This window comes from Pseudoneobacillus rhizosphaerae, assembly GCF_917563885.1.
Classification (GTDB): domain Bacteria; phylum Bacillota; class Bacilli; order Bacillales; family Cytobacillaceae; genus Pseudoneobacillus; species Pseudoneobacillus rhizosphaerae.
In genome coordinates, this window is record NZ_CAKJTG010000003.1 from 104,393 (window position 1) to 162,063 (window position 57,671).

Genomic DNA, 57,671 nt, shown 5'->3' on the forward strand with positions numbered 1-57,671 from the left:
AATAGAAGCTAATCGTGCCCGAAACCAGCCGAAGAGGTAGAAAACGGTAACGAATAGAACTTAATCGTGCCCGAAATCATATTAGCTAGGTATCAATACGTTAAACAATAGAATTACAAATTAAGTAATGTCTGTCACTACCCAGTTTCTCTTGCGCCACTATGTTTCACCATTCAGGGACGTATCTCACGCTTCTATATAGAAGCAGAAGGTACGTCCCTTTAATTTTGATAGATAAGTATTTAACTTTGAAAATGGTCTAATGAAAAGGGGGCATGCGCTTTTCTAATGTTCACATATAGTTCATTAATTTTGTTAGCGATAGTAAAAAAATCCTTAACAAATTTGTCACAAATACGAAATTCATTACAGGAAATACATGTTAACATTATGGATATAGTGTTAACCTACAGCTACAAATCATTTTGCTTTCAATTGTGAACGAATTCACATATCATAGGTGATAGACATCGTATGTGAACTACATCACATATTATTCAATGCAAATGTGTTTGTGAATTTGTTTGCATAATTAAATCAAAGATAGAGAGGGGTACATCTATGAAACTAAAATGGGCATTAATTGGAATGATGATCACTATTGCTGCAGTATTAGCAGGTTGTGAGCCATTGCTTGTTTTGGACCCAAAAGGCCCACAAGCAGAAAGGCAAGCTAGTGATATTATGCTATCAATTGGAATCATGTCTGTTATTGTTATTGTTGTCTTTGGACTACTCATCACGATGCTAGTAAAATATCGTGCATCTAAACAAAGTGCCGATTATGAACCACCACACATGGAAGGGAACATATGGGTTGAAGTCATCTGTGTGGGAATTCCTGTTTTAATCGTTGCGTATCTTTCTTTTGTATCTGTTCAAAGTAACTACATTGTGGAGTCAAAGCCAGTAGGATATGAGGATAAAGAACCTCTAGTCGTGTATGCGTCATCCTCTAACTGGAAATGGCACTTTAGCTATCCGGAAGAAGGAATTGAAACAGTTAACTACCTGTACATTCCGACCGACAGAGCACTTGAATTTAAGCTTTATTCCTATGGACCTATTACAAGTTTCTGGATTCCGCAGCTTGGAGGACAAAAGTATGCCATGGCTGACATGGTGACCACGCTCCATCTAGCAGCAGATGTACCAGGAGAATATATGGGCCGAAATGCAAATTTTAGTGGTAAAGGCTTTGCCCAAAATATCTTTGATGTAACAGCGATGTCTCAAGAAGAGTTTGATGATTGGGTAAAAGAAGTAAAAGAGACTGCTGAACCTATTACTGAAGAGAAATTCGATGAATTATTAGAACCAGGTCATCTTGGACGGATGACATTCACTGGTACACACTTAGAATTTTCACCAGCACCTGAAGGTCATAACCATGGATCCTCTGAAGCGGAAGAAAATACAGAATCACATGTATCTGAAGAAGATACTTCAGAAGGACATTCTGACCATAGCAATCATTAAGAAGATGAACACTTAATTAATAGATTTGTTTCTATGTTTCTATAAATTGTTTTCGAAAGGAGTCACAACTGTATGGATTTCTTTGAACGTTTTGCGGTACCTCATCCAAGTTTTGCTATCTATGCCTCGATGGTTGCCATAGGGCTTACAGTCGTCGCCGTTTTGGCTGGTTTAACTTATTTTAAAAAATGGGGTTATTTATGGCGTGAATGGTTAACAACCGTTGACCATAAGCGTATTGGTATCATGTATTTGATCTCTGCTTTGCTCATGTTATTCCGTGGCGGAGTAGATGCGATTATGATGCGTGCTCAATTATCAGCACCAGACCTTAAATTATTGGATGCCCAGCATTATAATGAAATTTTCACAACACATGGAATTGTGATGATTCTATTTATGGCGATGCCATTTATTATGTTTTTCATGAACTTTGTGATTCCACTACAAATTGGAGCTCGTGATGTTGCGTTCCCACGATTGAATGCCCTAAGCTTCTGGTTGTTCTTTATGGGAGCGATGTTATTTAACATCTCGTTCATTATCGGTGGTTCTCCTGATGCGGGATGGACATCTTATTTCCCGCTGGCAGGTAATGAATTTAGTACGTCAGTTGGAACCAATTATTATATGATTGCGATTCAAATCGCTGGAATTGGTACCCTAATGACAGGGATCAACTTTATCACTACTATTCTTAAAATGAGAGCACCTGGTATGACACTACTGAAAATGCCGATGTTCACATGGTCTGCTTTCATTGCAAACGTCATTATCGTATTTGCGTTCCCAGTGTTAGCCGTATTGCTTGCAATGGGTACCTTGGACCGTCAATTCGGAACTAACTTCTTTACAATGGATAATGGCGGTATGGATATGCTTTGGGCCAATATTTTCTGGGTGTGGGGACATCCTGAGGTTTATATCCTTATACTTCCTGCGTTTGGTCTCTATAGTGAGATTATTTCTACCTTTGCACGCCGTAATCTATATGGCTATAAGTCTATGGTTGGATCAATGGTTCTCATCTCGCTGTTATCTTTCTTAGTTTGGGCCCACCATTTCTTTACAATGGGTCAAGGAGCATTAACGAATAGTATCTTCTCGATTACGACGATGGCGATTGCTGTTCCGACAGGGGTAAAGATTTTTAACTGGTTGCTTACTTTGAGAAAAGGGAAAATAGTGATTACGACACCAATGCTTTATTCCTTGCTCTTCATTCCGTTATTCACACTTGGTGGGGTGACTGGGGTCATGCTTGCGATGTCAGCAGCGGACTATCAATACCATAATACGATGTTCTTAGTCGCGCATTTCCACAATGTTATTATTCCTGGTGTGGTATTCGCGATGCTAGCTGGTCTTACGTATTACTGGCCAAAAATGTTTGGCTTCATGTTGAATGAAAGAATAGGAAAATGGACTGCATGGTTACTGTCTATTGGATTTATCTTATCGTTCATGCCGATGTATATCACGGGTCTGGATGGTCAGGCGCGTAGAATGTTTACGTACTCTGAATCTACTGGATTTGGACCATTAAATATGGTTTCGTTTATTGGAGCCGGGATTATGGCGATTGGCTTTGTGTTGATTGTGTATAACATCTATTACAGCACACGTTATGCTTCAAGAAATATCAGCAATGATCCTTGGGATGCACGAACACTAGAGTGGGCAACACATACTCCGGTGCCAGAATACAACTTTGCGATTACACCGCAGGTTAATTCCATTGAAGCGTTCTGGGATATGAAGAAGAAAGGTCATGTTATATTTAAAGGCGAATATGAAAAAATTCATATGCCAAATAACAGTGGTATTCCGTTTATCATGAGTTGTATCTTCTTTGTATGGGGATTCTCTTTTGTGTTTAGTTTATGGATTCCAGTGATTGTGACAACAATTGGTATATTTGTCTGTATGGCTCTACGTTCTTTTGAAAACGATCATGGTCGTTACATCTCTGTAGAAGAAATCGAAGAAACTGAAACAAGATTGCGAGGTGCGTAAAATGAAAATGGATCACTCACTTCCACTTGAATATAGTACAGAAGAAAATAAACTGAAAATCCTAGGATTTTGGATTTTCCTAGGTGCAGAAATTATGCTGTTTGCCACTCTTTTTGCTACCTATTTTACCTTGGTAGGAAGGACAGCAGGAGGACCAACGGGAGCAGGGATTTTTGAGATTACGCCAGTCTTAATCGAAACATTATTACTTTTAACAAGTAGTTTTACGGTTGGTCTTGGAATTCATGCGATGCGTCTAGGCAGAAAAAAAGCCATGATAGGGTTCTTTATAACCACTCTCTTACTGGGTTTAGCATTTATCGGTGTAGAAATTTATGAATTTGTCCATTATGTTCATGTGGGTGCAGGCTTACAAACAAGTGCCTTTACATCAATCCTATTAACAACTTTAGGGACACATGGAATTCACGTGACAATCGGGCTTTTCTGGGGACTTTTTATCGTTTTGCAAGTGTGGAAGCGCGGACTTACACCGCAAACAGCCAATAAATCATTTATTTTCTCACTTTACTGGCATTTCCTTGACATCATTTGGATCTTTATTTTCAGCTTCATCTATTTGAAAGGAATGATGTAAATATGAGCGAATTATTTCCGCTAAAACAAGTAATGGGCTTTGTATTTTCATTAATCCTTACAGCCGTGGCGCTTTCTGTTTACTTTTTCAATCTATCCTTTTCAACCGGAATGATTATCCTTCTTGTAACAGCATTCCTGCAAGCTGGTCTCCAGCTCGTTGTGTTTATGCATGCTGGTGAAACAGAAGACAAAGGCGCTATTTATACAAACGTATACTATGGCCTCATCATTGCCCTAATGACCATATTCGGAACGTTGCTTGTGCTTGTTTGGGATATGTAAGCTTTTATCATACGAAAGGAACACCTAAACGGGTGTTCCTTTTTTGTGGAGAAATAATATCATTAAGACAATCACTAGCTCTTTAGTTCCAAACCGGCTAAAGATTGTTTCTTCCATTATGATGTTCTAAGTTTTAGCTAGTTTAACATGGTCCACAACGATTGGGGGTTGTTCCATCCATCCATTTTCAATCAGGAGTTCAGCTGCGTCTTCCGTATATTTTAGAACTTCCACTAAAATTCTCATATAATGTGCAGATAAATCTCTTCTGGAACTACTTGCCAGACTTGTTCCGTAATATCCAATAGCACCAATAGCAAGTGAATTTACGTGAAACAGTATTAATTTATCGGAAAAAGGACTGACAGTCGAATCTAATACTTGATTATCCCAAGACATAGAAGCAGGTAAGTCATTTTCCTTTAAAACAGTACTATAAATGTCAATATGCTTTGAAGCAATTTCTTTTCCACTTAGCATTAAGTTAACCACTTCTTTTGACTTTGCCACTTGACCAAAACCAATGAACGTTGTCAACGCAAACACATTTCTTTGAAGATTACCATAAAGATTCGATACCTCTAAAGTAGTAAGTGATCTACGTTCTCCAAACCAACCAGTTAAAAAGCTCTGTTTTTCAACAAAATGGACCTTTTTAGGAGTCGTAACGTAAGGTGCTTTTATATAAAGACCTTTAGATAATAAAACATTATTTGTTTTTTCGAGAAGTTTCTTTGATTCTTCCATACATTGTGAAAAGTAACCAAAAACATCAGAACGAGTTGCCATTGCAAGCGAAAGACTATAAGCTTCTAATCCTATTGAACTCCATTGTTTAAGATAATAAATAAAGTAAGCATCTGAAAATAATTTAGGGGCTGTTATATCAACATCTTCGTCTTCTTTAAATCCATATGGAATCGGAAAACCCTCACCATTAAAGATAGCTGTGAGTTTTACTATGTGTGTCTGTGCTAATTCCAGTGCATATTCGACTACAGAACGAATCTCTGGATCCTCTGCTTTTTCCAAGAAGTATTTTAGCACACAAATGGATAGGCTATCGCTCATATAGGCGGACCAAAGTCCAGAAATTTCAGCAGCTGTTAATTTAATGTTATTTTCACTTTGCATAAGGGGTACTACCTCCATTACATCGACAAGTAATCCTCTTATATCTTTCCTTATTTTGTACTAAATATTTATCGGATCATTATTTTTATTGGTAGGAAAGGAAGCCGTATAGTTTGAAAAAAAGATTTTTACCGAACCCTCATTATTTTATAAAAAGAGGTGAAGAATATTCCTAAATACGTTTTAGGAGTGAGCGAGGATAAATAAGAAAAAGATATTCTCTTTAGCGCAGTTAATCATTCCATGGCTAACTGTTCCTTTCATGGGAAAACGTTCATTTTTTAGATTTTTACCGATCGCTAGTCTTGTTAATTTATTCCTAAGTACAACAAGTATTATTGCTAATAAGAAAAAGTGGTGGAAAAATAAAAACCCTATATCTCCGGGTGCGGTAGATTTTACATATTTTTTAGGCCCTTATTTTGTTGGAACACTATGGATTTTTAAATTTACTTACGGAAATTTTCCTAAATACTTACTTGCAAATCTAGTGATTGATTCATTTAATGCTTTCCCGTATTTTTTTATCTCACAAAAACTTGGAGTGTTTAAATTTAAAAAGTGGAAAAAACGCCATTGGGGTATAATGAGTTTCATTTGGGCAATTATCATTTATGGGGTTCAGCATTTAGTAGAACAATCCATTAAGCAAAAAGATTCAGATAACAATACTCTTCAATGAGTCATAAAAAGGTTGGGGTCTAACGAAAATGGACCCCAACCTTTTTTGTGGCTAATCTTTTTCATACATAGATTATTCGAAAATCTCTCTACGTTATCAAGAATTACTTATATACTGGTGTTTCTTTTTTTACTGCCTGTGGAATAATCTGATGTCCTTTAGATGTTTTCGAAAGCATTTCTTCTGTAGCGACAAAAAATACGCCAATAAGAAAGATAAATACAGCGCCCATGACTGTTCCGATTCCGATGGATGTTAGGATGGTGTAATCGCTCACAAATAAACCAAGTAAAAACATGATGATGCCGATGCCCAGCACAGTAGATCCTAGAATTTTTACAACATTCAGTATTTTTTCTTTAGATTCCATTTCAATCATCTCCACCATTATTCTATTACCTTATTATTGTATTTGTTCACAAATTTGTCAAACTTTTTTAAAAATAAGATAGTTTATTCTTGACATATTAGAAAGATTAACCTATTAAGCTAGCTTGTTTTTGAAGCCCTTTGAAACCAATTTCTTCTTCTGTTTAAATGCCAGTTGGAAAAACGTAAATGAAAATCGTTTTGTCGATTAAAAGGTCTTCAGCACCTTCTCCAGTCTGCAACAATCTTCATTTCATTCTCACGCGCCCCCCATTTTAAAAAGAATTATATTTTTTTTGATAAAATTGAAATTAATTACCAAGAAAACTCGTTTATATAGTTGAAGTACCCAAACGAGACATGCGCATGTTCGTTTTATTTCAGGTAGGAGGTTATCATGCAAGAGGAAACATTGTGGATCCAAGAAGTGTTGGCAGGGAATAAGTATTCATACACCCATATTATCAATAAATATAAAAATCAATTATATGCAACGATTTTACGAATGACGAAAAATCCTCAGGACGCACAGGACTTCGTTCAGGAGGCATTTATTAAAGTGTATCACCAGCTTGGAAAATATGATGGTAAAGGCTCCTTTTCCAGTTGGATTTACCGAGTTGCCATCAATCACTGCTTAGATGAATTCCGAAAGAAAAGCCACCACATTCAAAAGGTAGAGCTAAGTGAGGAAATGTATGAAAATCCTTCACATCCGGAAGTTATTTTTTTGAAAAAAGAAAGAAGTCGTCAGCTTGAGAGAATTGTTGCTACTCTTCCAGAGGATGAACGGATGATCATCCTTTTACGATATGTCAATGAATTAAGCTATGACGAAATCAGCGAGCTGTTGGATATACCGGTTACGACGGTTAGAAACAAGCTGCATCGAGCGAAGATAAAAATGCGAAAAAGTGTAAACCAAGAAGGAGGTTACTTTCATGAAATGTCCAGCGGAAGATAAGCTTTTACAGTTTGCGGATCAACTACTAGAGGAGCAGGAATTAGCTGAAATCAAGAAGCATGTCAGTACCTGTTCGTATTGTTTTAGTAAGTTAGAAGAGTTCCAAAATGATAATCTGTTTTTTAAAGAAACCTTGCAAACCCCGACCTTACCAGAGCATTTCACATCTGATATTATGGATCAATTGGAGCCATATAAGTCTGTGCCAGTTTTACCGAAAAAGAGAATGACTCCTTGGAAACGGATTTTAGCTGCAGCAGCAGGTTTGACGATAACTGTAGGGATTAGTGCAACTTTTAGCCCTGCATTAGCAGGGTGGATTGGCGGATTATTCTCTTCCGATCGCGTCGATGAAGGGTTGCAAATGGCCTCTAGGGAAGGCTTTGTCACTCCTGTGAATAAAGAAGTAACAGACAACGGTTTAATTTTCAAGGTGGAAGATGTTATGGCTGATTCTTCTCGGATTGCTTTCTCTTATCAAGTATTAGATGAAAATGGTAAGGCGAAAAAGCCTTACATTGATTTGCAAGAACGCAAAAACCGTATTACGGCAGCAGATTTGAATGGAAAAAAAATTGACTTATCTAGCATGAGCTGGGGAAATCAAGAGGAATACGGTCAATTTGAATTTATTTTACATGGCCAGCAAGTACCGGAACAGCTGAATGTTCAGTTTGATTTAACAGAAATAGCAGGTAAAGAAGGAAATTGGAAGCTAATGGTTCCTGTTGATTTAAGACAAAGTCTTCAGGCTACCAAATCGGTTTCTTTAATGAATGCTGCTACCACTCAACATGGTGTTTCTATTAATATGAAGGAAATACGTTTCTCGCCGTCAGCAAGTGAATTAATGTATGAGACCTCTTTTGTGAAAGAGGAACTAGAAAGATATAAAACGGAAATTCAAGATATGGAACAACGATTTGGAGAGCATTCCTTAACTGGATATGGTAATGATATACAATACCATATTGAAAATGAAGAGGGGAAAATCATTTCCCATCATAATACGTTTTTTGAAGGAAAAGGGCATCCAAGCGACTCTGGCGGATTGTTTGCAACTGGCCAAACTTTAGCTGAACTTGGTCATATTGCCTGGGTTGATACCTTTGTTCCGCAAAAGAAAAATAGCAAGCTAACCTTTGTTTTGAATGGTATCTTTAAAACAGAGCCTGCCAATTTTGCCGTTACGTTTAAGCCAAGTGAGTTGAAAAATCAGCCTGTTACATTTGAATATGAGGGTAACTTTGTGACGATGAAAGAAGCAAAAGTCGAAAATGATTACTCCTTGCAAAAGTCAATTATTCCGATTAAAAAGGAAAGGGTCTTGAAGATTGAATTGGAGGGTGGCAAAGAAGCGCGCTCATCCAATCTTGGTTACTGGGTATTAGTCGACAACAAAGGCAGAACCTACTCGACCGTTCATAGCGGCTCAATTCTTGACGAAACCGATGAAAATGGCCGCTATAAAACCAAAACAACCCTTCAATCCTTTGATTTTACTGATGATATCCCAGAAGAACTCACTCTTCAACTCCTATCCGTTAATCGCTACTACGAAATCAAGGATAAATGGAAAGTACCTTTATACTAAGGGAAATAATAATATAAAAAATCGGCCACCAAATACTCAATGGTGGCCGTTTTTTTACTTATTCATAATCGTCTTTCATTTTATATAGTTCCTGATAAACTGAATTCCTTTTTTATTCCGTCACAATAGCTTCTGCTGTCTTTCTTTTGGTTTGAAAAATAATAATAAACTATGCTAAAGAGCCTTGCATATATTAAAAACAGAATAAAAAGTGTAAGGTGTGGAACAAATGATCACAGCCAATATTGGAAGTAAAACGTTTCGAATCCCGGAAACCCTTGAAGAATATTTTCAACCATTCCGTTCACATGTGATCGGATTGAACCAAGAATTTGATTCCCCCTATGGAAGAAAGAAAATCATTTATGCCGACTGGACAGCAAGTGGGCGATTATATCAGCCTATTGAAAAAAAAATATCCGTGGATGTTGGACCTTTTATGGCGAATACCCATACAGAGTCGAATATAACCAGTTTAATGATGACTGGGTTATACAAGCAGTCAAAAAAAATTATTAAGGAACATGTTCATGCAGATAAACATGATGTCGTAATCCTAGATGGTTTTGGGATGACCTCGGTGGTCAATAAACTACAACGACTCTTAGGGCTAAGAGTACCAGAGATTTGGAGAAACCATCTGCAACTTCCAGAAAGGGAAAAACCGGTCATTTTCATGACCTATATGGAACACCATTCGAACCAAACATCTTGGCTCGAAACACTTGGGGAAGTCATTTTGATAAACTTAGATAGGGAAGGAAGGGTGGACTTAAATCATTTAGAACAACTGCTTAATGTATATAAGGACCGTCAACTGAAAATAGGTTCCTTTACAGCGTGTTCAAATGTAACAGGAATACAAACTCCTTATCACAAGCTTGCCAAGCTTATGCATGAACATGGAGGACTTTGTTTTGTTGATTTTGCAGCATCAGCACCGTATGTCGAGATCAATATGCATCCGGAAGATCCTCTTGAGAAACTTGATGCGATATTTTTCTCTCCACATAAGTTCTTAGGAGGTCCCGGGACAAGTGGAGTATTGGTCTTTGATTCGAGAATTTACACAAATAAAGTCCCAGACCATCCCGGCGGAGGAACTGTGTTATGGACCAATCCTTGGGGGGAACACAAATATTTCGATGACATAGAGATGCGGGAAGATGGCGGCACTCCGGGGATTCTACAGTCCATTCGGACAGCACTTTGTTTGAATTTGAAAAGTGAAATGGGAATAAAGAATATTTTAAAAAGGGAAAAAGAACAGCTTAGTCTTTTGTTTTCCCATTTGGAAAAGTTTCCAGAGGTTCAAGTATTAGCTGGAAACATTAAGGATAGAATCGGTATAGTCTCGTTTTATATTGAAACCATTCATTATAATTTAATTGTACGTCTATTAAACGATAGATATGGCATTCAGGTAAGAGGGGGATGTTCATGTGCTGGAACATATGGTCATTATCTCTTAAATATCGATAAGACTACCTCCAAACAAATTACTGAAAAAATTACTCATGGAAATTTGTTTGCTAAACCTGGTTGGGTTCGATTTTCAATACATCCAATTATGACAGATGAAGAAATACTAACTTTTATTCAGGCGATAAGGGAAATAATAGAGAACATTGATGAGTGGAAGAAGGACTACGTTTATGATTCAGCAAGTAATGATTATTTTTATATCCACCATATTCGTGAAGATATGTCGCCATTTTTTCGATTTAAATGATTTTTTCAAAAACAGGTGCTTTACTTCAAATATGGAGTAGAGCCTTTTTTCTGTTGCTCCACTAAGAGGTGCTTAATGGAGGTATTAGTGTAGTTAATTCAACCCTTTATGCTGCAGGAGCGCAGCTATTGATTTTTTTTGCAGGATTTATTGATGGTGCTTTAGTCGATATAGATGTTTGTAAAAAAAATAAAAGTAAAACTCTTAACAATTATCTATTAAACAAACAAATGCATTTCTTATATAATGAATGAAATTAAGCTTGGCAACTATCTAGGTGGCGAAAGTCCTCGGTGGGGTACACATCGACGAACCACTAATTACTCTAAGTTTGAAGGAAAATACATAAAAATGTTGAAATGAATATAGTATCAGAATCACAAACCTATAGTAGTGGAATGATACCGAACTAAGTAAAGGCGCAACTTCTTTAAATAGAATCGAGGAATTAAAATGAGTGAATTAAAACTAAGAGCCATCCTTGGAGACATAAAAAGTAAAAAACCGCAAAAACGGTTTCAAGCCATCCATAAGCTTCATGAGTTTGAACAAAACATTGGAGGCAAGGAATTATCCATTTATCTTTTAAATGATGTAATAAAAACAGCGGCGCATCCATTTGCCGAACCTATTGCTGATTGGGATCAACCATGCTATTTTCTTCTGAAATTTGTTTCTGATTATAAAGAGCTGAGTCTAACGAAAACGATAATTCGGTTTTACCCTAATTTCAGTCCAGCGGGAAAGAATATTGCCTTGAATTTTTTATGTGAATTTGGGGAGGAGAATTGTCGCCAAGCAATTCTAAACATATACGAGGAAGAGTTGAAAACCGGTGAGGCGATTTTTCCGATAAGTGGTTTGTACGATCAACCTTTATGGTTGGTCGATATTCTTACGAGATTCTCTAAGGAGCTCTTCGCAGATTCCTACCGAAACGATTTCTATCAGGCACTTTCTTTTTCCATACGGAAGGGGCTCATTAGTGATTTTAAGACGGAGACGATTACTTTAAAATTAGTAGAAGATTATGAACGGATACTAGCAAGCATGCAAGATTATTTTGCCGCCTATTCTACAAAGGCAGTCTATATGTCCTGGAAAGGGAATTATCTTCGCTTACGTGATCAGCTCAATCTTTATCTATCATTAATGGAATACTACTACTCTAATAAAAAAACAGAAAACTTGATTAAGGATGCTTTAGCATTCCCAGATCCGACAATACAAGTCACTACGATTCGTGTTGCTCTTGTTCATCATATACCGGTTGATAAAGAGATTTTGCAGCGTTGTGCTGAAAATATTGAAACCTCAGAGATGCTATATCATGAGTTAGAGGATATCAATAAAGAATCTCTTTATCCAATTAAAGAGAAGAAGCAGCACTGGTTTGCCAAGAATCATTTATTTCAGCATTTGCTTGATGAGACAGATTATGAGGATTTCCCGTCTGAAATGGTGATCGTTGACAGTGTTGAAACCGAGAATTATTATGGACAGCCGATTCGTTTTTATTTAGTTTCCTTTTCGGCTGATGGGGAGAATCCACTGATCGGGTGGGTCGGGGCATATAGCCTAGAAGCAGGGGATGACACTATTTATATGTGGGAAGGGACCTATACGGATTTTGAGCGGTTTGATGATCGTCCTATTGAGGAACACATTGAAATTTTTATGAAAAAACGAGAAAAAAATACTATAAGTAGTGAAAAAGAAGTGTATGTCGAGTATAAACCTAGATTTTCTGCGGTGTTTCAAGGCTTCTGTGCCATCATTATCCTTCAGTGGATCGGGGCTTTAGCATCTCCCGGAAATATGGTTTTCCTTCTGCCACTTACCTTAGTGGCCCTGGTGTTATTTTTTATAAAAATAATAGAAAAGAAGAATTATTTAGTAAGAATAGAGGGACATAAACTAGTGTATCAAACGAGAAAGCATACCTATGAAATTCCACTCCACGAGATTAAAAGCTTAAAGGTAACGAAAAGTAAAATCGAAGTTTATTCAAGAGAAAATCAAATCGTTTTCAATATTAAAAAGAACCATGTGAATGAAAAGCAATTTGTTGGTCTTATTGAAGCGTTAACAAACCATTTGAAAGAACCAGCAATTATATTGAATTAATGGGAAAGTATTGTGTGAGTAAGGACAAGGAGGGTGAGCAATGGTTGATTTAAGCAATAAACCACATATTGAGGGAGCGAAGGTGATCCTAAGACCTTTTAATGAGGAGGATTTTCCTTTTATAGAAGAATGTTTGAAAGACCCTGAGGTGATAAAGCTTACAGGAAGCACAGCTGAATTTGATAGAGAAACGATAACCAATTGGTACAATTCAAGAAATGAGCAAACCGACCGTTTAGACCTTGCCATTGTGGATAAGTTTGAAAACCACTTAGTGGGTGAAGTAGTAGTGAACTTATATGATGAAATAAAGCAAAGTATGAATTTTAGGATCTTGGTTGGGCCTAGAGGAAGGAACCGAGGCTTAGGTACAGAATCCACTCAACTTATAATTGATTATGTATTCCAACACACCAACCTGAATCAATTAACGCTGAGTGTTTATGAGTTCAATCCTAGAGCCAGATCTGTATATGAAAAAATTGGCTTTGTTTTCGATAGTTTAGATAAAAACGAGCTAGAATATGAAGGGAAATGGATTGACTCTATTAATATGAAACTGACAAGAGAAAATTGGAAACAAAGAAATAAATGAATTTGAAAATTCTATTTTCAATTGACGAACATGTGTTCTTTAGTTTATAATTCAATTATGGGGTAATAATGGTATGTGGTTCCAATCACTCACGGTTACTCAAGCTTAATAAAAATTAGAATCAAGGAGCTGTTTCATTATGGCAATACGTCTATCACCCTATTTGATGATGAATGGAAATGCAATGGAAGCGATTCAATTTTACAGAGAAGCACTGAATGCGGAACTACTTTTCTCCCAAACGTTTGGAGAAATGCCAGAAAATCCTGAATTCCCTCTCCCGAACGAGGCGAAGGAACTTGTATCACACGCGATGGTGAGAATTGGGGAATCTGACCTCATGTTCTCAGATAATTTCCCTGGCCAAGCAAGTCAAATTGGAGATCAAGTTACGATCTGTATTTCATCAGACGATGTTGAAAAATCAAAACGAATGTTTGATTCCTTGCAGCAAGGCGGCCAAGTAAAAATGCCGCTTGAGGAAACTTTCTTTAGCCCTGCATATGGGATCGTAACCGATAAGTTCGGTGTAACCTTTCAAATTTACACTGAGGGACAAAAGTAAAAAAAATTTAGTAATAAAAAGATGCTTGTCAAATTGCACCGTGTGATTACGGTGTTTTTTGTTTGCAAAAAATAGCATAGTTTGAGACGAATCATTTTTGAAAATGCATTTATAGGAGATAGTGTTCTCTTGCCTGAGCATCTCTATTCCGTACAGTCTGTGGAAAGTTCGTATGCTTAAATAAGTGCATTATGAGGAAAAAAAGTAATGGTCACTATTATTGAGTATCTTCCCTTCATACAGGGTAATCCTAAGCATAAAGCAAATCGCTATTGAAGTTGTAAGGAGAGAAAAGAATGGAGTCAGTTTGGATAGAGTATGCTTGGGCATTGTTAATTCTTATCGGATTGGAAGGATTGCTTTCAGCAGATAATGCACTGGTACTGGCAGTTATGGCCAAGCATTTGCCAGAGGAGCAGAAGAAAAAAGCGATAAATTTCGGATTGCTTATGTCCTTCGCTTTCCGATTTGCAGCTCTTTTTGCGCTTTCTTTTATTGCAGATGTCTGGCAAATACAGGCGATAGGAGCAGCTTACCTTCTTTACCTCGGATTAAAGAATATCATTCAAATACGGTTTGGGAAAGAAAATAACAATATTGATAAAGATGATCAAAAGAAAGCAGCTGGTATAGGTTTCTGGCCAACAGTTGGAAAGATTGCCTTAGCTGACCTTGCGTTTGCGATTGATTCGATATTAGCTGCAGTTGCAATTGCCCTTGGTCTACCAGATTCACCACTAGGTAATTTCGGAGGTATGGATGGAGGTCAATTTTTAGTTGTTGTTTTAGGCGGAATTGCTGGGCTAGTCTTAATTAAATTTGCAGCAACCTGGTTAGTGCAACTCCTTGCCAAGCGCCCAGCTTTAGAAACAACAGCCTATGCGATTGTGGCCTGGGTAGGTGTGAAGCTTGCTGTCATTACTCTTGCCCATGAGGATATAGGTGTACTTGACAATCAATTCCCCCACAGTACGGTTTGGTCTTTAACCTTTTATGGAGTATTAGTAGGAATAGCTCTTTTGGGTTGGTTTGCATCGGGGAATAAATCGTTACAAGAAGATCACACTTAACATAGATTTGATATTCATTTAAGCAGAAGTCCAACAGCCAATTGCCTTAGGACTTCTGTGTTTTTTTGTAAGGTTCTTTTCGTTCGAGAACTTTGTTGCTCTCGGTACTTATTTGTATACTACTTAAGGATAACTTTAGATAGGTTGATCCATACGAAAGTAATCGAAATCGAACCAGTGGTATATTCGGACAGCAATGTTCGATTCAAGGGGAATCATGTCCGAATCAGAGGCTCATTCGGACAGCAATAGTCCAATCAAGGAGAATCGTGTCCGAATTAGCCATTATCATACGAGAAACAACAACCTTAACGAAAACAGCCTTTTATACTGTAAAATCCAGGTTACTGTTCAATAAAGTATTTCTTGATTGGTATCAATGTCAAAATGGTTTGTTTAACTGAAATATGGTATTATTTAAAAATAATACTTTAGCAACCTTGTAGGTACTGATTACTTTTATCAAAATCACCAATGGAGGAAAATGATGCGATACGACATTCCCGATATTAAGGTAACGAAAAATATGAAAATAATCTTTTCCTGTCTGGCCGTTTTAGGATTAGCGTTTAGTATGTATGTATTCACACATGTGGCAGAAATAAGTGGTGTTGTTACAGAACGACAAGTGGTTATTAATAAAGATACGAATGATGCAAAAGTCATCTTTAAGGTGAACAATAAACAATTTATTTATCAAGATAAGGTTTCTGACCTAGTTGAAAATGAGTCCTCCTTCGAGTATAAGTTAGCTAATGTGAATTTTAATATCGGTGATACCGTTAGGTTAAATTATAAAGACGCTTATGAGGATCAAAAGCCAACCTATACTAGCGAAAAGATGCAATTTGATATAACCTCAAAGGCTAAAGTACCTTTTAATATTATTGAAGAACAAGCTATGGATTTAGTGGAGCAATTTATCTATTTAAATTTAGCTAAAGATTCAGCCCAATTGAAAAATATAATTCACCCAGATATGAATGGGGATGTTTCTTATCCAAAGCTTCCAGACAATCTGGATTATAATGATGTAGAATTGAACTTCATTAATCCTAAATATAAACTCATTGACGATACTTTCGAATTATCCGTAAGAGAGAATATTGATATAAAATTAAATCATAATGATACATCATCTGAAATGAAAAGACAAAAAAATAAAAGTGTCTATACCTTTAAGTTTGATGGCGATGTGTTGAAAATATATTCGGTAGAAACAAAACCAGTTAAATAAAATTAATAGCGAACTAAGACAATCCTATTTAAGGTTAAATGTATGATTTGAATTTTTAACTACAGTGCCTGACCCCCAAGTGGTAAAGGTTTTAATTCTGCTGAATTGAATAAGTTTTAAGAGGTAGCAAGATAATAAGTGGAAGCCGTAATCAATAAATTACGGCTTTTTAGATTTCCCCGTGCTTCTGTTCAAAAAATTTAAAATAATGAGGTACATATAATGAAAGCACTCGTATTTAATACATTTGGAGGTCCAGAAGTACTCGAATATAGGGATGTGGAGGAACCTGTCCACAATCCAGATGAGATACTAGTTAAAATGAAAGCGATTGGTTTAAATTTTGCGGATATTTATAGAAGAAAAGGTAATTACCATCTTGTTGGTCAGCCCCCATACATTTTAGGTTATGAAGGTGCTGGGATTGTGGAACAAGTTGGGGAAAACGTGGAAGGTGTGAAAGTAGGCGACCGTATTGCCTTTGCTGATGTTCCTTATGCCAATGCAGAGCTTGTAGCGGTTCCAAAGGAGAAGGCTATTCCACTTCCAGCGAAGATATCGTTTAATGAAGCTGCCTCTGTGTTATTGCAAGGAATGACGGCACATTATTTAACAAAAGATAGCTATAAGGTGAAAAAGAATGATGTAGTACTCGTGCACGCTGCTGCTGGAGGTGTTGGGCAACTACTCGTTCAAATCGTCAAGCTCCTCGGTGGCAAGGTCATCGGTTTAACTTCGTCAATCGAAAAAGCAGCTTCTGCAAAAGCAATAGGAGCCGATACAGTTTTCATGTACAAAGATGACTGGAAACGGAAAGTACTTGAGGAAACAAACGGTAGAGGTGTAGATGTTGTCTACGAATCGGTCGGCTCCACACTCGATGAAAGCTTCGGAGCAACTCGTATTGGTGGCACGGTGGTTTTCTATGGAATGGCAGGTGGAGATCCAGCTCCTATTGATCCACGTATGCTAATGGATACCTCCAAAACCTTGACGGGTGGAGACCTTTGGAATGTTATAACTTCTCATGAAGAGCGAGTATCTCGTTCAAACGAACTATTCGGATGGATGGAAGAAGGAAAAATTGTAGTTTCTCACCCGAATTTATATACGTTGAGTAATGGACAAGATGCTCACACATACTTAGAAAGTCGCAAGAGCACGGGAAAAATTTTGTTAATACCATAGAGGAAGAGCATGGAGTAACCGTTGAAATCACAGATTATTAGTGAGCTTGATAATCTATAATAGGTATTTGATAAATAGTCACCAGGGCTAGGTGTCTATTTCTTTTTTTGTCTTATTATCGACAATGGTTATAATAGTGGTTAATAAATTATGCGACATAATGTTTGAATTCCATCACTGTAAAGGAGAATTAATTTGAGAGATGCTAGTTATTGGATAAACAGTCTTGGTCTAAGTGCACATCCTGAAGGGGGATTTTATAAAAGTTCCTTCCAATCTGATGTAATCATTTCAGATAATGGAAGGATGGAGCATGGAAATAACCGGAAACTTTTTACAAGCATTTATTTTCTATTAAGGTCCCATGATATATCTCATTTTCATAGACTTAAATCTGATGAATTATGGTATTACCATGCTGGCAGTCCGTTAACCATTCATGTAATAGATGAACGTGGGGAATATAAAGAAATGAAATTAGGATTAAATCTAGATAAGGGAGAACTACCTCAAGTTTTGGTTCCAAAAAATTCAATCTTTGGCTCGTCCGTGATGGAAGAGGAAGGCTTCTCCTTAGTTGGCTGTATGGTTTCACCAGGATTTGATTTTGAAGACTTTGAGTTATTTTACCAGGATGATTTGTTGAAGGAATACCCTGAACACGAACAAATCATAAGGAAGATGGCATACAAATCTAAATGAAACTAGGTAAGCTTTTGTCCTTCGTTAACTAAGATTCTTGTCAGTTGAAGTTTCAATCCTTGGCAAATCAACTGATTTGTTCCATATTTTGTGATAAATTTTAAAAATAGCAACCTTACTGAGCATTATGTTAGTCTTAAATTCTGTCCCCATGTTAAAGTATTAATAAATCCAGTAGGTTAAAAAAGGGGCTATATCATGTCAATTAAACAACTACATTCAATTGAAGATTTAAATCAATTTGTTCAACAATCAGGAAAACAATTACTTTTCAAACATAGCACTACTTGTCCAATCAGTGCAAAGGCTCATGAAGAATTTCAAGCATTTCTGAATGGTTCAGACACTTCTGCGGCGATCGTCCATGTCATTGAAGACCGTTCCGTTTCTCTTCATATTGCTGATAAATTTGGAATCAAGCATGAATCTCCTCAAATTTTTATGCTAGAAGATGGGGAAGTAAAGTGGAATACTTCCCATTGGAAAATCACTCAGAATTCAATCAAGGAGGCCCTAACTAATGAGTAATAAAGTAATTGTCTATTCGGCGCAGGGCTGCAAGGAATGCACGATGGTTAAAGAAATGCTTACTAGCGAAGGAGTCGCTTTCGAGGTAAGAGACTTGATGGCTAACCCTGTGCATCAAGAAGAAGTGGAAAAGTTCGGTTTTATGGGTATTCCTGTAACAGCTGTTGGAGACAAAGCGGTAAAAGGGTTTAATCCTGCTGAATTGAATAAGCTTTTAGAGGCTGTAAGATAAGAAGTAGAGCCGTGATCAATAGATCACGGCTTTTTTAGTATCTCTCTCTTGAATTCAGATCAGGATTTTTCTACCTTTTTATAAAGGAGCTTAGTGAAGAAAAGTACGGCAAGGATGGAACCTACGAGTAATGAAAACATATCCCACTGAGCGTCCCATCTATCTCCCTGCATACCCAAAAAGTCTTTTGTTGTCTTCCCACCTTTTGATATGGTTGTACTTGCCCACTCTATGATTTCGTAGAAAGCTCCGATAGATAGTGTTATACATAATGCTATAAAAGTTGTCGTTTTGCTTTTCAATAAAGTCGTTTTCTTTAGTAATACCTCGATTATGACAATAACCATTAGACCCTTAAGGAAATGCCCAAACCGATCATAGTTGTTTCTTTGCAAATCAAAATAATCTTTAATCCAGTTAAATAAGGGAACTTTCGAATATGAATAATGGCCTCCTATAAATGTTAATATGACAAGAATGGTAATAATGACATAGGAAAGTGTAGTAAGGCGAAACTTATTGTAGATTGATATCAAGAAAATTAATACGATAATGGAAGGTGAAACCTCCATCAACCAAACTAAATAACCTTCAACTGGTTTAATCAGGGACCAAATGAATACAAACATAACAATAAAAAACAAGAAAAAATGCATCGAACTTCCCTTTTTATGTGACACTTTATTATCACTCCAACAGTAAACAAGATATGTTTAGTATTTGCAAAATAACTGTATAAATCCAATAAAAACATAAAAAAAGGATGATGCCAGGCAGAAAGCAACAAAAAAAGGTTGTCATAGAAAGATGAATATAATACACTGTAAAAAGCACTATTAAATTACTATATTTAGTATTGCTTCATTACACCTCAACTACATATTGTATTTAACCGATAAAGCGGTGTCTATTAAGACATAATAGGGAATCTGGTGAAAATCCAGAACTGTCCCCGCAACTGTAAATGCTGACGAAATAAGAACATATCCACTGTCTAGAAATAAGACGGGAAGGACTTAGAGTAGGGTGAAGCATGAGTCAGGAGACCTGCCGTTTTTATAGCGTGTTATCTTCTTCGGGAGTTGGGAAGGTAAAACGAGGGTATGTTCTCTTTACTTATAGTTTTTTTTCTATTTGTCTACATATCTTACGTTTTACATAACCCATACTCTTTTGAGTATGGGTTTTTTATTTTTGAAAAAAGGGGTGTTTCTTATGAGTCAATCTATTTCATCTAATGTGTCAAGGACGATTCAAACAAAGCTAGTTTTACCACCTGATACGAATCATATCGGAACTATTTTTGGTGGAACTGTTTTATCTAATATTGATGAGATAGCTGCCATTTCAGCCATGAAGCATAGCAAACGTGTCGTTGTCACGGCATCCATTGACAGAGTGAACTTTGTTTCCTCAGCTAAGGTGGGTGATATTTTATACCTTGAAGCATCTGTTTTCTCAACAGGAAGAACGTCCATGGAAGTGTACGTGAAAGTAGAATGTGAGAATTTACTTAAGGGAAATCGGACGATTACGACTACCTCGATATTAACGATGGTGGCGATAGATGAACATGGTCTCCCCGTTGCTGTCCCTAGTGTGATACCTGAAACAGAGGAAGAAATAGATTTACATAAGCATGCACAAGAAAGAAGAAAACAACGTACACAGGGACAAGCTTTTGGAGAGGGGAAAAAGCAATGATTGCAACAACAACCACGTTAAACTATCAGCCGATATTAGAGGCGTTACAAGCTACTTCTCAAAAATATGGAGTAGATATTACTCCTTTATTGGAAAACATCTCGGACTTAGAAGAGTCCGCTATACATGAAAAAGCCTTTTACTATGCCTTACATAACATCTCGATGGCGGAGCCTAACTGGACATTTGTCGCTGCTAAACTTCTTTTACTCGAGCTATATGATAAGGCTGCAAAAGTAAGAGGGTATGATGTTAAACGAAAATACGGAGATTTCTACAAGCTTATTCAGACATTAACAGAAGAAGGAATCTATTCTACGGAATTACTCCAATCCTATTCTAAGGATGAAATGATGGAGTTTGGTAGAATCATACAACCCGAACGTGATGAGCTGTTTACGTATGTAGGATTATTTTTACTTACTGATCGTTACCTTGCGAAGGATTACGAAGGGAATACGTATGAATTGCCTCAAGAGAGGTTCATGATTATTTCTATGTTTTTAATGAAAAATGAAGTTAAAGAAAAACGAAGGGAACTTGTAAAAGAAGCCTATTGGGCGCTTAGCAATTTGTATATGACGGTTGCTACACCGACTTTAGCGAATGCTGGGAAAAGCCACGGACAGCTTTCATCTTGTTTTATTGATACCGTTGAGGATTCATTAGATGGAATCTATTTGAACAACTGGGATGTGGCTAGATTGAGCAAGGGCGGTGGAGGAATTGGAATTTACTACGGTAAGGTTCGAGCTCTAGGGTCAGATATCAAAAAATATAAAGGCAATTCATCTGGTGTGGTGCCCTGGATCCGTTTATTAAACGATACAGCTGTGAGTGTGGATCAGCTTGGACAAAGGCAAGGTGCCATTGCGATTTATTTAGATGTGTTTCACAAAGATATTATGAACGGGTTTTTAGATTTAAAAACAAATAATGGAGACGAGCGTAGGAAGGCCCATGATATTTTTACAGGCGTCACTATTCCTGATCTATTTATGAAAAAGCTTCAAGAGCTTGATGAAGCTGGGCGGAGTATCGGAGAATGGCACACATTCTGTCCGCATCAGATTAAGCAGGTGATGAAGTGGAAGGATGAGAATGGAACAGCTTTAGGACTGGAAGACTTTTATGATGAGGTTGACCAAGCCTTTTTCACGGAGAAATATATTGAAGCGGTTAATCATCCACTCCTGCCACGGAAAACGTACCGAGCAATGGATATTATGGCTCGAATAATGGTTTCACAGCTAGAAACCGGAACTCCGTATATTTTTTATCGTGATGAAGTAAATCGGCAAAATCCAAATAAGCATCTACTTGGCAAAGGGAGAACAGCCATATTTTGCAGCAATTTATGTACGGAAATTACACAGAACATGTCTGCGACCACCGTTGTTAAAGAGTATGAGGATGAAGAAGGAAATATCGTGATTATACGTAAACCAGGTCATTTTGTTGTTTGTAATCTATCTTCTATTCATCTACCAAATGCCGTTCAAGCAAATGTGTTGGAGAGGCTCATCCGAATTCAGATGAGAATGCTAGATAATGTCATAGATTTAAACACCATTTCAGTTGGACAAGCCGGGAAAACGAATCAAACCTTCCGTGCAGTTGGTTTAGGTACTTTTGGCTGGCATCACTTATTAGCTGTCAAACACATCTTTTGGGAATCAAATGAAGCTGTCCAATATGCAGACGAACTCTATGAAGATATTGCCTATTACACGATTCGCACTTCAATGGAGCTGGCTAAGGAGAAAGAGCCTTATCAAATGTTTGCTGGCTCGGAGTGGCATACGGGTTTATATTTTGATCGAAAGGAATATACATCTAATCGCTGGAAAGAACTTCGTTCAGATATAGCACAATATGGTGTGAGAAATGGATGGATGATGGCTATCGCACCAAACTCTTCAACGGCAAAGATTGGTGGATCTACGGATGGAATTGATCCCATCTATGCGGTTGAATATGCGGAGGAAAAAAAGAATTTTAAATTTAAAGTCACAGCTCCTGACTTAGATCACCACACGTATAACTATTACCGTCGTGCAAGGCATGCCATTGATCAGGTGTGGAGCATTAGACAAAATGCTGCCCGCCAACGTCATATTGATCAATCCATTAGCTTAAACTTGTATGTTCGCCATGATATTAAAGCAAGAGAGCTTTTGCAGCTTCACTTAGAGGCATGGAAGCAACGCTTAAAAACGACGTATTATGTCAGAAGTACATCGCAGACGGAAATCGCTGAGTGTGAAGCGTGTCATAGCTAAAAGAGAGGGGAGTTTGTTGTTATGCCAATAAATGAAGCTTTAACGAAAATGAAATTATTAAATCCTGAATTCCCTAACAAATCAACGGGTATCATAAATGGCGAATCCTCTGGTCTATTAAACTGGAATGATATTGCCTATCCGCAAATGTACGATTTATATCAAACCTTACTATCAAACTTTTGGAAAGCACAAGAAATCAACATGCAGGATGATATTAAACAATGGGATCAGCTAAGTGAAAAAGAGCAAGATGTGTTTTTGCGAATTAATACCCAGCTTGCTTCACTTGATAGTTTGCAAACGCCAACGATGTACCAGGTGATGGATTATGTAACAGATCCGAGCTTCAAAGCGATCTTTGCTGTCATTTCACAGCAAGAGGCCGTACATAATGAATCTTATTCATATATTTTAAGTTCATTAGTTCCTCTTCCTATCCAAAATGAACGGTTTAATCAAGCGAAGGATGACCCAATCGTGAGAAAGCGAAATCAGCTAATTTTAGATGCGTACGAAGATTTTAGACAAGAACCAACTCCTGTAACACTTTTTAAGTTAGCGGTCAATTCTATTAATTTAGAAGGTATTTATTTCTATGCAGGATTTGCGTTTTTCTATCACTTAGCTCGGCAGCAGAAGATGTTGAAAACTAGTACAATGATTAGCTACATTCAACGCGATGAAATGCAGCATGCTTATTTTATTTCACAGTTTATTCGGATTTTATTATCAGAGCATCCTGAATTAAATGCTCCACAATATATAGATTATGTGTATCAAACAATAGATAAAGCTGTTTCCCTTGAAAAAGAGTGGGCGCAGTATATTTTGGGAGATATCAAAGGGATTGATTTAAACGAGTTTAATGATTATGTGGAATATCTGGCAAACAAACGGTTACGTCAGCTTGGCTTAGCTAATCAATACGAAGAAAGAAAAAATCCAATGCCATGGATCCATGTATTCAGTGATGAAATGATCAATGAAACGAAATCTGATTTCTTTGAGCAGAAATCTAGGACCTATACAAAGGTGACACAGTCAAATGGCTTTGATGAACTGTAAGTTAGCTATAGTGTATTCCTCGGTAACAGGTAATACGGAGGAAGTGGCAAGTATTCTTTATACTGCTTCTAAACAGAATTTTACTGATGTTAGTCTGTACCCTGTTCACAATTTTCCTATGAAAAAGCTTGAGGAATTTGATGCGATTATGGTTGGCACCTACACATGGGGGAATGGTGAAATTCCGAGAGAAATGGTAGCTGTTTACAAAGCTTTTGAACATGCTAATAAAAAAAATATAGTAACAGGTGTATTCGGAACTGGTGATAGCTTTTATCCTCATTTTTGTGGAGCGGTAGATGCGTTCAAAAACATGCTGTTTGTAAATACAACCTTAGCAGCAACCTTAAAGATAGAACTTACGCCACAAGATGGTGATCTAAAGAGGTGCTTTCAATTTGTTGAATCTATAGCGAGGCGAGTAAGTCCGTTAATGGTGTGAAACAGTGTTTGTCTGAATACGAGCCTCATTCGGACAGGTTCGTTAAAAAAAGCATATCAATCACAATGTGATTTGATATGCTAATTCATCTATATTTAGATCCTTTCCACTAAAAGAGCAAACTACTTACCTCAATTCATTACCCACTTATCCTTCATAAACATAATTCTCGCTACAATAAAGGCAATGACAATGTATACTAGATTACTTCCAATCATAATACCTAGGTGTTGGTAGTTTACGATTCCGAAGCTAAGTTCTTTTAAAATCGTAAAGATGTTCATCATTGGAATGGCAAAATGATGGAAGGATAATTCGTTTATGCCAATGCCTGTCGTGATCATGAGTGGGAACATCGCAATCATCATAATCGGTGTGCTGTAGCTTTGTGATTCTTTAATCGTTTTTCCCATAATACTTGTGATCATTAATAGAGAAGCAACAAACATGGAATAGACAATCGAACCAAGGAGGGCTACTCCAATGATGATATAAACATTGTCGCCGAATGAAACGGCACTTTTTAAGCTTTCCGTTAAAAAGTTAATTTCCAATGCAACCACTACTAGTGTGATCATCCCTGTGATAGCTCCGATTGTCGCAATAGTTAACCACTTGGCAGTAAGTAGGGTCATCCGATTCACTGGTGTCATTAACAAGGCTTCCATCGTTTTCTTCTCTTTTTCACCTGCAAACAAGTCAGCAGCTGATGGCCCAGCACCGATACCGATGGCTAATGCTAAAATTAACGGAACGAGCATCGCTATTAAATTCAAGCCATCATTTTCTTCCGTTAGTTCTTTTTGAACGATGGTAAAAGGTTGGACAAGCTTTTCTGGTATTCCTTGACCGCTTAATCGTTCTGAAACGACTATAAATTCATAGTTTCCTAATGCAGTTGTTACGAATGTCATTAATTGAGACGATTTTTGGCTAAAGGAATCTCCAATAAGAGTGGCAGTAGCATCTTCACCTTTTTGGACCTTTTTAATGAAATCTTGGCTTAAAATAAGCGCTGCTTGTGCATCGCCATCCCCTAGAGTTGTTTCTGGATTAGGCGTTTTTACTAGTTCAATATTTTTAATTCCAGTAAATAAGGCTTCTTCATTAGTACCGAAAGATTCATTGACGGCAAGTGTGTAGGTTTCATTTGCGCCATCCGAAATCATATTTTCATAAAATAGAACAAGGCCAGTCATCATGATGATTGGTAATAAAACGGTTAACAATAACGTCCGACGATCGCGGAAGGAGTCTTTCATTTCTTTTTTATAAATATTAAGAAACATAATCGGTGTTCCCCCTTACTAATTTACTCATGAAAATATAATTCAAATCGCGACTTTCTTCTTCTTTGTAAAGTGCTTCTAATGACCCGTGATGAACAAGTTCCCCTTTATGCATCATCGCTACTGTGTCACAAAGCATTGTGACTTCCTCCATAATGTGGCTCGAGAAAATAATCGTTTTTCCATCACGTTTCAGTTGATGAACGAGCTGCCGGAATACATTGGAAGAAGTGATATCTAACCCTGTCGTTGGTTCATCGAATAGGATGATGTCAGGATTATGAATTAATGTCCGTGCAATGGCAACCTTTTGACGCATCCCTTTTGAAAAGCCAACTACTTTACGATTTAAGTAATCTTTCATTCCAAACATTTTCGCTAATTCCTCAATCCGAACTTTCGTTTCATGCTTGCTTAAACCATACAGCGTTGCGAAATACTCTAAATTTTCTCGTGCCGTTAAACGATCGTATAACCCGGTTTCTCCACCAAAGAGGACACCCATTTTTTTCTTTACCTCTTCGGGATTTTTCACCGTGTCATACCCTGCGACAGATATAGTTCCATCCGTTGGCGTTAGTAGTGTGGCGATTGTTCGAAGTAAAGTCGTTTTCCCGGCACCATTCTCTCCAAGTAGCCCAACAACTTCTCCTTTTTGAACGTCGAAGGAAACATGTTTAAGTGCAGTCACATATACTTTCTTATCTTGGAACTTTTTCGTTACATCTTGAACGTTAATCATCTTTTCCACCTCTGTAGGTTGTTTTCTTGTTTTCATCATACAAATATTTGAACCGGTAATCAGCAGTTATGTCGTGAATATTCCCTTTGATGTCGCGAAAATGACGAATCCACTCTTTTAATGGTAAAATTAAGTACTTCACCATGAATTGGAAAATGTAAAAGTGAGGGCGACATGATGAAAGTTGGACTTGTAGATGATAGATATATAGATTTAGATAAACTGAACGGCATAGTAGCAGGGATAGCTGATGTAGAAATTGTCTTCTCAACCCTAAATGCCGAAGAGGCTTATGAATATATAAAAAAAAAATCCGTCGATTTGTTGATAGCAGATATTGAAATGCCCAATCTTTCTGGCTATGAGCTAGCTGACATTATTTATTCCCATGCCCTAGATATCGCTGTCATTTTCGTAACAGCTAATAGCGGGTATGCGGTGCATGCTTTTGAGTTGAATGTTCATGACTATATAATGAAGCCTTATCCGAAGGAGAGATTGGTTAAAAGTATCGAGCGGTTAATGGCAAAATCAAATGCATCAGAAATTGCTGGTAGGTTATATTTAAAGTTAAAGAATGATATTCATATTGTCCAAAAGAAGGATATCGTTTTTATTGAACGTTCTGGTCGCTCGACGACTATTTACACGAAAACGGGATCGATTAAAACGTATCAGACATTAAATGAGCTAGAAGGGGAGCTAAGAGAACGTGATTTTCTCCGTTCACACCGTTCCTTCATTATTAACATTCATCATGTGAAAAACTTTTCCCTCTATGCGAAAAACTCCTACATCGTCTCCTTTGAAGGGATGGAGGAGCAAGCGATGATTACGAAAGATAAAGTCGATTTTCTACAACAGCATTATTTCTAAAGGGTGAGAGAACTTGGACAAATTAAAAATATATTGGCTAGCTCCTGGATTGTTCGGTTTCTTTCACCTGCATGTTTTGTTTGGGCATATCCTTCCATTTTATCTAACGATTCTAATCGTGAGTGGGATGGTGTATTATCTGAATCGGACTGTGTTCGTACAAATAGCCACTCTAGGTATTGAGTGGAATATGTTTCTTTTTGGCTTACAGGTGTTAGTCATGTTTATTTCTATTGGGGGTCTGCCGAAGTGGATATCTTTTCTTCCTATGCTTTTATTTATCGGATTGGAGTTTGTAAGAAATGCTTGGGCCAATCGAGTGACAGAATTGACGAAGAACAGCTCGGAACATGATGCTCAGCTAGAACAGATAAATGAAACGTTCCGTGTCGTCCGAAGCGAGCGCCATGATTTTCTCAAGCACATATCCGCCATTCACTTTATGCTGGACAACAACAAGCCAAACGATGCTAAACATTACTTAGATGAATTAGTAGAAAGCTATGAAGAAACGAATCTTTCGATAAAAGGAGAAAGTGGTGTCGTAGCAAGCGTATTACATCAAGCCTATCTTCGTGCTAGGAAATCTGGAATTGAGGTAATCTATGACTTAGATTTACCTCTTTCAACCTTGCCTCTATCTGATCAGAAGATTGTTACATTAATAGGGAATCTCCTTTCAAATAGTTTAGATGCTTGTGAGGAATGGCAGGTACTAAGAAGAAAACCATCTACTGTTATTGTAGAGTTTTACAAAAGAAGCGGGTTATACATTCTCCTATGTAAAAACAACAGCCTACCCATTCCTGTAAAAATTGTCGATGAACTTTTCAGCTCATACGGAAAGACGACAAAGGGCGGGGCACACGAAGGACTTGGTACAAAAATCATAAAAGACATTGTAGAAGAACACCAAGGCTTCCTAGATTTTGTGCATAAAGGTGAGGAGTTTGAAGTTAAGATTAAGGTGCCAGCTATTAGGTAGTAGGGGCATGTTCATGGAAGTGAGGAGCCAAATAGCTATTTAATGTCTTTACTTAAATAGAAAATACATTTCCAACACTAGCATACCAGAAATCTTGACAATTAAAACTTATGTTACTATAATCAAATTTGAATTGAATCATAAAAACCTAATTGGAACGTGGACTTTTCTAGAGGATTCTCTATTTTCGCCACACAGATGTTATTAGACATTTGTGTGGCTTTTTTGTGTTTAAGGAAAGGATGATGAAAAATGAAAACATGGCATTATGCATTAATCGTATTATTAGGTGGCTCTAGTTACGGTATTTTATCAACCGTAGTAAAGCTAGCTTACTCTAATGGTTTTACCATGACACAGGTATCGGGAAGCCAGCTAATAACAGGAACTCTCCTTTTATGGCTAACGGTTCTTTTTACAAAAAGAAAGAAATTAGGGCTAGCTCAAATTGTTAAATTGCTTGTTTCTGGTATACCCGTCGGCTTAACGAGTGTGTTTTATTATCAAGCATTACAAACTCTCGACGCGTCACTTGCCATCGTATTTTTATTTCAATTCGTTTGGATTGGGACATTATTAGAATGGCTAATTGGTCGAAAAAAGCCAACTAGTAGTAAAATCATTTCTATTGTTATCTTACTTATCGGAACGGTATTTTCATCAGGGCTGTTAACAGGTGGCATGACGGAATTGCCATGGATCGGAATCATGTGGGGAATGCTCTCGGCTATTACATTCTCAGCCTTTATTTATATTAGCAGCTCGGTTGGAAATGAACTGCCGCCAGTTCAGAAGAGTGCCATTTTATCTACAGGCGGATTAATGACCGTGATGGTGTTGTTTCCACCAACCTTCCTGCTAAATATAAACGAATTATCAGGACTAGTGCCATATGGATTTTTATTAGGATTGTTTGGTGTTGTTCTACCACCGGTATTATTTGCAATCGGAATGCCTCGTGTTGGAGTAGGACTAGGAACCATCTTAGCAGCTGCCGAGCTACCTGTTGCTGTCATCATGTCCGCTATTATTCTAGCAGAACAAGTGACGATCATTCAGTGGGTGGGAGTGGTTGTCATATTAGGGGGAATCTATGTAGGAAACTTAAATCTTTCCTTTGTAAAAACGGTGCCATCCATGAATAGTTCCACTTTAAAGAAAAAGGAAGCATAGGTATATTAGGAAATTATTTTTAAAATTGCCTCCAAGCACATACAAAAGGAAGTAATGGAAAAAATAAACTCCTGAGGTGAGTAGAACAGATGAATTTAAAATTTAAGCTTTCTATTGCATTAATTATTAGCATTTTGTCTTTGATTGTATTTAGCTTCTTGGTTTTTATTATAAGTGCCAAGAAAATCGTCCAATTTGATAGCACCATTATTTCATTTGTACAAGGATTTGAGAGTCCAGGTTTAACATCTATTATGAAGTTATTCTCTATAATCGGTGACACGCCTGCCGTTATTGTCTTATCATTAGTTGTCCTATTATTCCTATATGTTGTTTTAAAACACCGAACGGAACTGGTTTTATTTGTTGCTGCCATTATTGGATCAGCGATTTTGAATCTAATTTTGAAATACCTTTTTCAACGGGCTCGACCAGACATTCATCGGCTGGTTGAAATTGCAGGCTATAGCTTTCCAAGCGGACATGCGATGAATTCCTGTACAGTCTATACGATAACCTCCTTTCTGCTTTGGCACAATATATCAACTAGAGCAGGTAGAACCATTTTGATTATCATTAGTGTAATGATGATCTTATCAATCGGAATAAGCAGAATTTACCTTGGCGTCCATTACCCAAGTGATGTTATTGGCGGTTATTTTGCTAGTGGATTTTGGCTTACGATCGCTATTTGGTTTTTTCAAAAATATCAAGATAAATATGGTAGAAATAGAAGAGCACCTGCTAAGGGATGAGAATAGAAGGTTAGAAAAAAGCACAACTAGGAGTTTAGCCTAGTTGTGCTTTTTTTAGTTAAAATTGACATTTAATTTTTTGAAAATACAAATTATTGTTGTTTATCATTTGCACCTATTATATAATATGAAAAAGCAAACGCTTCATAATTTCAGAAATAAAGGTCAGGCTTTAAAAGGGGAAATCCTAAGAATGATTTCCTGTCAGCATAGAACAACCAGGTCCTCTACTCCAATCACACCTATGATAAATGCCTCATATAAGACATCAATGAATTCAATCTTCCTTAATATGCACTAGAAAACAAAAAAAGAACTTAATAGATAAGGAGGGGAATACGATGAGTCAAATCGATTCAATCACCTACAAAACAATTGAAGATTTAGCAGATATAAATGAAGTCGTTCTATTACAGTCCGACATTTGGAGCCAGGAATCAGTAACCCCATTGCCTCATTTGGTAGCCTCGATTCATCATGGAGGAATTCTTATTGGTGCCTTTTCTGAAAATCGCTTAATCGGGTTTTGTTATGGGTTCGCTGGCTTCAGGAATGGAGAAGTCTTTCTAGTCTCACATATGGCTGCAGTCCTTCCAGAGTATCAAAATGCTGGGGTCGGATATCAGTTGAAAATCAAGCAAAGGGAATGGGCGATTACCTATGGTTATCAAAAAATTGTCTGGACGTTTGATCCATTAGAAGTGAGAAACGGTTATTTTAATTTGTGTAAATTAGGGGCTTACTCTAAAACATATATAACCTCTTATTATGGTGAAATGCAGGATAGATTGAACAAAGGTCTCCCCTCTGACCGGCTTGAAATTGAATGGAATATCTGTTCCAGTCGTGTCAAAATCGCCATTTCAAATGTGATGCCTAACAAAACAGAACATGATTATGAAGTTCTGCTTCAAATAGATAGGGATACAGAACATCCATCATTGGACTTTGAAAAATTCAATCCACAAAAGGATGGCTACCTTGTGGCCGTCCCTACAAATATTCAACTGCTTAAACAAACAAATCTTGAACTAGCAAAGGCTTGGAGATTTGCAATAAGGAATGTAATTAGTGAGGCCCTTTTACATGATTTTGTTATTACTGGAGTTGTAAAAGTACCACATTCTTCAATTCAATATTACGTACTAGAAAAGACAACACTGGAGGATTTATATGATTAAGGAAATAAATGAATGGGTAGCCAAATGTGAAGATGTAATCAAGTCAACCTATCATCACTTACACACTCATGCGGAAGTGAGCTGGAGGGAAGTGGAGACGACCAAATTCTTATGTTCTCAGCTAGAGAAACTAGGAATTCGGTACGAAACGTTCGAGGATCATACAGGCGTAATTGGCTATTGGGGAAACAAAGAGGATGGTCCCACAATTGGTATTAGAGCAGATATGGATGCGTTATTCCAGTTGGTTGATGGAGAATGGAAAGCCAATCATTCCTGTGGGCATGATGCCCATATGACGATGGTGCTCCATACGATTACTTGCTTAAAGGAAATCGGCTATACACCAAAGGGTTTAATCAAAATCATTTTTCAACCGGCTGAAGAATCAGGAAAAGGAGCACAAGCAATCATCGAAAAAGGAGTCATTGAAGACATTAATTATTTACTTGGCATCCATCTTCGTCCGATTCAAGAAATGGAATTCGGAAAAGCTGCACCTGCCATTTACCATGGAGCAACGACTCTTTTAAAAGGAGAAGTAAAAGGTATACAGGCTCATGGTGCTAGACCTCACCTTGGCATTAATGTGGTTGACTCCGTTGGCTCCATTATTCATGCGGTCAATTCTGTCAAAATGGATCCGACGGTTTCGGCATCTGCGAAGGTAACGATGATCAAAGCGGGAGGAGATAACCTTAACACGATTCCTGATCATGCTGAATTTGGACTGGATGTGAGAGCTGAGCAGAATGAAGTGATGACTGATTTGTTAAAGCGAGTTCAACATGCTGTCGTGACCTCAGGCTCCGTGAATCATGCTGAGGTTAAGCTCGAACCACTCGCATCAATGGTAGCGGCAGAGGCTAGTAGCGAGTTGGAGAGGATTGTAGAGGTGGCGATAGTGGAGGCTCTTGGTGAAGACGGACTCGTTCCACCTCCTGTCACACCTGGTGGAGAAGATTTTCATTTTTATAAACAAACATACCCACATATCCAATCGACAATGGTTGGTCTTGGTACTGGCCTAGCACCTGGACTACATCATCCTAATATGAGCTTTAACCTAGACGCTCTTCTAAATGGAGTGAGAATTTTAAGCTTGGCAATCTTGCAGATTGGTAAGGTTAGCTTATAAAAAACAGGAGAATATACATGTTAGATACTTTGAAAATAGAAGTACAGGAGAAATATGATGAATTTTCAAAAGGATTAAAAAAAGTGTCCAAACATTTTTTAACCAATCCTGAAGCTTTTGCATTAAATTCTGCTGAACAAGTTGGAAGTGAGATTAACGTAAGTGAAACGACAGTCATTCGTTTCTGTTATGCACTTGGATATAGTGGCTTTAGTGCCTTCCAAAAGGTTATCCAAGATCAGTTAATCAATAAACAGAGTACTCTATTTGAATACCATTCAATGAAAAATGAAATGGACAGAGATCAAGATTTTTCAAAAAAAATCATGTTTAAGGATTCAGAAGTCATTAATCAAACAGCAGAGAGATTAAATAACGAAGATTTCCAAAAAGCCGTGGATCAATTAACCATTTCTGAACGAGTACTTGTTTCAGGTCTCAGATCTTCTTATGCGATGGCCCATTGGTTTTCGTTCACACTTGAATTGATTCGAAATAACGTACGATTGTTTCGTCCTGATACCGATGACGTCATTTTAAGAATGAGGGAAATGGACGAAAAAAGTGTATTTGTTGCCTTCTCCTTTCACCGTTATGCAGTAGAAACGATTAATTTGGCTAAGGAAGCAAAGCGACTTGGAGCCTTTGTTATTGCTTTCTCTGATTCAGAGGTTGCACCGATTAAAGAGTATGCAAATGTATTATTCACCGTACAGCTACCAGTCAAATCGACACTAGATGTTGCACCAGCGGTCTTTTCACTAATGAATGCATTAATTGCTGGAGTATCAGTGAAAAATTCAGAGCAGTTTAAAGAACGTATGGAATCATACGAACAACTAACCTATCAGCAATTTTTTATGGAGTAATTTTAAAGGAGGAACTCATCTTGACAAATAATTCAATCTCGATTCGGAAAGTCACGCTTCACCGTTTGGCTATGACATTAAAGGACCCGTTTAGCACAAGTTTTGGAACCTTTCAAGAAAAAGATTTTTTTGTGATTGAAATGGAGGATGATACTGGGTGCATCGGATTTGGCGAATCGACCGCTTTTTCAAGCCCTTGGTATAGTGAGGAAACGGTTGAAACGAACAAGCATTTAATGGAAAAATTCCTAATTCCATTATTGCTTGAATCACCAATCGGACATCCTGATGAAGTATCCAAACGATTCGAACCGTTTAGAAGAAACAATATGGCGAAAGCAGCATTAGAAGGAGCTGTTTGGGATTTATATGCCAAACGTCAAAGTATCCCGTTATATGTAGCACTTGGAGGGGAAAAGCAGCAAATTGATGTTGGAATTAGTATTGGAATCCAATCTAGTACTAAGGAACTCCTTCGAGTTGTAGATGGCTTTGTCAATGAGGGCTACAAGCGAATGAAAATTAAAATAAAGCCAGGCTATGACTATGAATGGTTGAAGGAAGTGCGTAACCATTTTCCCGATACTTTGTTAATGGCAGATGCCAATTCCGCATACACCTTACGTGATATTGAGACATTGAAAAAATTAGATGATCTCAATTTAATGATGATCGAACAGCCTCTCGGTCATGACGATATTATTGATCATGCAAAATTACAGGCTCAATTAACTACCCCAATTTGCTTAGATGAAAGCATTCATTCCTCTGAGGATGCTAGAAAAGCAGTTGAGCTAGGTAGCTGTAAAATCATTAATATTAAGATTGGTAGAGTGGGCGGACTTACTGAATCAAAGAGAATCCATGATTACTGTGCTGAACAGGGTATTTCCGTCTGGTGTGGTGGAATGTTAGAAGCCGGAATTGGTCGAGCCCATAACGTCGCTCTAACGACTTTACCTCAGTTTGATTTACCTGGTGATACAGCAGGTTCTTCTCGATATTGGGTCAAGGATATTATCGATCCAGAGGTCATCGTCAATAATGGAGTGATTCAAGTGCCAAATCTACCGGGAATTGGCTATGAAGTGAATCGTCAAGTTCTTGAATCCTATCGCTTGGATAAATCCGTTTTCACAGCTACCAATATCCTTTGATAGAAAGTGAAAATGAGCAGACGCAATTTTAATAAGCGGAGATTTTCCGGCTAAACTGCCAAATAGGGCTTGATTCGGGGATATAAGAGGAAATTTTCCGATTAAGCAAAGCGAAATGACCCATTTTGACGTTTTTTGAGTAAATAGCCGGAATCCTTCCGTCTATATAAGCAATATTCAGTGCTATTTCGTAATTAAGGGAACTTTCTCCGCTTATTTATCAACCCATGTCGACTCCCTCCTCTTGTTCCTTGAGGGTTCGCTTTTATTTGAAATTATCTGTGTCAAAGAATCCATAATAGGTAAACTAGCAAAGCAGTTGATACGAGGTCAACTGCTTTTTTGATTTCATGGATCCTCCTATGGCCAGACAACTCATTTTTGCTGTTATTAATTTAATTCAACAGTTTCATTAACATCTGTCGATTTAGAATTTTGCCCTGTCATGCGTTTATAGAGAAAGGCGACTTTTTTTGTAAAATTACCGGTTTCCCAATATTCGGCTGATTCAGCTTTTACCTTTATCAAGATAAACATTAGGATCATCATAAGAAGTTTGCATAATTTTCTCATAAGCATAGCTCCACAATTCCTTTTTCTTGTCTAAATCCTCAACGATTTCCGCTCTTCCACGGACGGAAACATAGGATTTACCTACATAAGCCACATTAACATCTTGATCATGTAAAATTTCTTCATATTTATTAGTTTCCTTCTTTGTGAAAAACCATAAGTCTCCATCAAATTCTATTTCTTGTGTTTTCATAGGACGAGAAACAAGCCCTTCTTCAGTTACCGTAGTCAACATAGCTGTGTCTATGTCTTTGATTAAATCTCTTAATTTTTCCACTTCTTCTAGTTTCATTATGTTAGACATTTCCATCACCTCATTAATGTTTACAGAGGTATACTGCCCTTTACAACAACTTTTATTCAGGTATGGCGGATTACTAAGAACAACTCTCCTTAAGCCAAATAAAAAAGCAGTCCAATTGATATGCTAATTGGACTGCTAAATTTGTTATTTTTATCGGCCATGTTTTTCTTTACGATGAATCATGATTTCTTTTAAATCATCTTGAATGCTTTCTTTTGCCAGCTCTACGTTTGAGCGATATGCAGCACGAGTGATGACGTGTGCTGACAATGGAGCTGTTAAGAATACAAAGAAAATCCCAAGAAATAATCTGATACTAAAATAATCTTCTTCTAATAAGAAAAAAACAAAAGTTCCAATCAAGGTAAATAAAACACCCATTGTAGAGCCTTTTGATAAAGCGTGAGAACGGGTATAGACATCAGGTAATCGGATTAAGCCTATTGCACTAAGGAAACAAAAGATGGTACCTATAAATATTAGAACAACAGGAAGTAATTCACTCGGAACGTTTGTGTTCAATGACAACACCTCTTTCAATAAACTTAGCAAGAGCGATTGTTCCGATAAATGAAAGGATTCCGATTAACAAAATGATTTCAAAAAAGGCTACGCTTCTTAGGAAAACCGAGAAAATAGCTACTCCGGCAATTAGATTAACTCCTAACGCATCTAATGCTTGAATCCTATCAGGAGCAGAAGGCCCTACCACTAAACGATAACTAATAGCCAAAATAGAGAAAGTTAGAAATAATAACGAACATATTAAGATGAAATTAATCATTTTCGCGTCACCTTCTTTATCGCTCCTTCGAATCTTGTTTTTGATTTAAAAACCGACTCCTTTGACTCGGGTATATCGATTGCATGGATATAAAACTTTTTATTATCGGGTGATACTTCTACTACAACAGACCCAGGTGTTAAACAAAGGAGTAAGGCAAGAAGAGTGACTTCCAAATCACCTTCCAAATCAGTTTCTATAGTAAAAATCCCAGGTGCAACCTTTAGTTTAGGTCTGATTACTTGTCGAATGACCGCAATACTAGAAGTAAACAATTCATGACTAAACACAATGAGCAGTCTGAAAATATCTATTAAAGTGACTAAATAGAATTTTGTAGGAAAATACCTTCGTAAAATATAGAGAACAATTAAACCAAACAAGTATCCACTAAAAAAGGTTAATACGCTCCAATGATCTTGTAGAAACATCCATAATACACCAATAAATAAATTAATTAATACTTGCATGGGCATTGGCAACAACTCCTTCCCTTTAGCATTTTACCTCACGCGGTCTACTTGATACCTAAAACGGCGCGTATATATATTTCTGGGTTCATTAAAGTCTGAGTAGCAAGATCAACATAAGTTTGAATGCCCTCTGAGCCTAAACCGAGTGCAATCGTTAGAGCGGTAAGGATACCAATTGGAAGCATTAAGCCTTTCGTTGTCCCTTTTTCCGTTTCTTCTGTCAGCACTGTATATCCCCAAAAACCATTTATAAAGATTTTCATGATTGAATATAAAACCATAAGACTAGTTAGTAGTCCAATTCCACCTAGCCAAAAGTAACCTGTTACAAACGTTCCTTCTGTAATGAATACTTTACCAAGAAATCCACTTAATGGTGGAATGCCTGACAGCGATAATGCCGCGATAAAAAACATCCAACCTAATTGTGGGTGTAGCCGGATAAGGCCACTAAACTCATTCAATTTACTCGTTCCAGTAAGATGAATAACCGTTCCCCCCAATAAGAAAATGAGGGCTTTCACAATCATGTCATGTATTAAATAATATAATGACCCAGTTATCCCCTCAACGGATAAAGTAGCAACTCCTGCTAAAATAAATCCTACTCCTACGATGACGTTATACGTTAAAATTCTATTAATATCCCCATAAGCGACAGCACCGATTGCTCCCAAAACCATTGTGATAGCGGCCAAAATCCCAATTAATAAATGAGTAATTTGCGGCTCATGATAAAATATGAGATAAAAAGTACGGATTATCGCATAGATTCCTACCTTTGTTAAAAGGGCTGCAAAAATAGCCGAGATGGCTGTCGGAGGTGCACTGTATGAACCTGGCAACCAATAGAACAGAAACAGACCAGCTTTTAAACTAAACACAATTAATAATAAAATAGCAACCGTTGTCAGAAGTCCATCTTGCCCTACCTCTGCAACTCGTTGGGCGAGATGAGCAAAATTTAAAGTTCCTGTCATTGCATACAAAAAGGCAATCGCGACAAGAAAGAGGAAGGATGAAATAACATTAATTAGTATGTATTGGATTGACGCTCGAAGTTGAATTTTTGTCCCACCTAAGGAAATCAGAACATAGGAGGAGACTAGCATGACTTCAAAGCAAACAAATAAATTAAAAATATCCCCAGTCATGAACGAACCGTTCACTCCTGTAATAAGGAATAAAAAAAGTGGATAAAAGTAATAGGCTTCTCGCTTTTCCCCAATTGATTGAAAAGCAAATAATAAGCAACAAACAGCCACAATACTTGTTACAAGGATTAATATTGTGGCAAACATATCCGCGACCATACTCACTCCAAATGGTGCTTTCCAGCCACCTAAATGAAGTATTTGTATTCCATCCTTCGAAATTTGATTTATCAAAATAACAGCTACTGCTCCAGTAGAAACGATTGCAAAAATACTAAGAATCCTCTGGAATTTAATACTTTTCTTAAAAATAACCATCAGTAATCCAGCTATTATCGGAATAATGATGGGCAAAATAATTAAATTATTCATCTCCCATACCTCTCAATTGCTCCGTATCATCCGTTCCCATTTCCTTATAAGCACGATAACTAAGCACTAGAAAAAGCGCTGTTGTGGCAAAGTTAATTACAACAGCAGTTAACAATAATGCTTGTGGTAAGGAATCCGTAAAGTTTGTTTCCTTTCTTCCAAGAAACGGCGGTCCACCTGTTTTTAGGCCTCCCATTGTAATAATGAGGAGGTTTACTCCATGCCCGATAATTGATGTTCCCAATATAATTCTTAAAAGGGTTTTGGTTAATAGTAAATAAGTTCCAATTGCAAATAAGATACCAACTAGAATAGACATTAAAGTTTCCATATTATCGATCATCACCTATACTCAAAATAATCGTGAGTGAGGTCCCTATTACCGCTAGTGCAACCCCAATATCAAATAGGACAGCCGTTGCTAATTCTGTTTTACCAAATATCGGAAGCTCAAAATAATCGAAATCTTGCGTTAAAAACGGCATATTAAATATCATTCCCCCTATACCCGTAAGAACTGAAATCAACACACCTAAAGCGGCAACCACTTTAAAATCTACGGGTATATTTTTGCGTACTGTTTCGATATCAAACGCTAGAAACAGAAGAATGAGAGCGGAAGAAAACGCTAGGCCACCAATAAATCCACCGCCAGGATGATGATGCCCAGAAATAAAAAGGTTTATGGCAAAGGTTAATATGATGACTACAGCAACTTTTGTTACACTACGGATGATGATATCATTTGGTACCTTCATTTTCATCTCCCCCTGACAATCGTAGTTTTATTAATGTATAGACTCCAATCCCCGCAATGGCCAAGACAAGAATTTCTAACATCGTATCGATTCCACGAAAATCAACAAGAATCGCATTAACGATATTTTGGGCACCAGCTAATTCATAGGAATTTTCATAAAAGCTTGATATGGAATCAAAAAGTTTAGTTCCGTTTACGGATAAAGCAAAAATCGTGACAACTACACCGACCCCAATCGAAATGATCGCATTTGTTGCTTTAAAACGTACTTTACTGATCTCCTTACGTAATTGAGGTAAATGATAGAAGCAAAGTAAAAATAAAGCCGTTGTAACGGTTTCTACTACTAATTGAGTGAGCGCCAAGTCTGGTGCCCGAAATAGAACAAACAAAAACGAAACGAGTAACCCTAAAGCACCGACAGCAACGATAGAAGTCAATCTTGAGTTAGACAGAAGAACAGCAACAGCAGAAATGACCATTGAAATGACAATCCCACCCTCATAAACACTTATTGAAGCATCTTGAGAATGATCAAAGGATATCCCATCTAATAACCATAAAGCTCCACCGATAATAAAGATGATAAAGGCGAATATATAAACAAGATAATCACGAATAGACCCAGTCATATAACGATTTGTAATGGATTGAAAGAGGTCTTCACTCTTTTCCATTCCCGAATTATACATATTATTTAATGTCATCGATTGAGGATAAAAAAGGTAAATTCTAATCCACTTTCGTAAATAAATATAGAGCAATGTACCGAATACAACGATTCCTATTGTCATATATAATTCTGTGTTCCATCCATGCCAAGCACTAATTTTTTTAACGTAAATTTCGCCACCCATTGCTAAGCTCGGCAAAATCGATGCTACTGCGGGTTTTAATAGATAGTTTGAAAGGATATTTGGAAAAAAGAAAATACCAATAACGAGTGAGGCTAATACGATTGGCGGAAGTAACATTCCGATCGGAGCCTCGTGTACCTTTTTCTCCAATCTTTCTGGCCTATATTTTCCTCTAAAGGTCTTAAAAACAAGGATCATACTATAGACAAAGGTAAAGATGCTGGCTATCCATGCTACGATTGGAAAAAGGGATCCCAAGCTCTCCATATTAAAAACAGACATTTGTGAAACATTTAGTACAGCCGTTAAGAACATTTCCTTACTTAAAAAACCATTAAATGGAGGAAGACCCGCCATTGCAAACGTTCCAATAATCGTTAAAGTAAACGAAACGGGCATCAGATTCATCAGCCCACCAAGTTTTCTAATATCACGTGTTCCTGTTTCATGGTCAATGATACCAACAACCATGAATAAACATCCCTTAAAAGTAGAATGATTGATTAAATGGAAAATAGCAGCTAGGATAGCAACTGTATACACCTCTGATTCATCACCAATTCCAAAATACATCGCAGCAGAACCTATTCCAAGTAAACTCATAATTAATCCCAATTGACTAATTGTTGAATACGCCAATAAAGCTTTCAAATCGGTCTGTCTGACAGCATTTACTGACCCATAAAGTAGGGTAATTAGGCCGATTCCTGAGACAATCCAAAACCATTCTGCTGTTCCACCAAATATTGGCGTCATTCTGGCTACTAGGTAAATACCTGCTTTAACCATTGTGGCTGAATGCAAGTATGCAGATATCGGTGTAGGTGCCTCCATGGCATCAGGTAACCAAATACTAAATGGAAACTGAGCTGATTTTGTAAAGGCACCAAGAAGAACCAGCAGCATAGCGGGAAGAAATAAGGAATGTGATACGATAGAATCTACCTTAGTAAACATCTCTCGAATACTATAGGTGTCGGTTATGATGGAGAGCATAATAAAGCCTGCTAGCATTGCTAATCCGCCAAAAATCGTTATAAGCATTGATTTTTGGGCACCATAACGTGATTTTTCTCGTTCGTACCAATAGGCAATTAATAAAAGGGAAGATATACTCGTCAATTCCCAAAATACATATAAGACTAACACGTTATCTGAGAATACGAGCCCAAGCATTGCACCCATAAATAACAAGAGATAAACATAGAAGTTATTCAGAGCCTCGCGGTGCTTTGACAAATAAAAGATAGAATATAATACAACTAATGTCCCAATCCCTGTTATCAGGAGACCGAAAATGAGACTAAGTCCGTCTATGTATGTGGTGAAATTAATACCATAAGATGGAATCCATGGTAACGAAGAATGAATAAACTTCCCATTAGATATGGCTGGAATATACGTTAATAAGTAAATGAATATCAAAATCGGAACAACCAATACAAACCAGCCGGTATGAATTTTTGGAGTGAACTTCTTATAGATAAAGGGTACTAGTAAAGCAAATAGAAATGGAATGAATATCGTCATGTTTAACCAGGGCAATCTAATCCTCTCCTTAAAAAATTATCTATTACACACAGTTGTAGGTTTTTTTAAAATTAAATAAGGGGTTGAAAAGCCCCATTTTAATACTAATAGAATTCCTTATTTTTTATTTTCTATGATTTAAATGCCGTTGTTTGCCAAATAATATGAATGAATTTTAGATATTTGAAAGCCTAGATATGTAGGATAATTGAATTTGATTGACTGAGAGTTTGCAATGAGCTATAGTCATACATAGTTTATTCAGATTGATTTTTTTGAACTTAACATCTATTTCGAGGTGACACTAATATGAAGAAAATTAAAGGACGTATGGACGAAAGCATCCTCGTCTGTGTGTATTATGGACCTAATGGTGAACGCCTCATTCAACGCGGATGTAAGATAGCACATATGTTAGACTGTCCATTATATATACTTACCATTGATCCAAAACCGTTTGATGAGCTGGATGCAGAAAAATCACATTATATAACACGGTGGAAACAACTAGCTGAAGAACATAGCGCCGATGCATTAATTATAAAAGACGATGAAAAGCGACCAGTCTCAAAAGTAATCGCTGAAGTTGCTAGGGAAAAAGGAATCACTCAAATTATTCTTGGTCAGACGGCTCAAAGTCGTTGGGAGCAAATTGCCAAGGGTTCGATTATTAACTCTTTGTTACGCGAAGTTCCATTTGTCGATCTTCATATTATCTCGGTTTCTCGATCACTTAAGGATCAAGAAGGACAATTCGAGAAGGGTGTACGTGCCTACCTTGTTAAAGATGGGGAAAACTATCGCATCATTTTTAAACATACTAAAGATGTTGTATTTGAAGGGATTTTCTTCAAGGACTACGGAACCGATTTTAATAACGGGGTTTTTAAGTTTATGAAAGATATGGAAACACTGCAGGTACAAGTAACAGATGACATCATTAAAGACTTAACAAACGTTGACATAAATCCTGATCTAGATAATGATGATCAATAATAAGTTCTAAGCACCTCCATGTTTTCGTGGAGGTGTTTTATTTTTATTGTTTCTTTACAGATTTACATCCACCCTTATCAATTGATGTTCATTTTTATCAATTCCGATATATCTTAATGTTTCAGCTGGGGAATGATGGTGATAAATATCCATCAAAATTGAAATCGCGATCCCCTTTCGATAGGCATGGTAACCAAATGTCTTTCTTAAAGTATGGGTTCCTATTTTCCCGGTTATTCCAGCTTCTTTAGCTGCTTGATTGATGATTCGATAGGCCTGCTGACGTGTAATTGGCTGAGCATTCTTTTTTGATTTAAACAAATAATCCTCACTTGAAAAATTAGAAAGAGACATGAAGGTTTTTAACTCCATATATACGCTACTATTTAAATAGAAGGGTTTCGCTTTACCAGTAAGCGCATCATCTAATAATAAAAATTCCTTCATATCTGTTCCATCCCATATATCACTGACCTTTAAAGATAGTAGATCATGAACTCTAACACCAGTATTGATTCCGAGTACAAACAGCAATAAGTCTCTCTGAGATTGTTTCTTTAATATCGTTTTTATAGTATTAATCGTATCGATGTCTTTTATAGGCTCGACATATTCCACGGGATTCCCTCCGGTAATGTTACTTAATAAAAATTTATCATATGTTAAGTAACATTACAAATATTTTTAACTCGAGGTCTGAAGGCTATTGTATTGATTTTTAAGAATTGTCAAAAATAGGTACGATCTACAAAACAAATAAGCCAACACCAGTTAAAGTGTTAGCGTGTATTTAACTTGGTATTATAAATAGCCGTACTCTACTTCTTCTTAGTATTTTTAATTTTATCTTTTTTTATGTTCTTATCATTTATTTTAGGTTCCGTCCCATTTTTTATATTTCTTAAATTTGATCGATGTAAATACAACATAAAGGGAATGAAAATCAAAAATAAGATTGTATATTCCGTATTCCCAGTTATCAATGAATATAAAAAGAGGTTGGGTGCAATCAAAATGGAACCTACAGCTACATATTTTGTAATCACAATCGCACCTAGAAAGGTAGCAAGTCCAATTACTAACAAAGGGGAACTTGAAATGAGCAATACACCAACCGTTGTCGCTACAGCTTTACCACCTCTAAAGCCAGCAAATATAGGAAAACAATGACCAAATACCGCAGCAAACCCAATATAAAGGGGGTCTATGTCCAGGTTCAACCATAAAGGTAAAGAAGCTGCAATGACACCTTTAGAGACATCTCCAATCAAAACCAACAATCCAGCCTTTTTCCCTAAAATTCGAATGCTATTCGATGCCCCTAGATTTCCACTTCCATAATATCGAATATCTGCCCCGAAAAACACTTTTCCTACAATTAAAGCGAAAGGAATAGACCCTAGTAAATAGGCAATAAAAAATGAAAATATCGTCATCTTTTTCCTCCTCTCTATAAAAATATCCTTTAAAACTAATATACTATTTTTTACTTGCTTAAATGACCAAGCATAATAAAAAGAAGCATGGGATTTGTCTCGAGAAGTTCACTTATGTGGAGAAAAAATAGTAAACAACTTTAACTAGTAGCCTTATTCGGACAGGTTTGTTGGGGAAGAGCCAAAAGCAGTCCGAATGCCAGCCTCATTCGGACAGGAACCGTAGGGAAAAGCCCAAACCAGTCCGAATGCCAACATCATTCGGACAGCAACAGCAGAAAATGATAATATACTCATTTGAGTTTGATTTGAATATGAAAATAGGGGGGATTTGTAATAAACCAGTGTGATATCAAAAAAATAGCACACCAATCACTTTATGATTGGGTATGCTATTTCAACTGTTCCTATAAATTTTCTCCATCCAAAGTGAACTACTCTGGATTCAACACATGCTTCCTTTTAATTTACACTACGCTACTTTCCCAATTTTTTTCCCTTCCTTAAGCTTCTGCTTATATTCAGCAGTTGCTGTGAAAAGGACGTCTGTTGATGAATTTAGAGCTGTTTCGAAAGAGTCTTGTAAAACCCCAATGATAAAGCCTACTCCAACTACTTGCATCGCAACATCACCTGGGATTCCGAATAAGCTACATGCTAGAGGAATCAATAGTAACGAACCACCAGCTACCCCTGAAGCGCCGCATGCACAAACAGCTGCTAAGACGCTCAAGATGATCGCTGTAGGGATATCGACTTCAATCCCGAGCGTGTGAACCGCTGCAAGTGTTAAAACAGAAATCGTAACAGCAGCACCAGCCATATTAACAGTTGCACCTAAAGGAATAGAAACCGAATACGTATCTTTATCTAAACCAAGTTTTTCGCATAGCTTCATATTTACAGGTATGTTAGCAGCCGAACTACGAGTAAAGAATGCTGTAATTCCACTTTCTTTTATGCACTTTAATACTAGTGGATACGGGTTTTGGCGAATATATACAAAAACAATAAGTGGATTGACAACTAAAGCTACAAAGAGCATACATCCAATTAAAACGATTAGTAATTTTCCATAGCTAAGTAAAGACTCAAGTCCATTTGTCGTAATTGATTCAATAACAAGGCCCATGATTCCAAATGGCGCAAACTTAATGACCCATGTAACGATTTTCGAAACGGCATCTGAAAAATTAGTAATCATCGTCTTTGTCGAATCTGGGGCACTTTTTAAAGCTAATCCCAAAACAATCGCCCAAGCTAAAATACCGATATAATTCGCATTAAAGATAGCTTTTACAGGGTTATCAACCACGTTCAACAGCAACGATTTGATAACCTCGACAACACCGCCTGGAGCAGCCAAATCCTCTGCACCCTTTGTTAGTGTTAAGCTTACTGGGAACATAAAACTGACAATTACCGCAAGTAATCCAGCTAAAAACGTTCCTAAAAGATACAGGATAATAACGGATTTCATATTCGTTTGCTGACCACTTTTGTGTTGAGCAACAGCCGACATAACTAAGAAAAGTACTAAAATAGGTGCAATTGCTTTTAAAGCACCGACAAATAAGGAGCCTAAAATCACAACAGGTTTAGCCATTTCTGGAATCGTTACAGCTAAAATAATACCAATAATAAGACCGATAGAAATTTGTTTGACTATACTCATTTGATTCCATTTCTTTAACAGATATTTCATTTAACCTTTCCCCCTTGGAATATAGTATCAAACAGTTCTCTAATAGATTTGTTTTCAGGACTGATCATTGTCAGCTTCCCCCTTTTTTAACTAATCTATTATTATTAATAAATAGTATTATAGAGAATATTTAGATATTTTACAATAGTTAATTGAAAGGGCTTACATCTCAAAAAAAACTCTGAATAACCTATTTACTACAGGGAATCTGCAAATTTAGAATCTGATTTTTAACATGTATTAGTAAATTAAAATAATTTGTAATGTTATACAAAATAGTAAGAATTACACACTTCTGTAGGAACATAAGGTAGGTATTTTTCCTTAATTGTAAAGCCGTTTTTCTTTTTTTTACCTCATCTACCCCCAGATTCAACGATCCCAAATCGAATTAATATGGTTGTTATACTGTAAATAATGGCTATGGCTGTCTTATATATTTTTGAAATCGTATATGAGAAGGAGAATGAAGTTGAAGGAATATATTGTTTGCTACACTTTAGAAAATGGTATTAAGCAAGAACGCATTTTGAAAGAAAAAGAAGTTAAGAGAAAAGAGGTTATCCAAGAGGTAATGGATAAAATCCTAAACCATAATTCTTTTATGGCTAAAAGTGATCAAGGAGATTATTGGATTAATTCTTCTTCAGTACGTTATATTCGCGTTTTATAAACTAATCGTTTCAAAACGGATAGTCTTATTACAGCATAGTAAGAATTTCCTATCACATCAACATGTAACTACAACACGGGAGTGAAGTTCAATGTCAGAGGCATATCGCTATCGTGAAGAACGAAAACTTGCAGAAAAAACAAAACGAAAAAATACAACTAAAAAAGGTTCTTTAATTCGAAAGGTTTTCCTTATCTTTATGGTGCTTATAGTTGTGTCCATTGGTGTAGGGGCCTATACATTTGCCTCCATGATTAAAGATGTCCCTCCAATAGATGCTTCGAAACTGGTCGATCCACTTTCAACTAAATTTTATGATAAAGATGGAAAATTCCTTTATGAATATGGCAAGGAAAAGCGAACGAAAATCAGCTATGACCAAGTGCCGAAAAACTTGGAGAATGCCTTTATTGCAACTGAAGATTCTCATTTTTTTGAGCACGAGGGAATAGATATTAAACGGACGGCAGTCGCGATTTATAAAAATGTAACGGGTGATTTTGGCTCCCAGGGCGGAAGCACGATTACACAGCAAGTAATTAAGAATTCTTTTTTAACACCAGAGAAAACCATTAAACGTAAGGTGCAGGAATGGTATCTTGCTTACCAATTAGAGAAAGAGTACTCTAAGCAAGAAATATTGATGATGTATTTGAACAAGATTTTCCTTGGAAATCGTTCATACGGAATTGCAGCTGCCGCGAAGAATTATTACGGGATTGACTCCAATCATTTAGAAAAATTAACCCTTCCACAGGCTGCGATGATTGCTGGTCTAACACAAAGCCCGAATAATTATGATCCGACTAAACCCGAAAACGTAAAAGCTGCTACTACAAGGCGAAATCTGGTTTTGTCTTTTATGCATAATAGGGGATATATTACGGGGCAACAAAAACAGGATGCAATGAAGGTTCCCGTAACCGAAGGGATTATTTCTCAAAAAACACAAGGTATGCCATATGAAGCTTTTTTGGATGCGGTCGTTGAAGAAGTGGAAGGAAAGCTTAAGGGTGTTGATATTACAACTGAGGGATTATCCATCTATACGACGATTGACCCGAAAGCACAGGCTTATGCCGATAAGATGATGAACACCAATGAATTGATTACCTATCCGAATGCTAGATTTCAAGGGGCATTCGCCTTTTTAGATACAAAAACGGGTGAGATTCGGGCGATTGGAAGCGGGAGAAACGAGAATAAAGCCACTTTCCGAGGCTACAATTTTGCTACTGATCTCAAACGTCAGCCTGGATCCGCGTTTAAACCGATTTTAGATTATGGTCCAGCCATCGAATATTTGAAATGGTCTACCTATCATCAGTTAAATGACCAGGCTACCAACTATTCAACAGGTCAACCTTTATCTAACTGGGATCATCGTTACCATGGAATGCTATCCATCCGAAAGGCACTCCAACAATCCTATAATATTCCTGCCCTTATTACACTTAGGGAAGTGGAGATGGAAAAGGCAAAAATCTTTGCTGAAAATCTTGGAATAACGTTTGAAAATGACCAGATTTACGAATCGTATGCGATTGGAAGTAACACCGTTAATCCTATTGAAATGGCAGGAGCTTTCAGCGCCTTTGCCAATAACGGAGTATACAACCAACCTCATTTTGTTCAAAAAGTAGTTTTCCCAGATGGTAAAGTGGCTAATTTTACACCAAAGCCGAAACGTGTCATGCAAGATTACACGGCCTATATGATTACGGACATGTTGCGGGATGTTGTTAATGTTGGGACAGGAAAAATGGCTAATATTCCAGGGTTCGATGTGGCAGGAAAATCAGGAACGACCAATTTTGATCAGAAAACCCGAGTACGTTACGGATATCCAGAGAAAAGCACTAATGACAGCTGGTTTGTTGGTTATACGCCACAATACACAATGTCGGTTTGGACTGGATATGCGAAAAATGAATCTGGAAACTATATGGTTGGGGACACGACAAAAATCTCACAAATTATGTTTAAAAAAATGATGATGACCTTTAGTACAGATAAAGCTAGATTCCAACAGCCAAGTTCTGTGTACAGTGTTGGAGATGATCTTTATATTAAAGGCTCTTCTGACGTTCCTCCAAAACCGAAAGCAGTTAAACCTCCAGGTAAAGAGAAGAAAAGTAAGGGAAATAAGGGTAAAGGGAAAAAGAATAAGGATAAGAAGAAACATTAAGGGGTTAGTTCCAGAATCTTTGTAAATAAAAAACGGTTCGATTACTGGCAAGCAGCAATCGAACCGTTTTTTATTTTTGTAGGCATAAATTCAAGTATCGGGACGTAAATCCAGTTATGCGGGCGTAAACTGAGTTATGCGGGCGTAAACTGAGTTATGCGGGCGTAAACTGAGTTATGCGGGCGTAAACTGAGTTATGCGGGCGTAACCCGAGTTATGCGGGCGTAACCCGAGTTATGCGGGCGTAACCCGAGATTGCTACTTTGGCAGATATGCGAAAACGAGATAGTTTAACGGTCTACTTCGTAAGGTTTACGATTTTTTCCCCCAACTACTATTGTATAATAAAAATTTCATTTATAAAAACAGTGAAAAAGTGAGTAATTCGGAGAAATACGTAGATTTGATGTAAAAACAAATAGAAAAATGTCGAAAAACACAAAAAACTGAATATTTAGAAAATACTGATAAAGGAGTTAATATAAGACTAAGCAAAACAAACAACATAGAAATTTAACAAAGGAGGATTCCATCCAATGTTCTAATGCGAGGCGAACTTACACTTAGTAAGTGGTAGATAGAGAAACTATTATGGAGGTGGTGGCAAATCTGTCTATAACCAATACCATCGAAAGGAGTGAAGAATATATTATTGATTATGTAAGCAGATTCTACATTAAAGTAGGTGATTAATAGTAAAAGGAAGACAATATCTAGAGAGGCGGTGCTTGTTAGAACAACAATTTATTTGGGAGGTGAGGTATACAAAATAATTAAAAAATCACAAAGGGGTGCTAATGTCCAGCTTAACAAATACTTAAGAAGTGAGGTATTAATTAAGGTTAACAAATTAGTTAAACTAAAAAAATGAAAGAAAAAGGTATTGCTAAAATGAATATAGATATATAAAAGGTCTTATCATTTCCATTGGAAAAGATAAGACCTTTTGTAATTTTAACTAGAAAATATCATTTAGTTCAGTATCAGAATAGCTGGATATTAATACTACCGCTTTTCCATCGCCGATATTTTTTACGAAATGTGGGACACTGGCGTTCCAGCTAAAGGAGTCTCCTTCTTCAATGATTAGAGAATCCTCACCTTGCTCCGCAAGAATTTTTCCTTCTAGCACCAAATGACACTCCTCACCTTCATGGGCATTTGCTTCGCCCATGGAAGCTCCTGGCGGGAATTCGACAAGCATCATTCTTAATCCACCTTTGGAGGTTAAATGCTCTATTTTTAAATTGTTAAAAGTGGAGTATGTCCTTTCAGACTTTCTAACCACTTTCATGTGTTGTTTTTTTTCTAACAATAAATAAGGCAATGGAACCCCTAGAAAGTTAGATATCAATTGTAGGGTACTAATGGAAGGGGAGGTGTTATTATTTTCGACATTGCTGATAAATCCTTTAGAAAGTCCAGTACCCTCGCACATTTGAGCAATGGTTATTTTTTTTCGATTCCGTATGGCACGAATTTTTGATCCTATATCCAAATTATCCACCTCAAAAGTTTCCTAATAAAAAACATAATTCTATCTTAGCAAAAAAAATATTGACAATCCACTTCTATTGCTGTTATCTTATAGATAACAAATGTTCATATTAGAAAACAACAACTCCTATCATTTAGGGTTTTATTTTTGTGTATGTGTTTTCCTATATGAATATTTTATTCCCAATGAAATACGAATACTTATAGATTAGTTGCTGCAAGCTATTACTATATATGTAATTATTTTCTAGAAAGGATGGATGATGACTTTTGGAATCACAGATGATTTATGAATTGCGTCGACCAAAAACCATAGATCCAGAAAAAAACTATCCGGCTCTTTTCGTCATGCATGGAATCGGGAGCAACGAACAAAACATGTTGTCTTTGGTAGAAGGTTTAGAAAAGCAGTTTTTTATTTTTAGTATTCGTGGCCATCTAGTGCAGCCGCCTGGATTTGCTTACTTTACCATCCAAGGTTATGGAAAACCACATCGAGAGATATTTGACGAAGCGATAATAAAACTTACAAGTTTTATTGATTACGCTACTGAACAATACCCTTTAGATTTAAAAAAATTATACTTAATGGGCTTCAGTCAAGGTGCGATTTTATCTATGACCCTCGGTTTAACATTAGGTGACCGCATAAAAGGAATCATCGCTTTAAGCGGATATATTCCTGAATTTGTAAAGGAAGAATATAACATACAATCCCTAAATCAAATGTCATTATTTATTTCCCACGGTGAAATAGATCAAGTATTGCCATATGAATGGGGAATAGCAAATAATGAGTATTTCAAAGAGTTAGGTGCAACCGTGACATTTAAGTCGTACCAGGTTGGTCACACAGTCTCAATGCAAAATTTACAAGACTACTTGAATTGGCTACAGGATTCATTAGATAAATAAACATATTTAAAGGATAATGAGGAGGAAATAAAATGAAAAATAAGTTAGAAGCAAGTACTTTAATGTTACGCGTAGTTTTAGGTGTTAGTTTTTTCTTACACGGTTTAGCTAAATTCCAAGGTGGAATTGAGAATATTGTTGGCTGGTTTGATAGCATTGGCTTACCTGGTGCATTGGCCTATGTAGTGGCATCTTTTGAATTGGTTGGAGGAATTGCGTTAGTGATCGGGTTAGGTACTAGATATGTATCCATACTAGTATCTCTCTTAATGGTTGGGGCTATCTTCAAAGCGAAACTTGCTCTTGGCTTCCTAGGCGATGGTCAAATGGCTGGGTATGAATTAGATATCGCGTTTTTAGCGATCGCAGCATTCCTTGCAATTAATGGAAGTAAACTATTCGCATTGGACCAAATGTTTTTTAAAGACTCAACGAATAAAAGTAAAGCAAATAAAGCTGCTTAATTTTAATGGCCCTTTTCGTAAACTATTTTGTGAAAAAGCGATAATAATCAATTACTTAGCATTACTTCTAAATAGAGGTAATGCTTTCTCTTTGCTTTAAAAAATCACAGGCAGATAGTCTGTGATTTTTTTTTGTTTTTATCAGAAAAATACCTACAGAAATTGGATAGAAACTTTCCTTAATTGTTAATAACTATTAAAATAAGAAATAGAAACGGTTGTGAGAAAATGACTAATCAAACAATGAACAATTGGAAAAAGAATATTATTCTTTTTTTGAGTAGCCAGACGATTTCGCTCTTTGGCTCTATGCTTGTGCAGTATGCGATTATGTGGCACATAACACTGACAACGAAATCCGGGGTCATGATGACACTATTTATCATTTGTGGTTTCATCCCAACCTTCTTTTTATCCCCGATAGCTGGGGTATGGGCGGATCGCTATAACCGAAAGATATTGATTATTTTGGCTGATGCTCTAATAGCCATTGCGACATTAGTTCTTGCCATATTATTTTTAATGGGGTATGAATCGATTTGGTTACTCTTTGTCATGGCAGCGATTCGGGCGATTGGGACAGGAATACAAACTCCAGCAGTAGGGGCGATTTTACCTCAAATCGTGCCTAAAGAAGGGTTGACTAAGGTTAACGGAATAAATGGTAGTATTCAAGCGATTATTATGTTCGTCGCTCCGATGGTCAGTGCGGCTCTATTGGCTATGACTTCAATCGAAATCATTTTTTTCATCGATGTCATAACGGCAGCGATTGCCATCTTTGTGTTACTAAGCTTTTTCAAAATTCCTACTCATGAAAAGGCATCTGAAAAACAAACGACAAGTTATTTTAATGATTTACAACAAGGCTTAACATATATTAAAAATCATGCTTTCTTAAAGAAATTCTTTTTGTTTTTTGCAATTTTCTTCGTGTTGATGGCACCTGCTGCCTTTTTAACACCTCTTCAAGTAACAAGAACTTTTGGTGATGAAGTTTGGCGCTTAACCGCTATCGAAATTGCCTTTTCCATTGGGATGATGGCTGGCGGAGGAATAATCGCTTCTTGGGGTGGTTTCAAAAATAAGGTTTACACGATGACAATTGCGAGTTTGTTGATGGGAGCTTGTACGTTTGCGCTCGGTGTAACTCCGAACTTTTGGATTTATTTAATTTTCATGGCCGTATTTGGCGTAGCCATGCCAATTTTTAATACACCAACCACTGTGTTAATACAAGAAAAAGTAGATGAAAACTATCTAGGGAGAATTTTTGGTGTCTTTGGGATGATTTCTACTTCTATGATGCCAATTGGGATGCTTATTTTCGGCCCTATCGCAGATATCGTAAAAATTGAATGGCTTCTTGTAGGAACAGGGGTATTCATTTTAATCCTATCCATCTTCCTAGGTCGCGACAGAGTTTTACTGGCAGCAGGAAGGTCAGAAGAAAAGGTGCTTTCATAGGATTTGAGAAAATGTAATAAAGGCGTACTCAATGACATTAGAGTGCGCCTTTTTTCGTTTCAAATAGTTAAGCGTCTAAAATGTGGTAATATTTAGTGGACAGGAGTGATCATGATAAAAACGAAAGTCATTTTTCCATTCATCTATTTTTTTGTGGACCCAAATATCGTATTTGTATTTGAAATTAAAACGCGTAACTATACGAATGTACAAGATCTACAAAATTTAAGGTGGGGAACATTTGAATTAAATCCCGGAGAATCATTTGATACTTTTGACCATAAAGAAAACAAATCAGTTGAAGGTAAAAGCTATTTCATCAACCAAGATGGAGTTGCCATGATGGTAGAAGAAATTAATAAGCAAATTCAACATAACCGCCAAGATGATAGCGTTAAAGAAACTAAAATTCCGATACATATTGTTTCACCTGAATTTGCAGCGGGTTCCTTAAAAGTAGGATTAGAAAGACCAAAAAAGGTTATCGGGTTCCCTGACTTTTTTGGAATCGGGCCATTGTGGAAGCTAGAAGAAAAGATTGGCCAAGGTTTCCGAAATGAATGGCTATACGAAAATATTAACTACGAACAGGAAGACCATGAATATCAAACTAAATTTCAAAATGCTCTTCTAGAAATAGAGGATGTGCCTACTGAAGTTCCTATTTATATTTGGTGTGGGAATAATGCCAGTGAACAAACGGGTATTCGTTTTATTCTCTATTTATTGCGCCATAAAGACAATGAAGTTTTTCTGCTAAATTCCACTGAACTCTATGAAAAATACATAACTTCTGAGAATCAATCAATTATCCACACAGGTCAGCTTAACCCAGAGGATGCAAGGCTTCTTTTTGAAAAAAACAAGAATAACAAGCCCCTATCTAATCATGAGCGAAAACAGTTTCAAGCTGAATGGAAAGTATTTTCTGAAACTACAGAAGTACTGCGAGTATGGGAGAACGGTAAAATAAAAGGTGTACCTGAAGATCACTTTGATCCGCAGATCATCTGGACGATTGAAAGGCTGCACGCAAACCAAGAAGTCAAAGATTTTATCAAGGCTGGATCATTAATTAGTGAAATCCTAACATATGGGGATGAATATGACAGTTATTTTTTAGAATACCGAATTAGGACTTTAATCTATAATGGGGTATTTGAATTAAAAGGAATACCTAAATCAATGAGGCATTATAGTGTTAGACTTCGTAAAAACAGTATTCGAGGATAGATTAGAGGATTTTATTTTTAGGTAGAAAGAATAGGGTCGGTTCTTGTGCCTCATTTCCGTAATCAGGAAACTATTGAAACCTTTCTCATGGCCAATACGTATTAGGGATATATTGTCGTTTAGTAGTTGGCGTAAAGGAGTGAGGTTGGTGGATAAAGTTGTCTATTTTAAAGATAATTTCTTCTCGGCAGGTAGGACAGAGATTTATAATGAGGCAAAGGAAAAAGTCGGAGAGCTAGATTTGAAGAGCATGTTCTCTGCTGGTGTAGAAATAGTAGACTTAAATGGCAGCGTAAAAGTTAGCGGGAAGTTTCCTTTTTTCGGAGTGAAATGGAGAATTTACGACGGGCAGGAACAAGAAATAGGGGCATTAAAACAGAAATTGTCATTCTTTTCTAAGAAATATGAGTACGAGGCTAATGAGCGAGGAACCTATTTCATTAAATCGGAAGCCTTCTCTAAACAGTACGATATTTATGAGAATGACACATCTATCGTGGCTAAATTTGAAAAAATTAGCGGATTCTTTGCATCACCTGCTTTTCAGTTAACCAATCATTCTAAACAACTCTCTACAGAGGAATTAATTGCCGTCGTAATGGGCGTTAATGCCATCCAACGACGAAATAATTCCAATTCCTCGGCGACCACATAATTAATAAAATTGAGATTATCATTAGTTGTAAATAAATAGGGAAGGGGAGCTTTGAAATGGTCTTTAATAAAGGTAGCTGTTGATATTGAGTAGTACTATCAAGGCCACCTCCAGATTTGACTTGATTACTCTAACAAATCACAGTCATTAAAGGGAGGATCGGCATGGAAAAATCTAAACATAATATCGTTTTGATTTATAGTATTACAATCTTACAGTCATTCATTTTTGCGTATGTCATTGAAAGAGTATTTGGGGAATCGCGTGGACTTACTGTACTTGATATGCAGTATCTTCTAATTTTGTATTCCGTATTTAGTATTATTTTTGAAATTCCGTCGGGTGTACTAGCTGATGTTTGGAAAAAGAAATACACATTAGCGTTGGGATTAGCTTTCTGTTTTTTTGAGTTCTTTGTTAGTATTTTTTCTTATAGTTTCCCAATGTTTAGTTTAGCCTATTTTACAGCCGCCGTCGGTGGTTCGTTAAAGTCAGGAACACTCGAAGCTATTCTTTATGAAACATTAAAAGAGCAAAATAAAGAAGCTTGCTATGTCAAAATAAGTGGTCGATTAAAATTTATCAAATACTCTGTTTCAGGGTTAGCCGCCATTGTTGGAGGAATTATTGCAGATTATTTTGGATATGAGGTCAATTACTGGTTGTCACTAATTGGTTTCCCTATTTCGATTGTACTGATCCTATACTTATATGAACCAAAGAGAAGTGTACCTAGTTTAAAAAAGATAGAAATTTTTTCAATGTACACTCACTTGAAAAAAGGGCTGTCTATTACTTGGAATAACCATCACTTAAGAAATGTCATATTTGTTAGTGCAGTTGTAGGAGCAGTATTGTACGGACAACTTCATGAAATGAGTATGTTAATTTATCCAGAACAAGGGATAGCTGTAAAGTACTTTGGATTAGTCAGTTTAGGTATTACGATCATCTCTGCGTTTTCTGGTTTATTTGCAAATAGGATGAAGGATATGATCAAGAACCCCTTTCTTTCTGTTCTGTTTTTTGTGATTCCCAGCTTATCCATATTTATCTTTGGTTCCGTTTATAAATGGTGGGGCGTTATTTTTCTCATGGTAGCGATTGGAATATTAGAAGCAATAACTCTTGTGTACTCTGGATTTTTACAAGATGAGTCACCTGATGAGCTAAGAGTCACAATTAGTTCAGTCTCATCGTTTGTTCATAATGCTATAAGTATTGTGATTGGTTTAATATTCGGATACTATGCTCAGTTGTTTACGATTCATGTGAGTTTTCAGGTGCTAGGTACGATTTTATTTATCCTAATTCTGATTCAATCGTATCTTTTTATGAAAGAAAAGCAAAAGAGAAAACATATTACGCAAACAAGTTAGTTAGTAAAAAAAGAGATGGATTTCCATCTCTTTTTTACGGTTACAGTATCCCCACTAAAACCTCATATTCCCCAACATATATCTTCTCCGAATGATCGGTTATATCAAAATGAAGAGCATTTAAAACGATTCCTTTTCTGATTAACGGCTCAAATTCAGTTACTGTTTCTAAAAATTCCACTGGACCAGACAGATAAAGATCAATTCGCTTATCAACAGGTAAATCCTTCTGTTTTCGGAGGTCCTGAATGATCCTGATAAAGTCTCTTGCGATTCCTTCTTTGATTAACTCTTTTGTTAAATTGGTATCCATGATAATGGTGAAATTTCGATTCGATGCTTCGGAAAAACCGCTCAAGCTTGTTGTTTTTTGTACGAGCACATCCTCTATTGTTAAAAATACTGTTTCCCCGTTATCCAATGGAAGGGTTAAAGTACCATCCGTTAGAAAAAGGTCAATTTCACCTAGAGAAGCTTGTAGCAATCGTTTGTTTACTTCGTTAACCTTTTTCCCTAGCTTAGGTCCAGCGATTTTAAAGTTTAATTTCAATTGATGTTCAATAAAATCATTGGATGAATCAGCCCATTCTAGTTCCTTGATATTGAGTTCATCTTGAATGATTTCCTCAAAGGGAGCGAGGAGATGATGATCGAGATGATTCGAAATGATGATAAGTTTGGCTAAAGGCTGTTTCGTTTTCAGTTGTTTCGCATGCCGAATACTACGACCCAACTCGACGATTTCTAAAACAGCTTGCATTTGCTCCTCAAGTGCCGGATTAATAAGATCTTCTTTTAAAATAGGATAGTCGGCTAAATGGACACTGTCTCCCTTTAAGGAATAAAAAATTTCTTCTGTCGTAAAGGGAATGAAAGGTGCAAGTAATTTTGACGTATTGATCAGCAATGTATAGAGTGATTGGAAGGCAGCGCACTTATCGTCAGACATCCCTTCACTCCAGAAACGATTCCGAGTTCTACGAATATACCAATTGCTGATCTCCTCAACTAGTTGCCCACCCAATCTGGCTGCATTTGTAATTTGATACTGATTCATTTCTTTTTCCATTAGCCTTGAAGTTGTTGCTAATCTAGAAAGAATCCATTTATCCATGATGGTATATTCGTTGCTTGTATGAGTGCTAGGATCAAATGAATCAATATCAGCATAAAGTCGATAGAAATGATATAAACTTGTTAGCGTATCAATGAGCTTTGATTTCGCCTCCTGAACATTGCGTTTAGAAAATCGCTTTTGATTCCATGGCGCACTATCTTCTATAAGCGCCCATCTTAGTGAGTCAGCTCCAAACGTTTTGATTAGGTCTACTGGGTCTAGAGCATTCCCTTTACTTTTAGACATTTTTTGACCATGCTCATCTAAAACATGACCTGTTGCTAAAACATTTTTGTATGGAACTTTCCCCGTATAGAGTAATGAAACAGCGAGAAGAGAATAAAACCATCCACGCGTCTGGTCAATACCTTCCACAACAACA

Annotated in this window: 57 protein-coding genes, 1 pseudogene and 1 riboswitch (1 of these 59 cut by a window edge); of the genes and pseudogenes, 38 read left to right on the forward strand and 20 right to left on the reverse strand. The window is 36.9% G+C overall.

Annotated features, from left to right (window positions below; all coding sequences use genetic code 11):
• The first annotated feature begins 561 nt into the window (after window positions 1–561).
• The 4 genes from qoxA (at window position 562) to qoxD (ending at window position 4,377) form a co-directional block, all read left to right on the forward strand.
• Entirely contained in the window at window positions 562–1,479 is a 918-nt protein-coding gene (qoxA, locus tag LRP83_RS02935) for a cytochrome aa3 quinol oxidase subunit II (protein ID WP_230495175.1), read from the forward strand.
• 72 nt (window positions 1,480–1,551) lie between these two features.
• Entirely contained in the window at window positions 1,552–3,495 is a 1,944-nt protein-coding gene (qoxB, locus tag LRP83_RS02940; RefSeq protein ID WP_230495176.1) for a cytochrome aa3 quinol oxidase subunit I, read from the forward strand.
• A gap of 1 nt (window position 3,496) precedes the next feature.
• Window positions 3,497–4,093 (forward strand): cytochrome aa3 quinol oxidase subunit III, encoded by a 597-nt coding sequence (gene qoxC, locus LRP83_RS02945; RefSeq protein ID WP_230495177.1) that lies wholly within the window; start codon window positions 3,497–3,499, stop codon window positions 4,091–4,093.
• Between the two features lie 2 nt (window positions 4,094–4,095).
• Complete coding sequence (gene qoxD, locus LRP83_RS02950; protein ID WP_230495178.1) at window positions 4,096–4,377, forward strand: cytochrome aa3 quinol oxidase subunit IV; 282 nt, start codon at window positions 4,096–4,098, stop codon at window positions 4,375–4,377.
• Window positions 4,378–4,503: 126 nt separating this feature from the next.
• Here qoxD and LRP83_RS02955 read toward each other — a convergent pair whose 3' ends face one another.
• Window positions 4,504–5,511, reverse strand: a complete 1,008-nt coding sequence (locus LRP83_RS02955) for a DUF3231 family protein (RefSeq protein WP_230495179.1) — start codon at window positions 5,509–5,511, stop codon at window positions 4,504–4,506.
• A 262-nt stretch (window positions 5,512–5,773) separates the two neighbouring features.
• Here LRP83_RS02955 and LRP83_RS02960 point away from each other — a divergent pair, with 262 nt between their 5' ends.
• Window positions 5,774–6,193, forward strand: coding sequence for a hypothetical protein (locus LRP83_RS02960; RefSeq protein ID WP_230495180.1), 420 nt, complete (start codon window positions 5,774–5,776; stop codon window positions 6,191–6,193).
• Window positions 6,194–6,296: 103 nt separating this feature from the next.
• On the opposite strand, the gene LRP83_RS02965 is transcribed toward LRP83_RS02960, so the two are convergent.
• A complete protein-coding gene (locus tag LRP83_RS02965) occupies window positions 6,297–6,563 on the reverse strand; it encodes a hypothetical protein (RefSeq protein ID WP_230495181.1) in 267 nt (88 codons plus the stop codon).
• A 396-nt stretch (window positions 6,564–6,959) separates the two neighbouring features.
• Between LRP83_RS02965 and LRP83_RS02970 the strand changes: the two genes are divergently transcribed.
• The 12 genes from LRP83_RS02970 to LRP83_RS03025 all read left to right on the forward strand — a co-directional run bounded on the left by LRP83_RS02970 (window position 6,960) and on the right by LRP83_RS03025 (window position 19,096).
• On the forward strand, window positions 6,960–7,526 hold the full coding sequence (locus LRP83_RS02970; RefSeq protein WP_230495182.1) for an RNA polymerase sigma factor: 567 nt from the start codon (window positions 6,960–6,962) through the stop codon (window positions 7,524–7,526).
• Entirely contained in the window at window positions 7,504–9,120 is a 1,617-nt protein-coding gene (locus LRP83_RS02975; protein WP_230495183.1) for a DUF4179 domain-containing protein, read from the forward strand. Before LRP83_RS02970 ends, LRP83_RS02975 begins: the two co-directional genes overlap by 23 nt.
• 229 nt (window positions 9,121–9,349) lie before the next feature.
• Window positions 9,350–10,852, forward strand: coding sequence for an aminotransferase class V-fold PLP-dependent enzyme (locus LRP83_RS02980; RefSeq protein ID WP_230495184.1), 1,503 nt, complete (start codon window positions 9,350–9,352; stop codon window positions 10,850–10,852).
• Between the two features lie 453 nt (window positions 10,853–11,305).
• Window positions 11,306–12,979 carry a hypothetical protein gene (locus tag LRP83_RS02985; protein ID WP_230495185.1) on the forward strand — a complete coding sequence of 558 codons (1,674 nt, stop codon included), beginning with the start codon at window positions 11,306–11,308 and terminating at the stop codon, window positions 12,977–12,979.
• Between the two features lie 40 nt (window positions 12,980–13,019).
• A complete protein-coding gene (locus LRP83_RS02990; RefSeq protein WP_230495186.1) occupies window positions 13,020–13,574 on the forward strand; it encodes a GNAT family N-acetyltransferase in 555 nt (184 codons plus the stop codon).
• 139 nt (window positions 13,575–13,713) lie between these two features.
• Complete coding sequence (locus LRP83_RS02995; RefSeq protein WP_230495187.1) at window positions 13,714–14,139, forward strand: VOC family protein; 426 nt, start codon at window positions 13,714–13,716, stop codon at window positions 14,137–14,139.
• A gap of 296 nt (window positions 14,140–14,435) precedes the next feature.
• Window positions 14,436–15,209, forward strand: a complete 774-nt coding sequence (locus LRP83_RS03000; RefSeq protein WP_230495188.1) for a TerC family protein — start codon at window positions 14,436–14,438, stop codon at window positions 15,207–15,209.
• 484 nt (window positions 15,210–15,693) lie between these two features.
• Window positions 15,694–16,446, forward strand: a complete 753-nt coding sequence (locus LRP83_RS03005; RefSeq protein ID WP_230495189.1) for a hypothetical protein — start codon at window positions 15,694–15,696, stop codon at window positions 16,444–16,446.
• Between the two features lie 222 nt (window positions 16,447–16,668).
• Window positions 16,669–17,634: a quinone oxidoreductase family protein gene (locus LRP83_RS03010; RefSeq protein ID WP_230495190.1), complete on the forward strand. Its 966-nt coding sequence runs from the start codon at window positions 16,669–16,671 to the stop codon at window positions 17,632–17,634.
• Between the two features lie 189 nt (window positions 17,635–17,823).
• Window positions 17,824–18,336, forward strand: coding sequence for a cupin domain-containing protein (locus LRP83_RS03015; protein ID WP_230495332.1), 513 nt, complete (start codon window positions 17,824–17,826; stop codon window positions 18,334–18,336).
• Window positions 18,337–18,534: 198 nt separating this feature from the next.
• Window positions 18,535–18,864: a bacillithiol system redox-active protein YtxJ gene (gene ytxJ, locus LRP83_RS03020; RefSeq protein ID WP_230495191.1), complete on the forward strand. Its 330-nt coding sequence runs from the start codon at window positions 18,535–18,537 to the stop codon at window positions 18,862–18,864.
• Window positions 18,857–19,096: a glutaredoxin family protein gene (locus LRP83_RS03025; RefSeq protein ID WP_230495192.1), complete on the forward strand. Its 240-nt coding sequence runs from the start codon at window positions 18,857–18,859 to the stop codon at window positions 19,094–19,096. The genes ytxJ and LRP83_RS03025 overlap by 8 nt, the downstream gene beginning before the upstream one ends.
• A 59-nt stretch (window positions 19,097–19,155) precedes the next feature.
• Here LRP83_RS03025 and LRP83_RS03030 read toward each other — a convergent pair whose 3' ends face one another.
• Window positions 19,156–19,776 carry a DUF2238 domain-containing protein gene (locus LRP83_RS03030; protein ID WP_435531319.1) on the reverse strand — a complete coding sequence of 207 codons (621 nt, stop codon included), beginning with the start codon at window positions 19,774–19,776 and terminating at the stop codon, window positions 19,156–19,158.
• A 204-nt stretch (window positions 19,777–19,980) separates the two neighbouring features.
• Window positions 19,981–20,165, forward strand: a riboswitch (cobalamin riboswitch).
• 146 nt (window positions 20,166–20,311) lie between these two features.
• Here LRP83_RS03030 and LRP83_RS03035 point away from each other — a divergent pair.
• Genes LRP83_RS03035 through LRP83_RS03050 form a run of 4 tightly spaced genes read left to right on the forward strand, consistent with a single transcriptional unit; the run spans window position 20,312 to window position 24,592 of the window.
• Complete coding sequence (locus LRP83_RS03035) at window positions 20,312–20,800, forward strand: acyl-CoA thioesterase (RefSeq protein WP_230495193.1); 489 nt, start codon at window positions 20,312–20,314, stop codon at window positions 20,798–20,800.
• The gene (locus tag LRP83_RS03040; RefSeq protein ID WP_230495194.1) at window positions 20,797–23,082 is read left to right on the forward strand and encodes a ribonucleoside-diphosphate reductase subunit alpha; all 2,286 of its coding nucleotides are present in this window, start codon (window positions 20,797–20,799) and stop codon (window positions 23,080–23,082) included. Before LRP83_RS03035 ends, LRP83_RS03040 begins: the two co-directional genes overlap by 4 nt.
• Window positions 23,083–23,103: 21 nt before the next feature.
• Window positions 23,104–24,150, forward strand: a complete 1,047-nt coding sequence (locus tag LRP83_RS03045) for a ribonucleotide-diphosphate reductase subunit beta (protein ID WP_230495195.1) — start codon at window positions 23,104–23,106, stop codon at window positions 24,148–24,150.
• A complete protein-coding gene (locus LRP83_RS03050; protein WP_230495196.1) occupies window positions 24,131–24,592 on the forward strand; it encodes a flavodoxin domain-containing protein in 462 nt (153 codons plus the stop codon). Before LRP83_RS03045 ends, LRP83_RS03050 begins: the two co-directional genes overlap by 20 nt.
• Window positions 24,593–24,723: 131 nt before the next feature.
• On the opposite strand, the gene LRP83_RS03055 is transcribed toward LRP83_RS03050, so the two are convergent.
• From LRP83_RS03055 to LRP83_RS03065, 3 genes are read right to left on the reverse strand one after another with little or no spacing between them, the layout of a single operon-like run.
• Window positions 24,724–25,881 (reverse strand): ABC transporter permease, encoded by a 1,158-nt coding sequence (locus tag LRP83_RS03055; RefSeq protein WP_230495197.1) that lies wholly within the window; start codon window positions 25,879–25,881, stop codon window positions 24,724–24,726.
• On the reverse strand, window positions 25,871–26,623 hold the full coding sequence (locus LRP83_RS03060) for an ABC transporter ATP-binding protein (RefSeq protein WP_230495198.1): 753 nt from the start codon (window positions 26,621–26,623) through the stop codon (window positions 25,871–25,873). The genes LRP83_RS03055 and LRP83_RS03060 overlap by 11 nt, the downstream gene beginning before the upstream one ends.
• Entirely contained in the window at window positions 26,616–26,768 is a 153-nt protein-coding gene (locus tag LRP83_RS03065) for a hypothetical protein (protein ID WP_230495199.1), read from the reverse strand. The genes LRP83_RS03060 and LRP83_RS03065 overlap by 8 nt, the downstream gene beginning before the upstream one ends.
• 29 nt (window positions 26,769–26,797) lie before the next feature.
• Here LRP83_RS03065 and LRP83_RS03070 point away from each other — a divergent pair, with 29 nt between their 5' ends.
• The 8 genes from LRP83_RS03070 (at window position 26,798) to menC (ending at window position 34,757) form a co-directional block, all read left to right on the forward strand.
• The gene (locus LRP83_RS03070; protein ID WP_230495200.1) at window positions 26,798–27,499 is read left to right on the forward strand and encodes a LytR/AlgR family response regulator transcription factor; all 702 of its coding nucleotides are present in this window, start codon (window positions 26,798–26,800) and stop codon (window positions 27,497–27,499) included.
• A 13-nt stretch (window positions 27,500–27,512) separates the two neighbouring features.
• Window positions 27,513–28,484 (forward strand): sensor histidine kinase, encoded by a 972-nt coding sequence (locus LRP83_RS03075; RefSeq protein WP_230495201.1) that lies wholly within the window; start codon window positions 27,513–27,515, stop codon window positions 28,482–28,484.
• Window positions 28,485–28,736: 252 nt separating this feature from the next.
• Window positions 28,737–29,657 (forward strand): EamA family transporter, encoded by a 921-nt coding sequence (locus tag LRP83_RS03080; RefSeq protein ID WP_230495202.1) that lies wholly within the window; start codon window positions 28,737–28,739, stop codon window positions 29,655–29,657.
• 89 nt (window positions 29,658–29,746) lie between these two features.
• Window positions 29,747–30,412, forward strand: a complete 666-nt coding sequence (locus LRP83_RS03085) for a phosphatase PAP2 family protein (RefSeq protein WP_230495203.1) — start codon at window positions 29,747–29,749, stop codon at window positions 30,410–30,412.
• Window positions 30,413–30,753: 341 nt separating this feature from the next.
• Window positions 30,754–31,593: a GNAT family N-acetyltransferase gene (locus LRP83_RS03090; protein WP_230495204.1), complete on the forward strand. Its 840-nt coding sequence runs from the start codon at window positions 30,754–30,756 to the stop codon at window positions 31,591–31,593.
• On the forward strand, window positions 31,586–32,731 hold the full coding sequence (locus LRP83_RS03095; protein ID WP_230495205.1) for a M20 peptidase aminoacylase family protein: 1,146 nt from the start codon (window positions 31,586–31,588) through the stop codon (window positions 32,729–32,731). Before LRP83_RS03090 ends, LRP83_RS03095 begins: the two co-directional genes overlap by 8 nt.
• Window positions 32,732–32,748: 17 nt before the next feature.
• Window positions 32,749–33,600 carry a MurR/RpiR family transcriptional regulator gene (locus tag LRP83_RS03100; RefSeq protein WP_230495206.1) on the forward strand — a complete coding sequence of 284 codons (852 nt, stop codon included), beginning with the start codon at window positions 32,749–32,751 and terminating at the stop codon, window positions 33,598–33,600.
• A 20-nt stretch (window positions 33,601–33,620) separates the two neighbouring features.
• Entirely contained in the window at window positions 33,621–34,757 is a 1,137-nt protein-coding gene (gene menC / locus LRP83_RS03105; protein WP_435531320.1) for an o-succinylbenzoate synthase, read from the forward strand.
• Between the two features lie 390 nt (window positions 34,758–35,147).
• On the opposite strand, the pseudogene LRP83_RS03110 reads toward menC, so the two are convergent.
• The 8 genes and pseudogenes from LRP83_RS03110 to LRP83_RS03145 form a co-directional block, all read right to left on the reverse strand.
• Window positions 35,148–35,634: pseudogene (locus LRP83_RS03110) on the reverse strand (pyridoxamine 5'-phosphate oxidase family protein).
• A 150-nt stretch (window positions 35,635–35,784) separates the two neighbouring features.
• Window positions 35,785–36,156: a monovalent cation/H(+) antiporter subunit G gene (gene mnhG / locus LRP83_RS03115; protein ID WP_230495207.1), complete on the reverse strand. Its 372-nt coding sequence runs from the start codon at window positions 36,154–36,156 to the stop codon at window positions 35,785–35,787.
• Window positions 36,134–36,418 carry a Na(+)/H(+) antiporter subunit F1 gene (locus tag LRP83_RS03120; RefSeq protein ID WP_230495208.1) on the reverse strand — a complete coding sequence of 95 codons (285 nt, stop codon included), beginning with the start codon at window positions 36,416–36,418 and terminating at the stop codon, window positions 36,134–36,136. Before LRP83_RS03120 ends, mnhG begins: the two co-directional genes overlap by 23 nt.
• The gene (locus tag LRP83_RS03125) at window positions 36,415–36,894 is read right to left on the reverse strand and encodes a Na+/H+ antiporter subunit E (protein ID WP_230495209.1); all 480 of its coding nucleotides are present in this window, start codon (window positions 36,892–36,894) and stop codon (window positions 36,415–36,417) included. The genes LRP83_RS03120 and LRP83_RS03125 overlap by 4 nt, the downstream gene beginning before the upstream one ends.
• Window positions 36,895–36,935: 41 nt before the next feature.
• A complete protein-coding gene (locus tag LRP83_RS03130) occupies window positions 36,936–38,417 on the reverse strand; it encodes a Na+/H+ antiporter subunit D (RefSeq protein WP_230495210.1) in 1,482 nt (493 codons plus the stop codon).
• Window positions 38,410–38,748 carry a Na(+)/H(+) antiporter subunit C gene (locus LRP83_RS03135; protein WP_230495211.1) on the reverse strand — a complete coding sequence of 113 codons (339 nt, stop codon included), beginning with the start codon at window positions 38,746–38,748 and terminating at the stop codon, window positions 38,410–38,412. The genes LRP83_RS03130 and LRP83_RS03135 overlap by 8 nt, the downstream gene beginning before the upstream one ends.
• Before the next feature lies 1 nt (window position 38,749).
• On the reverse strand, window positions 38,750–39,175 hold the full coding sequence (locus LRP83_RS03140) for a Na(+)/H(+) antiporter subunit B (RefSeq protein WP_230495212.1): 426 nt from the start codon (window positions 39,173–39,175) through the stop codon (window positions 38,750–38,752).
• Window positions 39,159–41,579 (reverse strand): Na+/H+ antiporter subunit A, encoded by a 2,421-nt coding sequence (locus LRP83_RS03145; RefSeq protein WP_230495213.1) that lies wholly within the window; start codon window positions 41,577–41,579, stop codon window positions 39,159–39,161. The genes LRP83_RS03140 and LRP83_RS03145 overlap by 17 nt, the downstream gene beginning before the upstream one ends.
• A 294-nt stretch (window positions 41,580–41,873) precedes the next feature.
• Between LRP83_RS03145 and LRP83_RS03150 the strand changes: the two genes are divergently transcribed.
• A complete protein-coding gene (locus tag LRP83_RS03150) occupies window positions 41,874–42,560 on the forward strand; it encodes a universal stress protein (protein ID WP_230495214.1) in 687 nt (228 codons plus the stop codon).
• A 54-nt stretch (window positions 42,561–42,614) separates the two neighbouring features.
• Here LRP83_RS03150 and LRP83_RS03155 read toward each other — a convergent pair whose 3' ends face one another.
• The 4 genes from LRP83_RS03155 to sstT form a co-directional block, all read right to left on the reverse strand.
• Window positions 42,615–43,178 (reverse strand): tyrosine-type recombinase/integrase, encoded by a 564-nt coding sequence (locus LRP83_RS03155; protein ID WP_230495215.1) that lies wholly within the window; start codon window positions 43,176–43,178, stop codon window positions 42,615–42,617.
• A gap of 200 nt (window positions 43,179–43,378) precedes the next feature.
• Window positions 43,379–43,996, reverse strand: coding sequence for a glycerol-3-phosphate 1-O-acyltransferase PlsY (gene plsY, locus LRP83_RS03160; RefSeq protein ID WP_230495216.1), 618 nt, complete (start codon window positions 43,994–43,996; stop codon window positions 43,379–43,381).
• Between the two features lie 153 nt (window positions 43,997–44,149).
• Entirely contained in the window at window positions 44,150–44,293 is a 144-nt protein-coding gene (locus tag LRP83_RS03165; RefSeq protein ID WP_230495217.1) for a hypothetical protein, read from the reverse strand.
• A 175-nt stretch (window positions 44,294–44,468) separates the two neighbouring features.
• Window positions 44,469–45,701 carry a serine/threonine transporter SstT gene (gene sstT / locus LRP83_RS03170; RefSeq protein WP_230495218.1) on the reverse strand — a complete coding sequence of 411 codons (1,233 nt, stop codon included), beginning with the start codon at window positions 45,699–45,701 and terminating at the stop codon, window positions 44,469–44,471.
• 472 nt (window positions 45,702–46,173) lie between these two features.
• Between sstT and LRP83_RS03175 the strand changes: the two genes are divergently transcribed.
• The gene (locus LRP83_RS03175) at window positions 46,174–46,374 is read left to right on the forward strand and encodes a hypothetical protein (RefSeq protein ID WP_230495219.1); all 201 of its coding nucleotides are present in this window, start codon (window positions 46,174–46,176) and stop codon (window positions 46,372–46,374) included.
• A 91-nt stretch (window positions 46,375–46,465) separates the two neighbouring features.
• A complete protein-coding gene (locus LRP83_RS03180; protein WP_230495220.1) occupies window positions 46,466–48,562 on the forward strand; it encodes a transglycosylase domain-containing protein in 2,097 nt (698 codons plus the stop codon).
• 958 nt (window positions 48,563–49,520) lie between these two features.
• On the opposite strand, the gene LRP83_RS03185 is transcribed toward LRP83_RS03180, so the two are convergent.
• Window positions 49,521–50,060, reverse strand: coding sequence for a cupin domain-containing protein (locus LRP83_RS03185; RefSeq protein ID WP_230495221.1), 540 nt, complete (start codon window positions 50,058–50,060; stop codon window positions 49,521–49,523).
• Window positions 50,061–50,329: 269 nt separating this feature from the next.
• On the opposite strand from LRP83_RS03185, the gene LRP83_RS03190 reads away from it, so the two are divergent.
• The 6 genes from LRP83_RS03190 (at window position 50,330) to LRP83_RS03215 (ending at window position 56,172) form a co-directional block, all read left to right on the forward strand.
• Complete coding sequence (locus tag LRP83_RS03190; RefSeq protein ID WP_230495222.1) at window positions 50,330–50,974, forward strand: alpha/beta hydrolase; 645 nt, start codon at window positions 50,330–50,332, stop codon at window positions 50,972–50,974.
• 32 nt (window positions 50,975–51,006) lie between these two features.
• Window positions 51,007–51,438, forward strand: a complete 432-nt coding sequence (locus LRP83_RS03195; protein ID WP_230495223.1) for a DoxX family protein — start codon at window positions 51,007–51,009, stop codon at window positions 51,436–51,438.
• Window positions 51,439–51,666: 228 nt separating this feature from the next.
• A complete protein-coding gene (locus tag LRP83_RS03200; protein WP_230495224.1) occupies window positions 51,667–52,905 on the forward strand; it encodes an MFS transporter in 1,239 nt (412 codons plus the stop codon).
• A gap of 111 nt (window positions 52,906–53,016) precedes the next feature.
• Window positions 53,017–54,138 carry a DUF1835 domain-containing protein gene (locus LRP83_RS03205; RefSeq protein ID WP_230495225.1) on the forward strand — a complete coding sequence of 374 codons (1,122 nt, stop codon included), beginning with the start codon at window positions 53,017–53,019 and terminating at the stop codon, window positions 54,136–54,138.
• 148 nt (window positions 54,139–54,286) lie between these two features.
• Window positions 54,287–54,793 (forward strand): LURP-one-related family protein, encoded by a 507-nt coding sequence (locus tag LRP83_RS03210; RefSeq protein WP_230495226.1) that lies wholly within the window; start codon window positions 54,287–54,289, stop codon window positions 54,791–54,793.
• A gap of 164 nt (window positions 54,794–54,957) precedes the next feature.
• Window positions 54,958–56,172 (forward strand): MFS transporter, encoded by a 1,215-nt coding sequence (locus tag LRP83_RS03215; RefSeq protein WP_230495227.1) that lies wholly within the window; start codon window positions 54,958–54,960, stop codon window positions 56,170–56,172.
• 40 nt (window positions 56,173–56,212) lie between these two features.
• Here the strand turns inward: LRP83_RS03215 and ileS are convergent, their stop codons facing one another.
• Window positions 56,213–57,671 carry the end of an isoleucine--tRNA ligase gene (ileS, locus tag LRP83_RS03220; RefSeq protein WP_435531324.1) on the reverse strand. The gene runs 1,622 nt beyond the window's last position, so 1,459 of the gene's 3,081 nt are visible here — the last part of the coding sequence; its start codon lies off the right edge, out of view — the gene reads right to left on this strand; its stop codon occupies window positions 56,213–56,215.

Excerpts from the sequence above, each read along its gene's own strand:
- LRP83_RS02995 (WP_230495187.1), top strand. The coding sequence starts at position 13,714 with ATGGCAATACGTCTATCACCCTATTTGATGATGAATGGAAATGCAATG.
- LRP83_RS02955 (WP_230495179.1), bottom strand. The coding sequence starts at position 5,511 with ATGCAAAGTGAAAATAACATTAAATTAACAGCTGCTGAAATTTCTGGA.
- ytxJ (WP_230495191.1), top strand. The coding sequence starts at position 18,535 with ATGTCAATTAAACAACTACATTCAATTGAAGATTTAAATCAATTTGTT.
- LRP83_RS02960 (WP_230495180.1), top strand. The coding sequence starts at position 5,774 with ATGGGAAAACGTTCATTTTTTAGATTTTTACCGATCGCTAGTCTTGTT.
- LRP83_RS02970 (WP_230495182.1), top strand. The coding sequence starts at position 6,960 with ATGCAAGAGGAAACATTGTGGATCCAAGAAGTGTTGGCAGGGAATAAG.
- LRP83_RS03130 (WP_230495210.1), bottom strand. The coding sequence starts at position 38,417 with ATGAATAATTTAATTATTTTGCCCATCATTATTCCGATAATAGCTGGA.
- LRP83_RS03095 (WP_230495205.1), top strand. The coding sequence starts at position 31,586 with ATGATTAAGGAAATAAATGAATGGGTAGCCAAATGTGAAGATGTAATC.
- LRP83_RS03035 (WP_230495193.1), top strand. The coding sequence starts at position 20,312 with ATGAGTCAATCTATTTCATCTAATGTGTCAAGGACGATTCAAACAAAG.
- LRP83_RS03215 (WP_230495227.1), top strand. The coding sequence starts at position 54,958 with ATGGAAAAATCTAAACATAATATCGTTTTGATTTATAGTATTACAATC.
- LRP83_RS03205 (WP_230495225.1), top strand. The coding sequence starts at position 53,017 with ATGATAAAAACGAAAGTCATTTTTCCATTCATCTATTTTTTTGTGGAC.
- LRP83_RS03100 (WP_230495206.1), top strand. The coding sequence starts at position 32,749 with ATGTTAGATACTTTGAAAATAGAAGTACAGGAGAAATATGATGAATTT.
- LRP83_RS03000 (WP_230495188.1), top strand. The coding sequence starts at position 14,436 with ATGGAGTCAGTTTGGATAGAGTATGCTTGGGCATTGTTAATTCTTATC.
- LRP83_RS03050 (WP_230495196.1), top strand. The coding sequence starts at position 24,131 with ATGGCTTTGATGAACTGTAAGTTAGCTATAGTGTATTCCTCGGTAACA.
- qoxC (WP_230495177.1), top strand. The coding sequence starts at position 3,497 with ATGAAAATGGATCACTCACTTCCACTTGAATATAGTACAGAAGAAAAT.
- LRP83_RS03120 (WP_230495208.1), bottom strand. The coding sequence starts at position 36,418 with ATGATTAATTTCATCTTAATATGTTCGTTATTATTTCTAACTTTCTCT.
- LRP83_RS02985 (WP_230495185.1), top strand. The coding sequence starts at position 11,306 with ATGAGTGAATTAAAACTAAGAGCCATCCTTGGAGACATAAAAAGTAAA.
- LRP83_RS02990 (WP_230495186.1), top strand. The coding sequence starts at position 13,020 with ATGGTTGATTTAAGCAATAAACCACATATTGAGGGAGCGAAGGTGATC.
- LRP83_RS03005 (WP_230495189.1), top strand. The coding sequence starts at position 15,694 with ATGATGCGATACGACATTCCCGATATTAAGGTAACGAAAAATATGAAA.
- plsY (WP_230495216.1), bottom strand. The coding sequence starts at position 43,996 with ATGACGATATTTTCATTTTTTATTGCCTATTTACTAGGGTCTATTCCT.
- LRP83_RS03010 (WP_230495190.1), top strand. The coding sequence starts at position 16,669 with ATGAAAGCACTCGTATTTAATACATTTGGAGGTCCAGAAGTACTCGAA.
- sstT (WP_230495218.1), bottom strand. The coding sequence starts at position 45,701 with ATGAAATATCTGTTAAAGAAATGGAATCAAATGAGTATAGTCAAACAA.
- qoxD (WP_230495178.1), top strand. The coding sequence starts at position 4,096 with ATGAGCGAATTATTTCCGCTAAAACAAGTAATGGGCTTTGTATTTTCA.
- LRP83_RS03200 (WP_230495224.1), top strand. The coding sequence starts at position 51,667 with ATGACTAATCAAACAATGAACAATTGGAAAAAGAATATTATTCTTTTT.
- LRP83_RS03195 (WP_230495223.1), top strand. The coding sequence starts at position 51,007 with ATGAAAAATAAGTTAGAAGCAAGTACTTTAATGTTACGCGTAGTTTTA.
- LRP83_RS03140 (WP_230495212.1), bottom strand. The coding sequence starts at position 39,175 with ATGAAGGTACCAAATGATATCATCATCCGTAGTGTAACAAAAGTTGCT.
- LRP83_RS03065 (WP_230495199.1), bottom strand. The coding sequence starts at position 26,768 with ATGGTGAAGTACTTAATTTTACCATTAAAAGAGTGGATTCGTCATTTT.
- LRP83_RS02980 (WP_230495184.1), top strand. The coding sequence starts at position 9,350 with ATGATCACAGCCAATATTGGAAGTAAAACGTTTCGAATCCCGGAAACC.
- LRP83_RS03025 (WP_230495192.1), top strand. The coding sequence starts at position 18,857 with ATGAGTAATAAAGTAATTGTCTATTCGGCGCAGGGCTGCAAGGAATGC.
- LRP83_RS02975 (WP_230495183.1), top strand. The coding sequence starts at position 7,504 with ATGAAATGTCCAGCGGAAGATAAGCTTTTACAGTTTGCGGATCAACTA.
- LRP83_RS02965 (WP_230495181.1), bottom strand. The coding sequence starts at position 6,563 with ATGGAATCTAAAGAAAAAATACTGAATGTTGTAAAAATTCTAGGATCT.
- LRP83_RS03060 (WP_230495198.1), bottom strand. The coding sequence starts at position 26,623 with ATGATTAACGTTCAAGATGTAACGAAAAAGTTCCAAGATAAGAAAGTA.
- LRP83_RS03135 (WP_230495211.1), bottom strand. The coding sequence starts at position 38,748 with ATGGAAACTTTAATGTCTATTCTAGTTGGTATCTTATTTGCAATTGGA.
- LRP83_RS03180 (WP_230495220.1), top strand. The coding sequence starts at position 46,466 with ATGTCAGAGGCATATCGCTATCGTGAAGAACGAAAACTTGCAGAAAAA.
- LRP83_RS03040 (WP_230495194.1), top strand. The coding sequence starts at position 20,797 with ATGATTGCAACAACAACCACGTTAAACTATCAGCCGATATTAGAGGCG.
- LRP83_RS03045 (WP_230495195.1), top strand. The coding sequence starts at position 23,104 with ATGCCAATAAATGAAGCTTTAACGAAAATGAAATTATTAAATCCTGAA.
- LRP83_RS03090 (WP_230495204.1), top strand. The coding sequence starts at position 30,754 with ATGAGTCAAATCGATTCAATCACCTACAAAACAATTGAAGATTTAGCA.
- LRP83_RS03055 (WP_230495197.1), bottom strand. The coding sequence starts at position 25,881 with ATGTTTCTTAATATTTATAAAAAAGAAATGAAAGACTCCTTCCGCGAT.
- LRP83_RS03165 (WP_230495217.1), bottom strand. The coding sequence starts at position 44,293 with ATGAGTATATTATCATTTTCTGCTGTTGCTGTCCGAATGATGTTGGCA.
- LRP83_RS03085 (WP_230495203.1), top strand. The coding sequence starts at position 29,747 with ATGAATTTAAAATTTAAGCTTTCTATTGCATTAATTATTAGCATTTTG.
- LRP83_RS03070 (WP_230495200.1), top strand. The coding sequence starts at position 26,798 with ATGATGAAAGTTGGACTTGTAGATGATAGATATATAGATTTAGATAAA.
- LRP83_RS03080 (WP_230495202.1), top strand. The coding sequence starts at position 28,737 with ATGAAAACATGGCATTATGCATTAATCGTATTATTAGGTGGCTCTAGT.
- LRP83_RS03150 (WP_230495214.1), top strand. The coding sequence starts at position 41,874 with ATGAAGAAAATTAAAGGACGTATGGACGAAAGCATCCTCGTCTGTGTG.
- qoxA (WP_230495175.1), top strand. The coding sequence starts at position 562 with ATGAAACTAAAATGGGCATTAATTGGAATGATGATCACTATTGCTGCA.
- qoxB (WP_230495176.1), top strand. The coding sequence starts at position 1,552 with ATGGATTTCTTTGAACGTTTTGCGGTACCTCATCCAAGTTTTGCTATC.
- LRP83_RS03125 (WP_230495209.1), bottom strand. The coding sequence starts at position 36,894 with ATGCCCATGCAAGTATTAATTAATTTATTTATTGGTGTATTATGGATG.